Source organism: Neobacillus citreus, assembly GCF_018343545.2.
Lineage (GTDB): Bacteria > Bacillota > Bacilli > Bacillales > Cytobacillaceae > Neobacillus > Neobacillus citreus.
In genome coordinates this window covers 1-57,671 of record NZ_JAGYPE020000003.1, presented here as the reverse complement: position 1 = coordinate 57,671, position 57,671 = coordinate 1, and the positions used below count along the sequence as shown (strand labels likewise).

The following is a 57,671-nucleotide window of genomic DNA, read 5'->3' as shown; positions in this document are numbered from 1 at the left end:
TGGAGCCTCCACCCGCACCGATTGTCTCAACGTCAATCATCGGAACAAGGACCGGATAGCCATTTACTTCACAATCCCTTGGGTTAATAATTTTCGGCGTATTATTTGGGATAACGGAAATATCTGCAGAGGTCCCGCCAATATCAACACTGATGATATTTTCAATGCCTTCCAATTCACCAAACCATGCGGTCGCCAATACAGCGCCGGACGGTCCGGATTTTAACAATGTAACTGGCTTATCCACTGCCATCTCGCTTGTTGCCATACCGCCTGAAGATTGCATAATATGCAGCTCGCCTTTCACTCCGGCATCATCAAGGGCATTGACAAGATGATCGATATAGTTATTAACCCTTGGTGCCACATAGGCATTCATGGCTGCCGTGCTAAATCTTTCGTATTCCCGCATTTGCGGAGCAATTTCACTGGATGTAAAACATAAAACCTCTGGCCACATTTCCTTGACAATTTCCTTCGCTCTATTTTCATGGGCATCGTTTAGGAAGGAAAATAGGAAGGAAACAACGACAACATCTACATTAGCTTCTTTCAGTTGGCTTACAGCCTGCCGTACTTCTTCCTCATTTAAAGGAACCTTAACTTTTCCATCTGGTGCTGCTAGTTTTTCTGTGATGGGGAGACGATTTCTGCGCAATACAAGGGGGTTGGCCTGCCAAGGAAGATCTTGTTGAATGGAGAAATTCTGTGCTTTTTTATGACGGGCAATGTGTAAAATATCACGATAATTTTTTGTTGTCAGCATTCCAACTACAGCGCCATTTCGCTCAATTGTAATGTTAGTGGCAACCGTAGTGCCATGGAGTACATAATCTACCTCTGAAACCGGTACTCCTGCTTTTTCACACAGTTCTTTAATTCCCCTGATAACCCCTTTGGACTGATCATCGAGTGTACTAGGTACTTTGTGGACATGGATTTCATTGTTAAGTTGGTCAACCAATATTAGGTCGGTGAATGTACCGCCTACATCTACACCAATTCGAATCATATTTCACGGCTCCTTTTCAAATAAATAGTTATTGTCATTTACCTCCTCCCCAATGAGGGAGAAAATCGTTTCACCTATTGTCGTTGAAAAAAATTGTAAATTCTTCGATGGTGTCAAAGGCTTTGTGGTAAAAAAAGCTTCATCACTCCCTTCAAGGGCAAAGTGGTTTCTTATCAGGAAAGGATTCCCCGAAATGCTCAGTGTTAGTAGACTGAATATTCTGATATGATTCTACAGAATCCTTCCTTTTCTTCAACCCTATTCAGCTATTATTCTGCGACTTCCTCTAGTTCGTCCATTATTTCTACTTCTCTTCGATCCACAAGGTCTTTTGACACAACTGGAGGATGTATGCGCATCAAGCCGATATACGAGACAAATGATATCGTGACCCCTAAAAACCAGGAAATCTCATATAAAGCTTTTAGTGATGGGACAAAGGCACCGATTAAAGCAATGACTCCGCTAACCAACGTTGCAGCAAATGCGCGGTAATTATATCCCTTATAATACCTGTACTCACCGTTTAACGTATAAATATCAGCAACCGACAGTTTACGTTTGCGAATAATATAGTAATCGGCAATCATAACCCCAGCTATTGGACCAAGTGCACCGCCAATCAAATTAAGCATGGTAAAAATTGTTTCTGCGTTTTCTATTAATTTCCACGGAACGGTGAATAATGCAGCCAGCATGGTGAGGTAAAAGCCCCGTTTAAAGGTAATATATTTTGGAAATAGGTTAGCTAAATCATAAGCTGGTGAAACTAAGTTTGCAATAACATTTACCGTTATTGTAGCAACTGCTAGAATAATAGCCGCAATCGCAATGACGATTGGACGATCAAACTGCTGCAGAAGGACAATGATATCCCCAATCGGCTTACCGAAGACGATGGTGGAAGCAGCTGTTGCCGTTACCGTAACAAACGTAAATATCGTAAAAGTGACCGGAAGTCCATATAATTGGCCTTTAATCTGATCTTTCTGTGATCTTGCAAATCTAGTGAAATCTGGGATGTTGAGAATTAGGGTGGACCAAATTCCAATAATCCCTGCTACCGCGGCAATAAATGGAAATAGTGCAGACCCAAAGGTTTCATATTTTCCCGGTTGAGAGAAAATTACCTTTAACCCTCTGGAGGAGTCAATCGCCCACCAAAGAATTCCGATTAATACAATATAAACAATTGGACCGGCATAAGCCTGAAATTTCTTAAGTGACTCCATCCCGCGTTTTAAAATAAGGAAGTGAATTCCCCAAAAGATCAGGAAGGATAACAAGCCAGGAAGGTTAATCCCGATAAATGACCAATCTCCACCAAGTTTAGCCCAGCCCGGCCAAAGAAGTGTAAATGCTATATTAAATGCGGCACTCCCTGAATAGGCTTGAATTCCTAACCATACGATCGCCACGATTCCTCGCAGCAAGGCTGGAACGTTTGCACCCAATACCCCAAAAGAGGTTCTTGCAAGAACGGGAAAGGGAATTCCATATTTTGACCCGGCATGCCCATTTAGAGCAAGGGCGCCGTAAAGTATGAGGGAAGCGAGCAAAACAATTCCAATGACTTGCAATGGTGAAAATCCAAGAACAACTAATCCTCCAATTGCCGCATATGTTGGGATGTTATTGATCACTCCCATCCACATTGAGGCAAAGTTCTGCGTTTTCCAAGTCCGTTCTTCCTTTGGGACCGGCAGTAAATCATCGTTACTAAGCGAATTGTTAACCTCTTCCACCTGTTTAGGCTCTATAATGGCCATTTACCAAACCCCTTTAAATTGGTTTTTTTGAATGAATTTACTATTTTTCGCTATTCCATATCCAACAAGAATAAGTATTGCCTTTCTACTTACATGTTCATCTCCTCTTTACCCTGTCATCTATGTTTTTATACCTAACATATTTTTTTGAACATTCGTCAAATCGAGTTAGGTTAACTTACATAGATTTTTTCGGATCATTTGAATCTTTTCATTTGACACTATTATCCGACTTATACATAGATTAGGAGATTTATGGAATTAGTTTTTTCATTCTGCTAATTGTTTAGGAGTTATAAATGAATGGAAGAATTGTTGTTAGCGTTTACAAAATACGGTCGTATATCACATTTCCATCCATCTGATGCGTAAATTTCTATAACAACAAATGGTGCAAAACCTGTTTCCTGGAATCCTAAATTCCATTTCTTCTTCATAAAGCTTTCTCAAATTACACAACCTATCTTTTTTTGCCAAAAAACATGTTCGCTAATTGCCGGATATTTTCCTGCCTTTTTGCTTATTTCATTAAACTTGTTACTTCTTTCCTATTTACGGAAGATAAACAGAAGATAATTAAACTACTTTATTAAGATCAGAATCATCTTTATCAACATTATCATCATTTAAATCATCTAACATTTTAGCTTTTGTTTCTGTTCCTAAAATGAACGTAGATACCATTCCAATTAATAAAACGCCAGTTGTCATTAAGAATACGCCGATAAATCCGAAGATTGGATACATGTACCCAATATAAATCGGTGCTAGCAATCCTCCAATTCTTCCAAATGCGGAAGCAGAACCTGTACCTGTTGACCGAATGATAGTAGGATATTGTTCAGGTGTATACGTATACATTCCTGCCATTGAACCTACCATAAACAGTGATGTGAAGAAACCTGAGATAAGGATCGTTGATGAAGTATGGGCTTGGCTTAAACAAAAAGCTGAAATGGCCGCTAATCCTAAATAAGTACAAATGAGCTTTTTCCGGCCTAGCACATCATTTAAATAGGCAGCGGAAAAATATCCGGGAATTTGCGCAACGTAGATGAGAATCGAAAACAAGAATGATTTAGAAATTTCAAAACCCTGTTTATATAGTAACGTTGGCAGCCATGTAAAGAAACCGTAATAGGAAAAGATAACCGAGAACCATAGAATATAGATCATAATAGTTCTTTTCACATATTTTTTGTTCCAGAGGGTAAAGAAGCTTCCTTTGGTCACTTGGGGCGGAGCTATTTCGGCGGGCTCCGGAAGTTTCCCTGTATATTTCTCGACGCCTTGTTCTAATTTTCTCATTTCTTGCTCAGCTTGTTCCAATCTGCCGCTAGATTCCAGCCATCTAGGAGATTCAGGCAGCGCCCTTCTCCAGTAAAGAACTAAAAAGATTGGCAATGCTGTTATAATTAGGGCAATCCGCCAGCCATTTTCTGAGGCTGGAACAACAATATAACCAATAATGGCAGCCGCTACATAACCAAATGAGTGAAACCCAGTCAATGCCCCTATATATTTTCCACGATATTTACTTGCTATTAATTCGGCTAAATAGGGAGCAATGATAGCGCTTTCACCTCCGGTCCCAATACCTGCAATGACACGCATCCAAAAGAAATGTTCCCATGCTCCTGAAAATGCACTAACTAAGGTTGCTAGGGAATAAATGATCAGTGTCCACATAATAATCTTTTTTCTGCCTATTTTATCACCCAGCCAGCCGGAGAAAAACGCTCCAAACAGGTAACCAATCAAAACAGAACTTCCTAGTAACCCTGCTTGTTCTGAAGATAAACTCCATAAACCAATAATGGAAGGCAATACGAACGCAACCATTGCGATATCCATGGAATCAAATGTATTACCTATTCCCGTTTTTACCAATAAACCCTTGTTGTATTTGTTATCTGGAATTCTTTCAATTCTAGCTCCGATATTGGCCATAGTTGTCCTCCCCTTAGCTTATCTATCTATTACTGAAAAATTTACACCTACTAGATTTGTTCTCTTATTACGAAATTTTTAGGATTCCGAACACTAAGAACGGACGAAATTCAATCTTAAAGGGATTCATTCGAGCTGAATGCATTCTATTTAAAGGCATTCAGCCCGCTTTATTGTCTAAATCCATTTAGTAAAACCTTGATTTGTTGATTGAAGTGTTATTATTATTTAATTTCTTCAAAACCAGACCATTCCAGAATATTTAGAACGTTCGTTTCAACACAGTCTAGCCAATCTTGAATATTGACCCACTCATCCGCTCCATGGAGGTTGCCTCCTTTTGGTCCATAAATGATGGCCGGCATATTCATGTAAAGCAGCGGGAAGCGGATATCACTAAAGGTAGGCATTCCGTAAATTTCTGTTGTTCTTCCAACCACGTCATCAATATTTTTCTTAACCATTTGAACAAACGGATGGTCCGGGCTGATTTCTGCTGGGCTTGTATGCCATTCATAGCTGATTTCCGGCGGGTTTTGCGATAGCCATTCATCGTTTTCAGCAACCGCTTTAATGGCATTTTCGATTTGTGCCTTCACTTCTTCTACTGTTTCATTTGGAGGATAACCGATTGTTCCAGTCAATTCACATTCGGCTGGAACTTTATAAGCCCATTCCCCTGCATTGATCATCGCAGGTGTTAAGTTACTTGAACGAACTTGCATATCAGAGGCTGCAAAATATCGTTCGAATGGAGCGTAACTGACCGTTTTGACTCGTTCATTGTCTAATTCTACTAAAGCATCATATATTTTCATTGCTTTTCCGATTGCGTTTACACCAACCTGACCATTTAGGTTGTGAGCAGCCAAACCTGTTACTCTTACTTTAAAAATTAAACCGCCGGCACAAGCAATTTGCGGTCCTGCACCCGTTGTCAGCGGATGCGGGTAAATACAGGCATCTGCTGTGAAATTCTGCTCTTCAAGGTATTGAACCATGGCAACGGCGCCGCCGGCTCCCCCTACCTCTTCATCGACAACGGCAATCGTTGTAATATTTCCCTTTGGCTTTAGACCCATTCCTTTGATGACCTCTAATGCTGCGAGGACGGAGCCGTAACCGCCTTTATTATCAGCTGTTCCTCTTCCGTACATGAGACCGTTTTCAATAACGCCTTCAGTTGGAGGGTAACTCCAGTGCACTAAATCACCAATAGGCACTGTATCAATATGGGTAAAAAGTAAAAGCGAACGGGCATCTTCTGATCCGGCCCATTTACCGACAACATTCGGACGGCCCTTAAACCCAACGCGTCGCTCTACTTCAGACTCCGTATATTCAGGGTGCTGCCGAACTTTCACAGGATCTGCTTCAAATGTATCGACCTCAAGGCCCAGGTTTAACATGACCTTTTGAATATGTTCCTGTACAGGACCCTCGTAGCCCGTTTCACTTGGGATTTGGATTAATTTTTGAAGACCTTTAATTAATTCTTCACGATTTTCTTTCATATAACTACTTACTTTTTGACGAATTCCACTTGATAAAACTGTTTGCATTTCAAATTCCTCCATACTATTATTTTGTTTAAATGAACAAGTGCATTCATTTAATAGACACCTTTTATAGTTGCCTATTTAAATGACATTTTGTACAATTACTTAGAAAATTCACATCCTTCCGAATATTTGTTAAACTGATTTTATAATGATTTTCAAAATATTTCTAATACCTATTTATTGATAGGTTAATATGTAAAAAGTATTAAGGTTAGATTTCGAGGTGATGAGATTGGAATTGAGACACTTAAAATATTTTATTGCTGTAGCGGAGGAACTGCATTTTGGCAGGGCTGCTCAGCGTTTACAAATGGCACAGCCGCCGTTAAGCCAGCAGATTAAACAACTGGAAAGTGAATTGGATGCAGTACTTTTTGAACGGACAAAACAGCGGGTTGAATTGACCAATGCGGGAAAAGTTTTTCTCCAAAGAGCATATGAAATTGTCAATCATATCAACTTATCATGTGAGGAAGCCGGGAGAATTCATCGTGGCGAAGCGGGGCAGCTTATTTTAGCTTTTACAGGAGCTTTAGCTTTTGATCTCCTTCCATCATTGGTTCGGAGCTATCGCGCAAAACATCCAAATATAAACATTGTGTTACGTCAATTGACAACAAGTGAACAAGTGGATGCCCTTCATGGAAGGACCATTCATGCGGGCCTATTAATCCCTCCAATTGACAGTGATTCTCTTAATGTGGAAATACTTCGAGAAGAGTCGTATGTTGTTGCCCTTCCGATTACACATCCATTGGCTTCCCTTCAGGGAGCAATTGACCTATCTCTTCTTGCAAATGACCTTTTTGTTATGACTCCAAGGGAAGCGGGTACTAGTTATTACGACTCAATTATCAGTCTTTGCCAGAACGCAGGATTCAGCCCTCAAAAAGCACAGGAAGCATTAGAACTGCCAACCGTCACTTCACTCGTTGCGGCAGGAATGGGCATTGCCATACTACCATCTTCCATTCAATCCTTAAAAAATAACCAAATTGTTTACCTGCCGCTCCAAGAGAGTCTAACTACCTATAAATTTGCCGTCGCATGGCACAAACAAGAAAACTCACCCATCATATCATCCTTTATTTCATTTCTAAGAGAACATTTTAACCTAGAAGTTATTTCGAATTGATGCATGGGGGTTCATGAGGATGGTTCTCGTGTCTGGTGAAGCATGGGGAAGCATGGGGACGGTTCTCGTGCCTCACTTTCGTTAGAAAATGAGGCAAAAGAACTGATCGAGACCACTGAAAAAACACCTCTAGAAGGTTAGGACACTTCCGCCTCTTTTTTAGGCAATTTTGTCCGAAGGTTGCATAAGTTCGGACACTTCTGCCCCTTTTTTCAAGCGATTTTGTCCGAAGGATGCACAGGTTCAGACGATTCTCGTGCCTCACTTTCACTAGAAAATGAGGCAAAAGAACCGTCCCCATGCTTTATTATTTATTCTCCATTAACCGTTTCAACTTTGTTTCGGTTGCCGTGTTGTCAGCCGGAGTGTAGACACTGCATCGTAAATCATTATTTCCTTGTACTTGTAAAGAAGTTAGATTAAAGACCATTTTCCCGGCTTTGGCATGACGAAAATCAATCTGCATTTCTGGAGCTGAACTTACTTCGCCTTCATTCCATAATAGGCGAAATTCTGGGTAGGTCTGTTCCATATCCTCAATAAATTGTATGTACCATTTGTCAGCTACATATTGTCCGTAATAGGAACGAAAAATGGCGATAAACCCTTTCACGAAATGCTCCCAATTGACAGCTAAACTTTTAAATTCTTTTCTTGAAAATAGTAATTCAATCAGATTCCGATCCTCTTTTGGAATCTGTTCGAAATCTAAAAAAACCTTCGCAGCGGCCAGATTCCACCCTACAATAAATAACCGTCTATCCGTAATAATCGTTGGACAGTATTGAAGTTCCTGGAGAATTCTTTTCAGGGACGGGCTAATGATTGTTTCTTCTATATTAGAGATGACAGGATCCGCTCCTTCTTCCAAAGCCAATGCATATAAATACTTTTTTTCATCTTTATTTAGCTGTAAGGCATCTGAAATGGCATCTAATACGGAAGCCGATACTTTAATATCTCTCCCCTGCTCTAACCATGTATACCAGGTTGTACTTACACCCGCTATTTGAGCAACCTCTTCTCTTCTAAGACCCGGAGTCCTTCTCCGTGAACCTGATGGCAGTCCAACCATTTGCGGAAGCAGTTTTGATCTCTTTGCTTTTAAGAATTCCGATAACGCTTGCAGTCTATTTTCAGGATTCATATAATGTCCCTCCTATTATGGTATTCATTATACTATGATAAACAACAACTTGTAATAGGATAAATATACGGTAATATATAGTAAAAAATGGTTTGTAGGAGGAATGATGATGAACAGAGTAGTGATTACTGGAATGGGGATTATTTCCCCTCTTGGAAATGATCTTGATACATTTTGGCGTAATTTGATTGAGGGAAAATCTGGAATATCCTATATTGATACTATTGATGTTTCCAATTCTAAAACAAAAATTGCTGGCGTTGTACGGAACTTCAATCCAGAAGAGCTCTTGGGACAAAAGGAAGCAAGACGATTGGACCGTTTTGCCCAATTTGCTCTAGCTGCAGCTGATCAAGCTCTGGCGGCTTCTCAATTACAGCTGGATGAGATTGACCATGAACGTTTTGGTGTATATGTTGGATCTGGCATTGGAGGAATCCAGACCTTTGTTGATAATGTGAATGTATTAAACGAACGAGGTCCCGGAAGAGTCAGCCCCAATTTAGTCCCAATGATGATTTCGAATGCAGCAGCTGCTCAAATTAGTATTAAATATGGTGCGCATGGTCCCTCATTGTCACCAGTAACGGCGTGTTCCATTGGTAACACGGCGATTGGCGAAGCATTCAATACCATTCGCTATGGTGATGCAGATGTTATTGTTGCCGGTGGGACGGAAGCAGCGATCACCAATTTATCTTTGGCCAGTTTCGGCAATGCCAAGGCGTTATCAACTAGAAATGAGGAGCCTACACTCGCAAGCCGGCCGTTTGATGCGGATAGAGATGGTTTTGTCATGAGCGAAGGAGCAGGAATTTTAGTATTAGAGTCATTAGAACATGCTCTTGACAGAAATGCCCCGATTTTATGTGAAGTAATTGGATACGGCGCAAGTTCTGATGCCCATCATATGGTCGCTTCCCACCCTGAAGGAAAAGGTGCCTATTTAGCTATGAAAAATGCTTTAAAAAAAGCAAATATATCAATTGAGGAAGTGGACATGATCAGCGCCCATGCAACGAGTACACAGGTCGGCGACATTTCTGAAACAATGGCCATAAAGAGGTTGTTTGGAGATCATGCCTATCAAATACCAGTTACCGCTAATAAATCAATGCTTGGTCACATGCTTGGTGCTGCTGGCGGAGTAGAGGCCATTGCACTGGTGAAAAGCCTGCAGGATGGAATCGTCCCTCCAACTATTAATATAGAAAATCAAGACTCAAATTGTGATTTAGATTATGTAGCAGAGGGCGCAAGGAAGGTTCCATTATCGATTGGCATTTCCAATTCATTTGGATTTGGAGGTCATAATTCGGCCATTGTATTGAAAAGATATGAATAAAATTGATTAGTTGGAAAAAACTGAGTCAGACCCCCTGCGCGTTAAAGCTAGCTTGCTGGGGGTCTGATTCGAAATATTCTTTCAAGAATTCCAAGACTAAAACCTGAGTATCTTTAGTACTCATATTGATGCCAAATAACAAAGAGGTATCGCAGAAGACTACTTAACAGTCTTTGTGCAACCTGTATTTATTTGGGTATAAATTTTGTTTATTTAAATGATTGAAAGTAAACAATAACAATGAATAAAGTTTAGAAAATGCTAGTCTTCGTAGATGTCGGGAGCATGTTTGAAGGTTTTCACAAAATCTACCAAACATCTTTCACAAATATCAAATTTCCACCTTTCTTCATCATACATTGATCCATAGCCAAATGTTAAATTAACGGAATGGAATTCATCTTGTTCGAACCCGAAGTCAGTTATTTCTTTAGACTTCCCACATTTGTTCCAAGTGATTGATTTCAGAATTTTTTTGGTTACTTGTATTTCTTCAAATTCTTTCATATAAATCCCCCATACAATGATTCGATTTTTTCAAGCATCAATCTTTCATTCTACTAGAATATAAATCACATCTTTTCAATAAGTAATTGAATTACTAAAAGTTGAGGTTAATTTTCCTTATTTAATTAATTTCGCCAACAAATCAGTATGGTGATAAAAAAGAACAAGCTATACAATATAACGTTAACATTAGGAAGAGAAGTATGATTAAACTTGAAAAATATTCTTCTCAACGCTCCTTTAAGAATTTATAAATAATCAATCCCTTAACAGGGATTCGACCTGATTTAAGCTAGTAAACCGCCGATTACCATAGTATTTTATCCCTTTAACAAAGATGGCAACTTTCTTCAACAAATATAAAAAGGCGAACCATTTGGTACGTCCTTTTGAAGTTCTCGCACTATCCAATTATTATTGTCGCTCCGTCAAATTGGGTCAGGGTGAATCCGTTAAAATGCTCATTATAAGTCTTACCTGACCTTTTGTATCAAAAAACAAGTTAAAAAAAAAATATCTGATTGGCGGATATTCCTATAATTGATAATTAAAAACGATTTACTTACTCTTTGTTATTAAGATTGATACGTTCCGGAAGTTGGTTTTCAGGTATATCCCCTTCGTCCACTCGATCATTTTCTAAATTCTTCCTAACACTTATTTTATATGGTCCTTCTTGATAAGTGTCTACCCTCCATGATTTGTCACTCATACAATCGATCCTTTCATCTTAAAATGTTATACACGCATAACCAGATAGTCCTCTGACTTCATTTGTACAACAACCGCCTTCATTCTTTTGCCATATCGGCCAACTGCTTTTAGCCACCCATTCATAATCCCCCATTTCTTTAATCTTATTTTTGGGAGAAATATCTTTTATAATTAATAAAATAATTTGGTGTATTATGGTAATTACATAAAGAAGTGAGGGAGTTCCATTATGAATTAGAGTTTACCTTCTGAAACCACCGTCGTAGGACGTGCAGGGTCAATGTTTGAAACAAGTGTAGCTTTTCCCTTTCGCCTGGTACTATCAAATAAAACTCCTAATTCTTAGAGCATCCTAAAAACCCATCAATGATTTAATCAATAGAGTCCGGATATTAGAATAGATGGGTGCAGCAGCTTATTAATTCTTTTTGTCCACTGGTCGTTTGAAGATGCGGGAAGGGGGCTTCAATTTCATCACTTTCCGGTGAATATTATTATGAGTATCTAAATTTTTATATTTCTGTGCTAAAAACATTATTTCTTGGGTAAAAAACAATTCATAGAGGATGCGATATTAATTTTATAATTAGGATTCCTTATTATTAATCTACACTCAGCGTATAACTATTTGAGTCTCTTTGATAATCCATTCCATACAAAATCTACTTCATCTGAACCACTTACTGCATCCTGTGCAATCCCCCTTTTTTCGTTAACTCATAATTTTTTCCGCAAACAATTTCGTCCAAAAAATCCCAATATAACAATTTTGGTTTTTCCGTTTTTTGTTCATCGGCATATGATAAAGTACCGATTACTTAAAATGGACAGGAGGAGTTAGAATGGATGAGGAGAAAAAGGAGAAAAAAAGTAAATCCCTCTGGCGGCCGTTATTGGCAGTACCCTTTTTATTTTTTCTCCCCCCTCTTAGCATCGGATTGTATCTAACCCATCCCTTCCCTGCAAAAACTACGAAAAACCCGAGGGATTACGGTATGGATTTCGAGGAAATCGAATTTCACAGCCGAAAAGACAAAGTTAAGCTAGCTGGCTGGTGGATTCCTTCGGCTTCAAAGCAAAGCAAAAAAACAGTCATTACTGCACACGGTTATATGAATGAACGTTCCATGGAAGGGATTGAAGGACTCAAGCTTGCTAGAGTTCTTTCGGAACAAGGATATAATGTGTTGATGTTTGATTTTCGAAATGCCGGTAAATCAAAAGGAAGAACGACGGGGTTAGGATTCTTTGAAAATCACGATTTATATGCAGCCATTGATTATGCCATTCAGAAAAAAAATCAGAAACACATCGCTCTTCTAGGCTGGAGTATGGGTGCTTCCACTGCGCTTATTGCTGGATGCGAACATTCTGCAGTCTCTGCCATCATTGCCGATAGCCCCTTTAGTGATTTAGAACCGTTTTTAAAAGAAAATCTTTCTTATTGGTCCAAATTACCGAAGAAGCCCTTTACATCAATTATTTATCACTCCATGCGAAAACTCCTTAAAATTGACCCTAATGAGGTTTCCCCAATCAATCATGTAAAGAACGCTAAGGGAAAATCTTTCTTATTCATTCACAGTAAAACAGATAAAGCCATTCCTTATACCGAAAGTAAAAGTTTATTCCATTCGGTCTCATCCAGTAACTATAGAGAATTATGGCTGACGGAGGGTTGTCAACACATTCATTCGTATCCTATGAATAAAAAAGAGTATACGCGCCGTGTTGTCCAGTTTCTTGATAGGTACTTAAGATCTTAGTAAAATTCCCGTGTGTCAAAATATTTCTTTTAAATCAACGGAGAATTCCTGCAGGAATTTGGATGTTATAATTCCGAGATTATCCATCCCGGCCCTCTCCTTAGAACATTCATTTTCTTTATTTTACCATTATTTTTATAGGTATAGCGTCCCTAAATAAAACAAATGGAGAAAAACGGATCGCTTTTCTCCACTTGGTATTTGTATTCTAATGTATAGATTTTCAGGGTCAGAACTTTTCTATTGAGTCGAGTTCATCGAGTTTATCTCTTCTAAAATATGATTAGAATAGGCTTGGCAATAGTTCATAACGGCATCCACGACTACTTGAGAAGAATATTCCAAGTAATTCTCCATATAATTTCTATTATTCGGTTCCAGGAAGATCCCGATAAATCCAATCAATAAATCGTTTACTAGCTTGGTTTGGAAGTAAACACTTTCGGCATGTGGTACTTGCTCTTCAATGGTTGAGCCTTGATATACTAACTCCTTAAACCTAGGCATGTTTTCGGCAATGAAATTCGATTCCTTCACTTGATTAGGAACATTCACCAAAGTCGATTGGAAGCTTTCATGAGAGAGAAACTTCTCCTCTTCAATACACTCCATTAAGAAAGATACGGCAGTATTGGTATATGCATATTGAAGTGTAACATTTACCAATAGTGACTCCAGGTACTCTTCAGGAGAACCCACACTGTCTCTTGCTTGTAAAAAAATCTTCCTAATCCCTTCTTGCAACTCCACTTTATCCCAATTGGGCTCCCTAATAATCGCATTAAAAATGTCCGCTGTGTTTTTCGATAGCACCTCTATTGACAATGCAGCCATCTCCTCGAAGTAGTTTATTTTCGTTAATATGTATAAGCCTAAGATTAGGCTCATCTTTTACAAATATGTATTAGCTTAAGAACATTTCTGTCAATCTTACAAAAATGATGACAACATACTTAATTATAACGCAGACATCAAATGACATAAACTTGAATTTAAAAATAAGTGTGTGGAGTAATAACTTTTTTATGAAAGTTAACAAGAAGACAGTACCCATGCATCAGATTTTTGTGGCAGTAGAACCGTCCCCACGTTTCATGTAAATGAAAGACAAGGGATTGATAAAGTGAGGAGCCAATGGAATTAAACAGAATACAGCTTCTACCTTAGATAAAGTGGCTATTGAAGTGTTTGGAAACGCCACCAATTTTTAAAGCTTCAGCTTTAAACCTTCATGTGTTGCTTTAAAACCTAACCGTTCATAAAACCTTAACGCATCTGGTCTTTTTTTATCAGTTGTCAGTTGTACTAAATGACAACCACGTGCTTCTGCACGTTGAATTGCCCATTTTATAAGTTCAGTACCTACACCCTTACCTCTTACAGAAGCGGATGTTCTTACTCCTTCGATAGTAGCTCGCCAACCGCCTTGATGTGTGATATAAGGTGTAAAAGTAATTTGTTGTACCCCAATCACTTCATCACCGTCACAAGCCACTACTAACTCGTTATTAGGGTCAGATGTAATAGCCTCAAATGCTTTTATGTAACTATTAGGAAGTGGATGCTCATAACGCTCACGTTTACTTCCCAAAACATCATCAGCAAGCATTGCAACAATACTGTCTAAATCTTTTTCAGTCGCCATTCTAAACCTTATTTCTGTCTTCAATCAAATCCCCCTCTTATTCGTAAACCTTTTATTAACTTCTATGCTAACTGATTTGACTCCATAAGTTAATTGCTATTATTTTATCACATTTAATACGTTTTACTTATTGATAGATTTTCTTATTCAACTATTCAGCCCCTGTTAGTGCAATAAACCCTAAGAGGATATTTCATCCCAGTAATCAACGTCATTAAAAATCCGTATGAAAAACTGATTCTAACTGTTTTTCTTGAATTTTAGATGGCAGCCTTCGCATAATTGAATTACGAATGCTAATTAGAAGACGATTATCTAACTGTGCTGCTTTTCCTATTCGCCATGACAAATTAACAATCTTTTTTGTCTTTGAAATACGTAAATTTTCAAATTCAGTAAATGCTTCTTCCATATTTCTATTACTCTTTAAAACCTGGCTTAGTATGAGTGCATCTTCGATTGCTTGGCCCGCCCCTTGGCCAATGTTGGGGGTAGTCGCATGTGCAGCATCACCTATAAGCAGAATCTTATTGAAAGCAAAACGATTCATAGGCTTTATATCAATGATGTCATTCCATATTAGGTCGTTGTCATTTGTGCATTTGATTATTTCTGGTACAGGGGAATGATAAGTTTGAAAAAGATGATACAAATCATTCGTTGTAAAATCTAAGAGGTCTTTGCTTTGATAAGGCGCGTTGACACATGCAAACCAATATATTTGATTGTTATTTAGAGGAACAATACCAAACCGCCCTTTAGTACCCCATGTTTCGGTAAATTCTCCTGATAAATCCTTTTCTTTAGGTACGTTAACAACAGCACGCCAACACGTATAGCCTGAATAACGGGGCTTTATGTTCGGGAAACAAATTTTCCGTACGGTGGAATGGATACCGTCTGCTGCTATGAGCGCATCTCCTTCTAGGGTATTCCCATTTTCCAGATAAATTGTAACTCCAGTTTCACTTTGTTCAAAATGGATGATCTTTTTTCCAAGTTCAAGTGTACCAGGTTGAAGGTGTTGGACGAGGGCCTTTTGCAATTCCGCACGATGGACAGTAACATAAGCGACACCGTATTTCTGGTTAAGGCGTTCAATATCCATTTCACTTATCAGATTACCTTCTTGATCCAGGAATTTCGTACTTTTTATTAGATTGCATTTCGCTTCTAAGTCATTAGTGATCTCCAAACGGGCAAGTCCTTTCCAAGCGTTAGCTCCAAGACCCAGCCCTGCCCCAACCTCTTTTAATTCTTTGGTACGTTCAAGAACTTTAACCCGAAATCCTTCTTTTTGTAATGCAATTGCTGAAGTTAATCCAGTTATCCCGCCTCCTGCAATAATGAAGTCATATTTCATTTTAATATCCTCCATTTTACTTACCAATTTTCAATACTAGTTGTAGTGATCGCAGCTATAAAAATGAAAAAAACACCCATCTTAAATAGACTTGAACCAATTTGTTTAAAAAGAGCCTTTTTTACTATCATTTACCCAAAGGCAAATAAACAGTAAATGTCGTACCTTGATCAGGCTCACTCACGACGCGGATGAACCCGCCGTGGGCTCTGACAAAATGATGAGCGATCGATAATCCGAGCCCCGTTCCGCCTGTATGCCGCGAACGGGCCTTTTCCACACGATAAAATCGATCGAATAGGTGGTCCAGCTCTTCGGCTGGAATTCCGATGCCAGTATCTATCACTGAGACACTTGTATAGACTTCATTCCGATCCAAGACCTTGTCTTCAATTACAACTGAAATTTTTCCTCCTTCCGGCGTGTAGCGGATTGCATTTGACAACAAATTGATGAACACCTGCGTAATCCGTCTTGCGTCGGCCATCACCGTTACCGGCCTCTTGTTCGAATAGAAGCGCAATTCCAGTCCGTTCTCTTCAGCCTCCATTTTCACATCTTCAACGACTTGTTCAAGTCTTGCCGACAGATCTAGCGGTTTGCAGTCCAACGCCAACCGGCCCGCCTCAGCCAACGACAAGACATGAAGATCTTCCACAAGCAGGCCTAAGCGGATCACTTCGTCATGGAGTCTAAGCAGCATTTCCGGAGGGACGTATTGACCTGCCTGTTGAGCATTTTCTAATTTTAGTTGCATGATAGACAGCGGAGTTCGAAGCTCATGAGCGATATCGGCTACTAACCGCCTGCGGGCATCCTCAGCTTCCCGGAGGCGAAGTGTCATGTCGTTGAATGTCTGGATTACTTTACCGTATTCGTCTTTTGATTGTACAGGAACGTTCACGTCAAGATCCCCCTTTGCAACGCGTTCGATAGCGCCAACGAGCTTTCTAAGCGGGATTGTCAGCATCCCCGAAATCCATAAACTGAATAACAGCCCGGTTGCTACAAATAATACCCATTTTCCAAGCCAAAATTGCTGCATCTCACCTAAAACGTAAGTCTTCAAGATCTCGATTTGTTCCCAAGGCGGTGCGTTCAAATAGGATAATCCCATTTCTTCCTTACGAAATTGATCAAACAAAAAATCAATGTAAAAGTGATTGGTAAGGATATGAAAGGCGCCGAGGATAACAACGAGCACTCCCATGCAGACAAATATTTTTTGGCGTACCGTCAACGTCATGATTGTTCACCGAATCGGTAACCGAAACCGTATACCGTTTGAATATAACGAGGATTGGCCGGATCGTCTCCCAGCTTGCGGCGAAGATTCCGGATATGGGAATCCATAGTCCTTTCGTATCCCATATATTCGTCCGACAGTGCAGTTTTTAATAATTGCAAGCGGCTGAAAACCATTCCGGGTCTCGCAGCCAATGTGTATAAAATTTTGAATTCCGTTGGTGTCAGTTGGATCTCCTGGCCGTCCTTGAATACCTGACATTTGGCCTCGGAAATGATCAGGTTGTCTCTTTCTAAGAACATCATCCTGTCTTCAGGTCCGCGCAAACGGCGAAGCAAAGCACGAATGCGCGATGCAAGCTCGCGTAGGCTGAACGGCTTCGTCAAATAATCGTCTGCCCCAATTTCCAGTCCGACGATTTTATCCGATTCATCCGATCGGGCCGTGACCATAATAATACCGCAATTTGATGTATGCCTAATTTCGCGGCATACCTCGATGCCGCTTTTTTCAGGGAGCATCCAATCAAGCACGATGATTTCAGGCCGTTCAGACCGGGCAATCCTGAGCGCTTCCTTGCCAGTACAGGCGGTCAATACTCGAAAACCTTCACGTTGCAGATAGGTGTACATTTCCTCAAGCATGCCCGGTTCGTCCTCCACAAGCAACAATTTCGTTTCCATTCCAATCACCTCTTTCCACTTTTGTCTGCATCCAGTGCTGGAGTACACCACTTACCGAAAATTATACCGTGATTTAACATGTTCTGGAAGAAATCCACAGAAAAAGAGGAAGATCTGCATAAGTTCTCGACATTCATTGTTTAAACTGACTGTGAAACAAGAGTAATAGCAATATTCAGTTTGCAAGAACAACAAAGAGGAGGAATTAATAAATGAAAATGAAGCTAGTTACATTCGTAATACTTTGTACATTTCTACTTGTGCCGACACTGGCCTCTGCTGAAGTGGCCAACGGTAATATCGGATACGGATTTACCCCCGGGAGACTCTGGGCCACGATGGACGCGGTGGTAGGGCTGATCGGCACAATCCTCGCTGGGCTGTCACTGGCCCGGTCCAACGGTCGTTTCGGTACCGGCAGCGGGCGACGTGGGGCCATCGTCGCCATGGTGGTGGGGTTAATTGTCACAGCTTACGCTGGGGTTCACGTGACCATATTCCCTGGTGGTCCTGGCACCGGTGACGGGCGACTCGGGGCCATCATTGCCATAGTGATGGGGCTGACTAGCATGATCCTCGCTGGGTTGACTTTGGCCCGCTCCCGTCGCACCAACTGACCGGACCTATAATTGTATGTATATACTAATATATTAATCTATATGGAATGTCCAGTATCCTTGTTCTCTTTATTTTTATTCCAAGACAGTAACACCATAGACAGCAAAGAATTCTTGATTTAGCTGAATTCAAAACACCTGTACATCCGTAACATTTAAACCTTAAACATGCACCGATTACGTCAAACAGGTTTACAGAAAAATAACTAGGGATGGAATGTAAATGAAAATAAGAATAATAGCAATAATCTTGTGTGGTTTTATCATCTTTCCCCTATTCAGTTCAGCGAGAAGTGATGAAAGCATGCAAGAAGAGCGATCTGGAACTTCAGTCTACTCCGAAATAGATGCGTATATTGCCCGTGAAATGAAACGACAACGTCTTCCGGGGCTGGCTCTCGGGATTGTACAGGGTAATCGCATTCTCTACCTTAAGGGATATGGTCAAGCCGATTCATCGGGTCGCCCTGTAACACCTGAAACACCTTTCGGATTAGGTTCGATTGGCAAGTCGATTACCGCTATTGCCGTTCTGCAACTTGCCGAATCAGGAAAAATTGACTTAGATGCGCCTATACAGCGCTATCTCCCCGCCATGTTTATAGGAGCAGAGTTCATTACTGTACGTCAGTTGCTTAATCAAACAAGCGGGTTCACCCAAATCTCAACTTTTAGCAACACACTGTCAAGTGCCAACGATCAATATCAAGATGCCATAGAGAAAAACGCCTTGTCTTATGCGGAAAAGTTTTTAAAGCAAACCAAGCAAACCGAACATCCCTACACTTATTCGAACGCAAATTATGTACTTCTTGGCTATATTGTACAACGAGTATCCGGCCAATCCTATGGAGATTATGTAAAAGAAAATATTTTCGAGCCCCTGTCTATGCAAGACAGCTACGTTACGCTTGATGAAGCGGCCACACACGGACTGGCTACGCCCTACCGTCGGATATTTGGATACAACGTTCCCTACGATGGCCCCTTTGTTTATATTGCAGGGGATTCGCCGGCGGGCTATATGTATACCAGCGCGAAGGACATGAGCCATTACTTGATTGCCCAGATGAATGGAGGCCGATTTGAAGATGATTCCGTGCTCACTTCGGAAAGCATACGTCTAATGCAGACCGAACCTGTTCCAGGAACGTACGCCATGGGATGGTCGTCAGATGATATTAACGGTTTACGGGTTATCGGTTCGCCCGGTGGCTCATTAGGCTTCCAAGCCCAAACTTTTATGGTTTCGGAACAACAGCTAGGAGTTATTGTATTCGCTAACGTCCTAGACGCAATCGATGCCGAATGGCCCGATACACATGTTATTACGACTACCCACATTGCCTCCGGGGTCATAAATTTGCTGAATGAACAGCCGATTGGAGAATCAGGTCTAAGCATTTCACAGAAATACATGCTTATAAATGGATTACTATTCATACTAAGCGCATGGCTATTATATACGACCGCTCGAACTGCGAAGTGCTGCCTTGGGCCGTGGAGTCCTGACAATTCTAACCATACTAAAATATCTATCAAAGTATTATCAAGAATTGTTCTAAATTTTGCAGGTCTGTTTATGATCCTGGTGTTGAGTATGACTCAAGTGGTACCGGTATGGCATATGGCAACCATCTTTCAGCCGGACGTATTCCTATGGCTGAAAATAGTGACTGGACTTATGGCACTGAAGGGAAGTATGGAAATTATTCGGTTGGTTCGTTCGATTTGGCATAAAAAACATCTGAGTTGAAGAATAAAGTGGAATTGTTTCCTGTTCACCACCTTATTCCCTAGTCAAGTAATGGCGGGAAGGTGCGCGTGAGAGATTAAAAGATTGAAGTTTGAACTAAACTGGACATTGTAGATTTGGAGGTTGACATTTAACTGACTAGTTCAACGAATACCCTTGACGTGGCGAATAAGATTATTTGAGAAAATCCCGGGGTTTGATTTAGATCCCGGGATTTTTACCTTAGCTCAAATTTAAACAAACTCACCTGTGGTATCTAGTCAAAAGCTTTGAGTGAATAATATTTTCTGAATGGATACTATCTCTTAATCTAAGTTTTGGCTAATCTTTAAAACCTCGTTACTAACGGAATAATCTCTTGAAATAAGAGTAAAGAGATTCTCAGTCTCCATAATCAAAAGAAAATCCTGGTTCCAAGGGAGCCAGCCTTTTTCTGTACTGTGAACAGTCGTACCTTGTGCAAAAATACAGCACTGAATGAGTTGTAAAGGTTGGAGTGCGTTTTATGGATAACCAAATATTTTTTACAACGGAATATTCCCATGCTTCTTCGCCGGTCTTGTTTCCTTCTTTGTCCGGAGCATTTCCAGCGACTCTTTCAGCTTCTTGCGTGTTTCGCGAGGATCAATGACATCATCAACCATACCACGGGAGGCTGCTACATATGGATTCGAAAACTTCTCACGGTATTCAGCAATCTTTTGCGCCCTGGTTGCAACAGGGTCTTCACTTTGTTCAATTTCTTTTGCAAAGATAATATTGGCAGCACCCTCCGGTCCCATCACAGCAACCTCCGCATTCGGCCATGCGTAAACCATATCTGCCCCAATTGCTTTCGAGTTCAACGCAACATAAGCACCGCCAAAGGCTTTTCTTAGAATAACGGTAATCTTCGGAACGGTCGCTTCCGAATAAGCGTAAAGAATTTTTGCTCCATGACGGATAATCCCGCCATGCTCCTGATTGATCCCAGGGAAAAATCCCGTTACATCTTCAAACGTGATTAACGGAATATTAAAAGAATCACAGAAACGGATAAACCTGGACAATTTATCAGAAGAGTTGATATCTAAGCCGCCTGCCATTACTTTGGGCTGATTGGCAATAATTCCTACACTATGGCCATCAATCCGTCCGAAACCAACTACAATATTTTTCGCATAGTTTGCTTGGACTTGAAAAAAGTCTCCATCATCCACTACCTGCTCAATCACCTTGAGCACATCATAAACTTTGGTCCCTTCAATGGGAACAAGATCGATCAAATCATTGTTCCAGCCATCGTCTTTTTCCGCCTCGAGCACGGGCGGTTTTTCCATGTTATTTTGCGGCAAATAGCTCATTAATTTCCTAACCTCATCTAATACCTCTGGCTCAGACTCTGCGGTGAAATGAGCAACTCCGCTAATACTGGAGTGAACCTTTGCACCACCCAGATTCTCAGCCGAAATTTTTTCGCCGGTCACTGCTTCAATTACCTTAGGACCGGTAATGAACATCTTACTCGTCTTCTCCACCATAAAGATAAAATCTGTAATCGCTGGGGAATAGACGGCGCCGCCGGCACATGGGCCGAGAATGACGGATATTTGCGGAATCACTCCGGAATAAATGGAATTACGATAAAAAATATCTCCATAACCGTCAAGGGAGACAACCCCTTCTTGAATCCGGGCACCGCCAGAATCGTTCAAACCAATGACTGGTGCACCATTTTTGGCTGCTAGATCCATAATTCGTGCTATTTTAAGTGCATGCATTTCACCAAGTGCACCGCCAAAAACGGTGAAATCCTGGGAAAATACATAAACAGGACGGCCGTCAATTTTCCCATAGCCGGTGACAACCCCTTCCCCTGGGGCTTCGATTTTATCCATTCCGAAGTTCGTGGCACGATGTTGGATAAACGGATTTAATTCGACGAAGGTATCCTCATCAAGCAACAGGTCAATCCGTTCTCTGGCTGTCAGCTTGCCGCTGTTATGCTGGGCATCAATCCGGTCGTCCCCGCCGCCAAGTTCTACCTTACGCTTGCGATCCATTAGGTCATCTATTTTTTCATAAAGGGTGCTCATCGACGTTACTCACCTGACTTTCTGTTAATTGCCTAATGATATTTACAATTTGCTCCATTCATTTTGAACGTTTACCGGAATAATCCTTCATCATCCCTATTTTTCAAACTGGCTTCCTCAAATGTTTTTAACAATTGTTTTGCAGCCATTGTTGCTGACATTTCCCCAGTTCCCAAAGCATTCTCAATGACTGGAATAAGTCTGTTCACTTCCGGGTGATTAAAAAAACTTGACCTAAGGTAATCCTCAACCATGGTATAAGTCCAATTAATGGTCTGTTTCCGGCGCCGCTGCTTGAACACACCAGATTTAGATGTTTTGCTTTGGAATTCTTGAATCACTTCCCAGATTTCAGCCATCCCTTCACCTGTTAGGGCAGAACATGTAAAGGCCTTTGGAAACCATCCTTCTGTTACCGGCTGTAAATAATGCAAAATTCGGTTAAATTCAGCCTTTGCCGCCAATGCCCGCTGTTTGTTTGAACCGTCCGCTTTATTTACAAGAATGGCATCAGCCAGTTCAATGACCCCTTTTTTGATTCCTTGAAGCTCGTCGCCGCCGCCCGTCAGCATGACTAATAAAAAGAAATCTACCATCGAACGGACAGTCACTTCACTTTGCCCGACCCCAACCGTTTCAACAAGAATGACATCAAATCCGGCTGCTTCACAAATAAGCATAGTCTCCCTGCTCTTGCGATTTACGCCGCCAAGCGTTCCTCCTGAGGCAGAAGGGCGGATAAAGGCATGAGGATGTCGGGAAAGCAATTCCATTCTGGTTTTATCACCAAGAATGCTTCCCCCTGTAACGGTACTGCTCGGATCAACGGCCAAAACCGCAACGTGTTTACCTTTTTCACAAAGCATGGTTCCTAATGCTTCGATTAATGTACTCTTGCCTGCACCGGGAACGCCTGTTATGCCAACCCGTATTGAATTTCCGGTATATGGAAGCAGCTGCTTCAACACTTCTTGAGCCATTTCCATATGTGCTGCCTGATTGCTTTCAATTAGAGTAATCGTTTGTGCTAGGATCGTTCGGTTTCTCGAAAGAACACCTTGAACATAGTCATTCACTTTTAACCTGCGCCTCCGCGGTGGAAGTGAAGGTGTTAAATTGTTCGTATTGCCGGCCGCTTCAGAGTGAACCTTTGTAACACCTTCAAGTACATGGGAAGCGAATGCAGCACCCCCGCCTTTAGGAACCCATTCCGGTTTCTTCTCTTTTCGATCCATGATTAGTAGTCATCCTCAAGCCGGCGGTTGATCTCTTCGATCACTTTTTGGGCGGCAACCGGTATGACTGTCCCAGGGCCAAAAATCGCTGCAGCTCCGTTTTGCAAAAGGAATTCATAATCCTGTGCCGGAATAACCCCGCCGACAACGACGACGATATCTTCACGGCCCAGTTTTCGCAATTCTTCTATTAATTGTGGTAATAAGGTTTTATGGCCTGCAGCTAAGGAACTCATGCCGACAATATGGACATCATTTTCCACGGCCTGCCTGGCAGTTTCCTCCGGTGTTTGGAACAGCGGTCCAATATCGACATCAAAGCCCAAATCCGCAAATGCAGTAGCAATGACCTTTGCCCCGCGGTCATGTCCGTCCTGCCCCATTTTGGCAATCATAATCCTTGGACGTCTGCCTTCCTGTTTTTCGAACTCATCAGCCATTTTCCTTACTTTTTCCACCTGTTCATCTTCACCAAACTCGGCACTATATACGCCTGAAATAGAGCGAATAACCGCCTTATGTCGTCCGACTGCCTTTTCATAGGCATCTGATATTTCCCCAAGGCTCGCTCTTGCTCTAGCTGCCTCAATCGCTAACGCCAACAGATTTCCTTCACCAGTTTCTGCAGCCCTTGTAATAGCATCGAGTGTTGATTTCACTCTAGCTTCATCACGATTCTCCCGCAATTCTCTTAATCTCTGAATCTGAGCTTCACGAACGGTGGTATTGTCTACTTCCAGTATATCCAGCGGATCTTCCTTATCTAATCGGTAATGGTTGACTCCAATGATGGTTTCCTTTCCTGAATCAATGTGAGCTTGGCGCCGGGCTGCTGCCTCTTCAATACGCATTTTCGGCAGGCCTGTTTCGATCGCCTTCGCCATACCGCCAAGTGCTTCAATTTCCTGGATATGTGCCCACGCGCGATTTACTAAATCCTGGGTCAGCGATTCCACATAATAAGACCCGCCCCATGGATCTACTACCCTGCAAATCCCTGTTTCATCCTGCAAAAACAATTGGGTATTACGGGCAATCCTGGCTGAAAAATCGGTTGGAAGTGCGATTGCTTCGTCCAGTGCATTCGTATGAAGCGACTGGGTATGACCTAATGCGGCCGCCATCGCTTCGATGCAAGTTCTTGTTACATTATTAAACGGATCCTGCTCCGTAAGACTCCAGCCCGAGGTTTGACTATGTGTCCTTAACGCCATCGATTTTTCATTTTTCGGATTAAACTGCTTGATGAGCTTTGCCCAAATCATCCGGGCTGCACGCATTTTTGCTACTTCCATAAAGTAATTCATCCCGATTGCCCAGAAGAATGATAAACGCGGGGCAAATGAATCGATGTCGATACCGGCTTTTAATCCGGTCCTTACATATTCCAACCCATCCGCAAGTGTGTAGCCTAATTCAATATCCGCCGTGGCTCCCGCTTCCTGCATGTGATAACCGGAAATACTGATACTGTTGAACTTTGGCATATGCTGTGAAGTGTAAGCGAAAATATCTGCAATAATCCGCATTGATGCTTCAGGCGGATAAATATACGTATTCCGAACCATATATTCTTTTAAAATATCATTTTGAATCGTGCCGGTCAGCTGTGACTGATGAACACCCTGTTCCTCCGCGGCCACTATGTAGAAAGCCATAATTGGAAGAACGGCGCCATTCATGGTCATCGAAACCGACATTTTATCGAGCGGAATGCCGTCAAACAGAATCTTCATATCCAAGATCGAATCTACTGCGACCCCTGCTTTTCCGACATCCCCGACTACTCTTGGATGATCGGAATCATAACCGCGATGTGTAGCAAGGTCAAAGGCAATCGAAAGCCCCTTCTGACCTGCAGCCAGGTTACGGCGGTAGAACGCATTGCTTTCCTCCGCTGTAGAAAATCCTGCATATTGACGTACCGTCCATGGCTTTGTTACATACATGGTCGGATAAGGCCCTCGTAAAAATGGGGCGACCCCAGCAACATAGCCTAAGTGTTCCATGCCGGTCATGTCGTTCTGATCGTACAAAGGCTTTACATCAATTTGCTCCATTGTTTGCCATTTAAATTCGTCTAAAGCCGCCCTTTCCATAGGCTCCTTAATAGCAGATGGAGATTTTTCCATATAATCAATCGTAGTAAAATCCGGATTCGTCCTCATCGTCCAATTCCTTTCCGCTGTTGAAGGTCAAACAGCATGTTATAACAATTCGATCCCAGATGGACAAACTGATCCACACCGGCCTGCTTGAATAATTCTATTGTTTCTGAATCCGGAAGACCTGCCAGGAAGAGAGTGATTTCCGGATTTTCCTGCTTCAGTTCACAAGCCAATTGAGGGACTAACTCGAGATATATTGCGTCGCTCGAGCAAATGACAACGGTTGAAGCTCCCGTCTCAAGTGCAGCTTTTACAGCTAGATCGACCGTTTCAAAGCCCTTATTCGTAACCACCTCAAACCCGCCGACCTCAAAAAATCCTTTAGCAAAATCGGCACGCGGTTTGTGCTGTGAAATGGGGCCCAGATTAGCAAGGAATACCTTTGGATACGAACCGTTTTTTTCTTTATGAGTGTCTGCCTTTTTCCGTAAAGCTTCAAAACTTTCAGCTCCACGATGCAGATGTAACGCTTGTATTTCCGGAGGAATTTCGCTAGATTCTTTGACAGCTTGAACCCATTCCCCTACTGTTACACCCGCTTGAATCGCATTTATGGTAGTATCCACAATTCCATCTTGTGATGTTCCCAATCGTAGAAGCAGTGTTTCCTTTTCGGCTCCACCGCTAGCTCTTCGATGGGAACCAACCGCTGCACAACGGGATTTATATACAGAATCCCAGTCCAAGTTACTCTCTGATAGCTTTTGTTCCATTAAGTTCGGATACATATTGGTCCCTACAAATCTATCTTTGCGCCGTCCAATATTGTTGAATCTTCTATCAGCGATTTCTTTGATTTGCTCCTGAACATAACCTTTCTCAACAGCTTTGAACATCCCGCCCTTCTCTTCGACAAGCTGGAATTGTTTCCAAGCTTGTTTAGCAAGAGAATCAGTAAGAGATTCAATGTACCACGAGCCTCCGGCAGGATCCGCCACTTTCGCTAGATGTGCTTCCTTTTCCAAGATGATTTGTGTATTTCTTGCGATTCGGCGTGAGAATTCATCGGCAGGACGAACGGCTTCATCAAATGGTGAGACATGAAGACTGTCAACTCCAGCAATAATGGCTGCAAAAGCCTCCGCCGTTCCGCGCAGCATATTGACATAAGGATCATACACAGTTTTGTTCCAGGAAGAGGTCCTCGCATGAATATTCATTTTCTGCGATTCTTGATTGCCTCCAAAAGCATCGATGATAGTAGACCAAAGTAAACGAGCTGCCCGAAGCTTGGCGATTTCCATAAAGAAATTAGAACCTATTGAAAAAGAAAAGAGCATTCTTGGCGCAATCTCATCGATCGACAGCCCTCTTTGCTGCATTTCACGAATATATTCCACACCAAAAGCTAACGCAAATGCCAACTCTTGGACAGTATTGGCTCCGGCATTATGGAAAGATTCTCCCTGAACCTGAATCGTCTTCATTTCCGGGGATTCATGTTTTGCCCAGAAGGTTAGCTCTGCCATTAAGTCATATGCCTGTCTTAATGAAAAGGGAATCGTCCCTTCTTTTACCAGCGTTCCTAATGGATCCATGCCTACACAACCGTGCAGCCGGCTACTATCCATTCCCATCTTTCGAGCATGTGCGACAAGCATACAATAGACCGGAAATCCTACACTCCCCGCTTGAATAAACAGTGGAGTTTGTTCAAGATTGATCCCCTCCAAGGCTTGATTTACATCTTGAAGGGAACTGATGGATACTCCGCCTCTGCCTACATTTTCGGGTAAGGCTTGGTCGGGATCTTTTCCTAAAGCAGAGGCATGATCAAATACTAGATTTAGCATCGTCTGGCCACGGTTCAAGTCATGTTTGGCAGCCTCATTAAACTCTGATGGGGTGCTATAGACATGCTCTTGAGCAACCTCCCAAGGTTTTTCCTGATAACCTAATGCCCGCGTTCCACGTACATATGGAGCAGATCCAGGTCTGGAAGACAGATAGGAAAGATCCCTAATATCCTCTTGAAAATACATGGGCTGCAGCTCAATACCCTCATAGGTTTGCGAGATTAGTTTCTGTTCAAATGAGGCCCCTTTTAATGTCTTTTCCGCCGCTTGCCGCCACTCCCGATAGGAAGCAGCGGGAAACTCACTGAAAAGCTGGTTTTCTTCATTTAACTCTTGCTTTTGAATAACTTTAGACATCCATGATCCCCCCTCTAATTTCAAAGTCTCCAGGCTATTCCGTTTTTACCAGGAAGAGTGGCTGACCATGCTCCACTAATTGGCCATTCTTAACAAGGATTTCAACGATCTCCCCAGTAACTTCCGCTTCAATTTCATTAAATAGTTTCATAGCTTCGAGGATACAAACAATGGTCGATTTCTCGACTTTATCGCCAATTTTTACAAACGGAGCTGCATCTTCACCGGGAGCTTGATAGAATGTTCCCACCATTGGAGAAATAATTTTATATATACTTGGATCATTCGCATCGATTGATCTTGTGCTCTTTTCCTGGACAATTTCCGATTCGACCGCTACTGATTGAACAACAGGTCTTGGGATCTCCTGTTTCACCGGAACAGGGGCTTCCTTAACGGCTAGGGAAACAACTTGAGCAGTTGGCGGTTCAATCCTGACATAACTTTCTAGTGCGTTTTCCTGTTTCTTTAAAGAAATCTTTGAACCAGCATCCTCCAAATCCACTTCCATTTCCTGAAGGGATGATTCTTCAAAAAGCTTGATCATTTCTCTAATTTCATGCATTTTCCACATGTTCATTCTCCTCTTGTTCGAGTATTAGTCTTCAATTTTGATAGAATACAATTCTAAAAATTTCGTATTGAATTCACCCTTCACAAAAGCTTCGTGCTCTAATAATTCAAGGTGAAAAGGGATGGTCGTTTTAATTCCACTTATCACAAATTCGGATAAAGCCCGCTTCATCCGGTCAATTGCCTCATTCCTGTCCTTTCCCCAAGTAATGATTTTTGCCACCATCGAATCATAAAATGGTGAAATTTGATAACCGGGATAAACCGCACTATCTACTCTTACCCCATAACCTCCCGGCGGAAGATACATTTCCACCTTGCCCGGAGATGGCATAAAATTCTTTGCCGGGTTTTCTGCATTAATCCGGCATTCAATTGCCCATCCGTTTATCTTTATATCGCTTTGCTTGAATGAAAGAGGATAACCCGAAGCTACCGATATCTGCTCCTTAATCAAATCGAATCCGGTGATCATTTCCGTTACAGGATGCTCGACCTGTATGCGGGTATTCATCTCCATAAAGTAAAATTTTCCATGTTTATCCAATAGGAATTCAACGGTTCCTGCACCATGATAGTTAACGGACTTTGCCGCAGCTACAGCTGCATTCCCCATTCGTTCACGGAGCTCCTGGTCAAGTGCCGGTGATGGCGCTTCTTCTACCAGTTTTTGATGGCGCCGCTGGATCGAGCAATCCCGTTCCCCAAGGTAAACCACATTCCCTTTTTTATCCGCCATAATCTGGATTTCAACATGACGCGGTTCCTCTAAATACTTCTCTATGTAGACCCCCGGATTACCAAAAGCTGTTTCTGCCTCTTTTTGCGCCTGCCGGATAGCCTTTCTTAAATCGTTTTCATCGTTAGCCACTCGCATTCCCTTTCCGCCGCCTCCAGCTGTGGCCTTCACGATAACAGGATAGCCAATCGCATTTGCTACCTTGACTGCTTCATCCAGGTCCTCGACTAGACCTTCTGTGCCGGGAACCGTAGGTACACCTGCACGTTTCATCGTATCCCTGGCGACCGCTTTTGCCCCCATCTTATTGATGGCGTCAGCATCAGGACCAATAAATGTAATATTGCACTCACTGCAAAGCTCTGCAAAATCTGCATTTTCCGCTAAGAACCCATAACCAGGGTGAATGGCATCGGCATTCGAAAGGACCGCAGCGCTGATTAAATTTGTCTTATTTAAATAGCTGTCTTTTGACGCTGTCGGCCCAATACAATAGGCTTCATCCGCCATTTTTACATGCAGTGCCTCTTTGTCTGCTTCAGAATAAACGGCAACAGTTTGAATTCCCATTTCCTTGCAGGCTCGAATCACTCGAACCGCAATTTCTCCTCGATTGGCAATAAGTACTTTTTTAAACATCAATATGTCCTCCCTCTTATTCTGGCTTAACTATAAATAACGGCTCCCCGTAATCCACCACTTGACCTTCTTGTACAAGAACCTCAACGATAGTGCCATTTACATCCGAGGTTATCTCTTGGAATAGCTTTAATGCTTCCACCTTACAAATGCCGACAACACTGTTTGAGCGTATCTTGTCTCCATCCTTTACGGGTTCAGTTCCTGAAAAAGAAAACACTCCAAGACAAGAAGAAACAATCGTGTGCAAGGAAGAATTCTTTTCTTCGTCTTTTACGGCCGGTTCAGCGGGTATGAATGGAGAATCTGCATTTTCAACAGCTGATGCCGCTTCGTTTAAGGCTGTTTGTACCTCCCGAGGATATTCAGCCACTTTAGGAAGAGGCTTTTTCATTGAGATTCTTACTCCCCCATTCGTTAAGGTGAATTCCTGAGTGGAGGATCGATCGATCAATTTAATCAATTCTCTTAGTTCAAGCATTTTTAACATCGATTTACACTCCTTTAGCTTTTGGTTTCGTCCGCTTACACAACAGTTGAATAAAAACTTTCATTCTCTCAATCAATTTAATTTTCTTTCCGATAAATGCAGTTCTTTACGCTCAAACCGACTAGTTGGTCTCAAAACTTTATAAAAGACCACCCCATATTCCGGGATTTCCTTTTTGTAATGCATACCGACGGACTAGTTGGTCTGTCGAGTTTAAAAAAATAATCACGTGCCAAATGGAAAAATGTATCAGTGAACAAATAAAGGCTTTTAATTGTTATGTTAGGACCGACTAGTTGGTTTCTATTTTCAAATATTCTGAATAAAATGTCAATACCCTTCTTTTAAAAAAAAGACTGACTAGTTGGTCTGCCTAAATCGCAATAATGGCAAAATTTTAGACAAACCAACTATTTTCACTTAAAAAAGTTATCTCCTAATCGCAATTCTTCGGGATAGGAGTTTAGGAAGAACTTAGAAAACTTAGGATTCTCACTTGCTGCTTTTGTTAAGATGGAATGTAGGATAATATCCGAATATATATCTGCAATTTCGTCTATTGTGTATCGTCCGTTTTTTTGATACCACTTATAAATCCAGTTGATCATTCCAAATATCGCCATAGAAATGATAGGTACCGGCAGTTCTTTACGAAACTCCCCACACTCGATACCATCGTGAATAACTTGAAACATTAAATTTTTATACTGATCTCTTTTAATCTCAATGTTATTAAAGTATTCCGGAGGCAGATACGAACTTTCCTGATAGAAGATTGTCACTTCATTTTTGTACAGATCAATCATCGTAACAAAGGATTTAATGATATTATGAAGCCTCTCGGTTGGGGTATTCCACTGCTCGCAAGCGGCTTGTCCCTTTTCCAATACGTAGGAAATAAATTGATCGTGGATAATATAAAGCAGTTCATCCTTGGATTTAAAATTATGATAAAATCCTCCTTTTGAGGCACCGCACTCTTTTACAATCATATCAACTGTGACTCTGTGAAAGCCGTGTGCTTCAAACAATTGAAGCGATGTATCGATAATTCGTTCTCTTAAAGACTTTTTCGTCATTCATCATCACCCTATTTTATTTTACCATTCCTTCTAGTAATTCAGTAATAACTGATTTCAAAATTTCAAGTATCGACAAAAATATTAGCAAGATGTAAAAAACAGAAAATCTATATTGTAAAACTTCTCTACCCCAATAAATACTAAATAATAAAAAAAAGACCGAACATGCTGTAACATGTCCGGTGGTGCATGGGGACGGTTCTCGTGCTTCATTTTCACTAGAAATTTGTGACGTTTGCTTTTAAACACACCTTATCTTCATATACATATTATTTGGCCTACTTAAAACATTCATCGACGATAAGATTTCTAAAACCCCACCAATATGTCAACTAAGTTGACATTTTATTATATTTTAATTAAAATATAATTAGTGAACTTGATTAACAATTAGAGGAATAAGAAAAGCGATCATGTTTAATATAGTAGAAATAGTCACCTATGCTGCACATGGTTTCTACAAGATATAATACCTTAGAACAATAGATTAACAGCTTAAAGGTTTGATTAAACCAAAAATAATGGTATGAAGAAACATGAGTCGATTGTTTTGGAGTGGGGATTTGATTTAATCATGAAGTCCATTAAACCCATTTAAAATCATGTATCTTAAGAATGGAGAATATAGCATGTATGAAAAACTTTATTTTATTTATAATCCGTTAACTGGCTGTAAAGATTGGGTGTCTGAAAGAGAATTTAATGTTGGCTCACTAAAACTGAAAAGTATATTCGGTGTTCTTTATTTTAGCGATTTAAAAATCATGTTACATTTTAATGCCCCTTTCAAGACTGCGATTGTAAAAGAATATAGGTTAGCAAATGAACAATCGATTGCCCTACATCATGTATGCCGATTGATAAGTCAAACAGAATTGATGGAATTTCTAAACCTGGAAGCGAAAAACAAAGCTCAAAATGATAACAACGATGTTCCCTATCCATCTAGTGTAGAATTGAGAGATGGTTATTTTATTTGGAATGAGCATTCAGGTTGTTATGAACAGGAAGCAGTTTTAACGACCGTCTGATGATACCTAATAGGCGTAATAATCCACCTCAAGGGTGGATTATTTTTTGGGGTTAAATACAGGTGAATGGTTACGATTAAACCCATTTAATATCCAATCCAACAATTTTCTGGTGCACGGGTCTGGTGCACGAGGACGGTTCTCATGATCTAAATGTTGACTCAAGTTATAAATTAACCAACCTTCCACTCGTACAAGCAGACAAAAATTGAAGCAAAAGAACCGTCCCCATGCCTCATCCGGATACCCAAGCAGATTTATTGTACGAGCATAGGATACAATGAATCTGTTTTTGAAAGGAGCAGCTAAATATTGTCGTTTTTAAAGAAGTTTGTTGATGCTTTGCCTCTGCCTTCCGTGATACAACCTGTTGGTCATCGAGACGGAATTCCCTTCTATGAGGTAACGATGAAGCAGGTTAGACAAAAGTTACACAGAGACTTACCGCCTACTACAGTTTGGGGTTATAACGGAATGTATCCTGGTCCTACATTTGAAGTTCTCAGGAATCAGCCTATTTTTGTCAAGTGGGAAAACGAATTGCCATTTGAACATCTTCTGCCCGTGGATAGAACGGTTCATGGTGCAGAACCCAGCGAACCCTCTGTTAGAACGGTTGTACATTTACACGGAGGTCGTGTACGACCGGAAAACGACGGATATCCAGAAGCCTGGTTTACGCGAAATTTCAAGAATTTTGGCACTAAATTCTTGCATGAAGTTTACTACTATCCTAATTGTCAGCGTCCCACAACGCTCTGGTATCACGACCATGCAATTGGGATTACCAGATTAAATGTATATGCAGGGCTTGCCGGCTTTTATTTGATTCGGGATCAGAAAGAGGAGAAACTGAATCTCCCTCGGGGAAAATATGAAATTCCGTTAGTAATACAAGATCGGTCATTCTATCCTAATGGTGAATTATTCTATCCATCACAGCCAGGCCATCAACCGCCTCCAGCACAACAGCCGCCTCCACCGTTTTTCCCAGCCCCGGAGCCACCTCCACCATTTGATGAAAGAGCATTGCCCAATCCATCTGTCGTTCCTGAGTTTTTCGGTAATACCGCTTTAGTTAATGGAAAAGTATGGCCCTATCTTGAAGTCGAACCGCGAAAATACCGTTTCCGTATCCTGAATGGCTCTAATTCCCGGTTTTACCGATTACGGCTAAGCTCCGGCCAAGATTTTATTCAAATAGGAACAGATGGCGGATTTCTAGAGAAACCTGTTAAAGTTTCCAATGCCACAGGGCTATTACTTGCTCCAGGGGAACGTGCAGATGTTATTGTCGATTTTTCAAAACATCGAGGTCAAAAAATCATCCTAACAAACGACGCACCAGCACCATTTCCTAATGGCTCACCTGATACCCCTCCCCTTCCGCAAATTATGGAATTTCGAGTTCGTAAAAAACGCTCAAAATCAGATAAAAGTCAAATTCCTAAAAAACTAAGCTGCTTAGAAAGACTCGAACCAAATGGTGTGACGGTTAGACAGAACTTCTTAATGGAAATTGATGATCCAGAATTTCCTGCCCGCTTGAAACTTTTACTGAACGGTATGGAGTGGAATGAATTACCGATTACTGAAACCCCTTATAATGGTACCGTGGAAGTATGGGAGCTGTACAACCTGACGGGTGACACACATCCCATTCACTTGCACCTCGTCCAATTCCAAATCCTTAATCGTGAACCCATTACAGTAGATGAAAATGGAAATATCGCTATTGTAGGTCCTGCACGTGAGCCAGATCCTAATGAAAGAGGTTGGAAAGATATCGTTCGTGCCAATCCTGAAGAAGTCACTCGTATTATTGCCCGCTTTGGACCATTTACTGGAATCTATCCTTGGCATTGTCATATCCTTGAACACGAGGATCACGAAATGATGCGTCCGTATGAAGTACTCCAAAATCCAAATTTCGACCCGTGCATTCCGATTCCAGAAATGTGTCCGGATGATTCGTTTACTCAATGCTGTCAAGAGGAATACGAACAATGTGGATGTAAAGAAGACCATGATGAGTCCAGTTCCCATGATGAATCGAGTTCCTATGATGAGTCCAGTTCCTATGATGAATCCAGTTCCTATGATGAATCCAGTTCCTAGCACCACGTTAATAATATTAAGGAAATAGGAAAAAGAAAGACTAGCTTAAAAATCGGAGCTAGTCTTTTCATATTTCTTCATTACAGGAATGCTGCCCTTTAATTTGCCGACAAAACCTCTCTTTATAATTCACAATAAGTGACTAAAAATTTTATAGTTTTTTATTTGTATAAAAGAATCTAGGGTTTCAACTACAGTATGAAGGTAGACCTTGAACATCTGAGAATATGAAACTAAAAAACAAGACGGTACCCCTTGCCTCAGTTTTTGAGGCAAAAGAACCGTCCCCGTGCATCATTACCTAGACTCTAACAACTTTTTAAACTCAATAAAGTAATCCAACGTTTCTGGATTGTTCAGGGAACCCAAGTTAACAGCTTGCTCAATTGGTACTCCCATTAATATTTTTTTAATCGGCACCTCTATTTTCTTGCCGTTTAGTGTTTTTGGTAGTTCATTGACACTAATAATTTCATTTGGTACGTGCCTTGGAGAACAGTTTTGCCTAATAGATTGATTAATCCTCGTTTTCAATTCATCTGTAATACTGAAGCCTTCCTTTAAAACGATAAATAAAGGCATGTAGGATTGTTCGGCACTTATTGGAATATCTACAATCAAACTATCGATTACTTCTGGAATACTTTCAAGGGCACTATATATTTCACTTGTTCCCATTCGAATACCTCCACGGTTAATCGTTGCATCTGACCGGCCGTAAATGATCGCTGAACCTCTATCAGTAATCTCGATAAAATCCCCATGTCGCCAAATATCAGGGTAAACACTAAAGTAGCTCTCTTTATAACGTACTCCATTCTCATCATTCCAAAAATAAATCGGCATCGACGGCATCGGTTCGGTAACAACAAGTTCACCGATTTCATTGATTACTTCTTCTCCCGCATCATTAAATGCCTTTACCGCAGACCCCAAAACACGAGCTTGTATTTCCCCGGAATAAACTGGCAGGGTCGGACTTCCCCCTACAAACCCAGAACAAATATCGGTTCCACCACTAGTAGAAGTCAGCCATATATCTTCTTTTACCTGCTCATAAACCCAGTCAAATCCGCTTTCAGGCAGTGGTGAACCTGTGGAGCCAATGCTTCTTAAATGAGAAAGGTCAAATTGTTCTTTTGGTTTAATTCCTGCTTTCAAACTAGCCATTAAAAAGCTGGCACTGGTGCCAAAGGTTGTCATTTTTGTAGATTCGGCAAGACTCCACAATGTTTCATCATTTGGATAGTTTGGATTGCCATCATATAAAACAATAGCCGCACCTGTCAGTAACCCGCTAACGGTTACGTTCCACATCATCCAGCCTGTTGTGGTGTACCAAAAAAATCGATCGCCCTTCTTAAGATCCACTTGAAGACCAAGGAATTTTAGATGCTCAAGGAGGATTCCCCCTTGACTTTGCACAATCCCTTTAGGTTTTCCGGTGGTACCGGATGAATATAGGATCCAGAGTGGATGATTAAAAGGAACGGGCTCAAATGTTAAAATGGCATCATCATTTTCAGAAATAACTTGGTCCCAGAGGACTGTATTATTCAACTCGGATATTTCCGGCTGCGTTTCTAGATAGGGAACTAGAATTGTCTCTTTTAGTGATGGAAGTTCAGCTTGTATCTTTTTTACAAGCTCCATTCGGTCATATCTCTTTCCCCCATACTGATAGCCATCAACAGCAATCATGACAGTTGGTTCAATTTGCTTAAATCGGTCAATGACGCTTTGGATGCCAAATTCAGGTGCACAGCTCGACCAAACCGCTCCAATACTAGCACATGCCAGAAAGGAAGTTAACGTTTCAGGAATGTTGGGTGCATAGCCTACAACCCGATCTCCACTTTTGACCCCTAATGACTTTAAATATGCAGCCATTGCTGCTGTTTTCTTTCTTAGTTCAGCCCAGGTAACTTCCTGTACTGGTCGAATTTCGGATTTATGAATGACAGCCGCTTTTTCTGGATCTTCATTCCTGAATACATGCTCTGCATAGTTTAAAGTGGCTCCCTCAAACCATTTTACGTTCGGCATTTTATTTCCAGATAAAACAGCCGTGTAATCTGTTTCTGATTTTATATTAAAAAACTCCCAAATAGCTGTCCAAAAATGTTCAATTTCTGTTACAGACCAATCCCACAACTGATTGTAATCTTCAAATGTGAGCCCTCTATTTTCCTCCAGCCACATCATAAATTTCTTTATATTCGACTGGTTTATCGTTTGTTGTGAGGGCTCCCAAAGTAACTTCCCTTTCAGCATTTCAGCTTCCAAACCTATCCCTCCAATTAAAGATCAAGCTATGAATCAATAAAAAATTCACTATTTTACTAGGAATACAATCCTAACCCTTTAAAAAATCAGCTTTGCGCTTTTCAAGAAAGGCAGCGATCCCTTCTTTTCCCTCTTCACTGCTTGCTCTTGAAGCGAGCAGCAGGGATTCCTTGCTCATTTGTGATTCCAATGTTTCTTGGAGCGAATGATAGAATAATTTTTTCGTTTCACCGTATGCATTCATCGGTCCTTTTGCCAAGCTTTCTGCAACGCCCAGGACGACCTCCCATAATTGGTCATCCGGAACGACTTGATTGACAATTCCCCAGTCACATGCTTCTTCTGCAGTTAACTGTCGATTCGTATACATTAACTCAAGGGCACGACGCATCCCGACAAGACGAGGTAAAAAATAGCTGCCTGATCCATCTGGTGTTAATCCAATTCGGTTATACGCCATCACAAATTTTGATTTCTCCGATGCATAGACTAAATCACATGCGCATGCAAGACTCATTCCGGCACCTGCTGCTACTCCATTCACCGCCCCAATGAACGGTTTATTCATTCTTGCAAAAAAGGAAATCGCTTGATGTAAGTATGCCGTTACCGATTTCAGATGAGAACTTATCTCGTCCCCTTCCTTTGCGAAACTTTTTAAATCACCGCCAACTGAAAACTTATTACCCGCTCCAGTGATCACGACTACTCTAATGGCATCACGCTCGGAACAAACAATCGCTGCATCCATCAGTTCCTTGGCCATTTGCAAATCCAGTGCATTTCCTACTTCCGGACGGTTTAACGTGACAATTCCAACATGGTTTTCAACGGATAAACTAATCACTTTATTTTCCAAATCGATTCCTCCTTAAGTTTAATAGATTATTTTTTTTCAAAATCAGACTCTCTCAATAATCATGGCGATTCCTTGACCGCCGCCAATGCAAAGCGCAGCTAAGCCATATTTTAAATTCCTTTTCTTCAATTCAAGGGCTAATGAATATGTAATTCTCGCTCCACTTGCACCAAGCGGGTGCCCCAAAGCGATCGCTCCCCCGTTCACATTTACTTTTTCCTGGTTAATTCCCAATTCCTTGATGACGGCTAATGATTGTGCCGCAAAAGCCTCATTCAATTCAAATAAATCAATATCAGCCAAGGTTAAGCCTGCTTTTTCTAATGCCCTTTTGCTTGCCGGTACAGGTCCAATCCCCATGATTTTTGGATCAACTCCTGCTACTGCCCAGGAAACAATCTTCGCTAACGGTGTTAAACTATTTTCAATTACGTAGTCTTCTGAAGCTAATACGACCGCTGCAGCACCATCATTAATTCCACTGGCATTACCTGGTGTTACTGTACCGTCTTTCTTAAAAGCCGGTTTTAATTTTGCTAAACCTTCTAAACTGACACTCTCTCTAATGTGTTCATCCACTTTAATAATCGTTTCTTTCCCTTTTTTATCACGGATGATAATTGGGACTATTTCATCTGCGAAGCGTCCGTTATCTCTTGCTTTTCCTGCTTTTTGCTGTGAGTTTACCGCAAACTGGTCCTGTTCTTCTCGTGAAATGTTATACTTTTCTGATAGATTCTCTGCGGTCATCCCCATTCCGCAGCCAACATATTGATCAATTAACGTTTCCCATAGCATATCCACCACCACTGGTGCCTTGCCAGGGGAGCCGAACCGCGTTCCCTTTAAGATTTGCGGAGCTAAACTCATACTCTCGGTGCCTCCAGCCACAATGACCTTTGCTTCCCCTAATGCAATGGACTTTGCCCCTGTTACCATAGCCTGTAATCCTGAACCGCAGAGCCGATTCAAGGTAAGGGCGGATGATGAATCTATTAAGCCGCTTTTTAAGCCAATATGTCTGGCCAAATAGGCGGAATGGGCTCCAGTCTGGACGACATTTCCAAATACTATTTCATCAACATCGGAAGCAGGTATGCCACTTCTTTCAAGTGCCCCTTTAGTTGCTGCCACGCCTAATTCCAAATCACTAATATCCTTTAATGAGCCTCCATACGTTCCAAAAGCTGTTCTTGCTCCATCAACAATATAAGTTGTCATGGTATCTCCCCCTGTGTATTCATTTTTTCTTTTATTTCTTCTTTCTATATGTAGAATCCTGCAATTTCATTAAGAAAAAAGGGGACGAAAAAGTCATCTTATCTTGACCTATGTCCCCTGCGTTAATAAAAATTCATCTAAATAACCGTATTATTCTCAGTCTACTTTTTCATAGTGCCCTGCATGTGGAACGTGTAAATAATAAGGGCCAATTAGAGACTTCATTTCCTGATAATCTGTTGAATTTTTAAATCCCGTTACGTGGTCTTCTACTGTTTCCCATTTAATGAAAACCAAATATTTATTTTCTTGCTCCATGCATCGATGTAGTTCATATCCTAAGCAACCCTTGGCAGACGATACGATAACAGCTGCCTTTTTAAAAGCGTTCTCAAATTCCTGCTCCGTTCCCGGTTTCACATCAATCAACATGATTTCCTGTACCATAGAGTCGAATCCCCTTACAGTAACTTCTTATACTTTAGCCAAATCCAGTTCAAACTCTGTTCCCCAAGCACTCAATGCTTCCCAAACCTTTGGTTTGAGCGGAAGTACCTCATGCCATGGACGTGGCTCGAATATCCCAAGCTCTGGAACAAATACATCCATATCAATATACAACTCCACAACATTTTCTTCCGGATCATGATGGTAAGTCGCAATATTATGTCCTGCAGTATGGCGGGAAGGGCCCCAAAGAGTTGGACGACCATGCTTGGCCAATAAATCTGAGCTGGCATACTGATGACTTGCATCCTTTAATTGAAAAGCAATATGGTGTAAACGCGTCTCATCTGAAGCAACAACATTTAAAACATGATGATCTGTATTGCATGTTAAGAAATTAGCGAATCCTACTCCAATTTGGTCAGTAAATGAGAAGCCTAATGCATCCCGATAAAATTCAATGGTCTCCTGAAAGTTTTTCGCATAAAATGCCACATGCCCTAATTTAAGAGGAACAATGCCTGAAGAACCAAAGCCAACAGCCGATTGCTCCATCTCTGTAAATAATTCAATGACATTACCGGCTGGATCCTGTAATTCTAGTAATCTTGAAACACCCGGCTTGGCATCTATTTTCAAGCTAGAAGCAATTCCTTTTGCATGTAATTGTTCCTGTACCTCTTCTAAAGTGAGATTCCCGTCTAATTGATAGCCATATCTGCGAACCGCCTTTTCTTCTGCTGGCGTGATCACAATATTATGATGGTCGAAACCGTTACTTAAATAGGTAACTCCGTCCTTCTCCTCTGTAATCCGATATCCCATTGTATTGGTATAATAGTCGACCATGGTTTCACTGTTTTTTGCAAAAAAATCCAAGTACACTAAACGAAATATTTTTACGTTTGACATTGCATATTCCCCCATAAGGTTTATTTTTAAAAAGTTTATAATCCCAAAATTATTATTTTTTTAAAAAAATATTGTATAATGTACTTCTAGACTTTCCCAAGTCTACCAACTGTTTCTGGTTTGCCCCAAACAAATCAGAAACGAATCATAAAGGATTCCCGTCCTTTATGATCCTTCGGCAGCTGTCTTAGAAGCATATCGTTATCTAACAGCTGCCTTATTGATGAACTGCCCCATTTGTTTAATTAAATCTTCAACAAGCAAGGATAATTCAGCCAATTTTGCAGCGCCCCCAAACATATAATAATCAGGGCGAACCACAACAGCCTCTAAGCCAGTTGTATGAAAATACTGTTTGTATTTCCCCTCAATATCTACTACCTGATCAGCTGATTCAATTTGTGGATTGTAAGCTTCCGAAACTGTTATAAATTTCGCACCTAGGTTCTCAAGGAAGGTGATCTGTTCCTCCTGTAAAACGCTCCTAGGATCATCGACTGGACTCATAATCAGCCACCCGTCTCCAACGACATCGTCAAACAATCCAGTCTTGTCCTGATAGTTTACCTGACTCTGGAAAGATAGTTTCCCCGTGTAGTTCCCTGGTTCCCCAAGAATGCCATCAGTCAAAAATGGAAATTCTGGCATTGGCGGTACCTTGCCGGTAAAGAATGCCTCATCCCGAAGTGCAGCTGCCTCTGGATCGGTTACACAAATCACTTTTCCTAAAAACAAGGCTGCTTCGACCACATCACGATTATGTGGTTTCCGTTCTTTCGTATACATATCAAGGAAGTTGTCATCCACTTTTCCACTTAAGACCAAATCTAGCTTCCAAGCTAAATTCTTGGCATCACGAAGTCCTGCACACATCCCTTGACCCATGAATGGCGGTGTTAAGTGCGCCGCATCGCCAGCCAATACCAGCCTGCCTTTTCTCCATTCATCCACCCATAAGGCTTTAAATGTATAAATCGCTTGCCGTTCTAACACAGAATTCGCAGGAGTAATATCCCAAGGCTCCAATAACTTCCATGCCACTTCTTCCTTGTTCAGATCTTCTTTTGTCTCTCCTGGAAGGGACATGAATTCCCAGCGTCTTCTTCCGGGACCACCTGAAACAACGGTAGTGGGACGAGCCGGATCACATAGTTGTAAATTCATTGGTTTCCATTCCCTCTCGGTTTGAGGAATGATATCTACCACAAGCCAATCGGCTACAAATCCAAGATCGGTTATCGTATGTTCCATATTTCTTCGGACAAAACTATTCGCCCCATCACAGCCAACCACATATTTTGCGCTGACGGTGGTTTCTTCTCCCTGCAAATCCTTTACAACTAACTCTACATGGTCATCAAATTCGTTTAATGCAACAGCTTCTTTTCCCATATTCACGTCCACTGTTGCCTGTTGGCGGCAGGCTTTGTCTAATAATCCTTCGAGCTGCGGCTGATTAAAGAATAAATGACCCGGCCATCCCGAAACCCCAAATTCAGAAAAGTTCAATTCTAAAAGAGTTTTCCGCTCGGCATTACACCAGGTGTATAAATCGTTGGCAACCTCCGTGATTCTCTCAATTTCACTTGCAGGAATAACCGATTGTAAAATCCGGGCAATTTCATCATCAAAATGAACGGCTCTCGGCAACGGGTATTCGTGAGGAAATCTTTCATATATACCAACCTTCCATCCCTTATGTCCGAGCAAGGTGGCTAATAGCTTTGATACAGGACCATAACCGACAATAGCAACATCATGAATTTCTTGATTCATCTACCAAACCCCTTTTCAACTATTAATAATTGGATGAACCCTGCGTGTAAGCGGATACATTTAAAACAAGTCTGTTATAACTGAATGTTGATTTTACTGAGTTTGAAAAATAGACGGAAGAATTTCGTTTATTTTAGGAAATACTTATTTTTACTTAAAAATAAAGGAAGTTTTTCCGGTTATACCATCTAAATCTTTGGATTTTGGGCTATTTCGAGCAGTTAACCGAAATATATTCGCTTATCTCTGCTTTTTAAGCTTCCTTTTTATAAATAGCCGTAAATACTTCGCCTATGAATTTTCATACCTACGCGAAAATCAACAATCAATAATAACAGAGCCAACAACTAAGTACTTATGATGCTTTTCAAAATGTAATGCTAATTGGGTTAAAATAAAGGGAGGCTGGGATCTGGATGATGAAAGCGGCTTATGTAATTCCCAGCAATATGTGTTAAGTAAATTAGGAAATGGCAACTTTACTTGGTACTACCTTGTTCACTTGCTCTCCAAGGTCGATGGTTCCATCTGCACTTCTGATTTGGCAGCGAATAACATCACCATCTTCAAGATATTTACCATTGTTGATTTGGCTTTCTACAAGTAAATCTAATTTCTGTTGGTATGGGAGTGCTAGGCTTGAAATTTGGCCAAGTACATCCGGAGAGAGATTTAAGGCTACACCACCTGTTGTGCCAGTGATGATTAAATCTCCTTTTGATAGATTCATAATTTCTGATAGTTCAGTAAGTGTCTCTGCTGGTTTGAAAAGCAGTTGGTTTGTGTTGGCCGCTTGGCGAAGCTCATCATTGACAAAACATTTTAATTCAAGGTCATGAATGAGAGCGATTTCATTTTCGTCTAATAAGTATAGGTACGGCCCTGTAGGTCCAAATGTTCGGTAGCTTTTCCCTTTTAACCATTGACCTTCACAAAGCTGGACATCCCTTGCAGATACATCATTCATAATGACAAGACCGGCAACATATTGATGAAGGGTTTCATCTGTCACTTCTACGGCTTGAGAAATCTCAGTTCCGATCACTAATCCTAATTCAATTTCATAGTCTAACAGCTGCACATGTGATGGCCGGATAATTTCCGAATACGCCCCGCAAAGTGAGCTATCTGCCTTGCTAAAAATCAGGTTAAACGGCGGGCGCGTTGCTTCCAAGCCAGCTTCAGCACGGTGAGAAGAGTAATTGGCTCCTTGGCAGACAATTCTTGCCGGCTGTGTCACCGGGCTTAGGACAGTCACTTCATCTAGTGAAAAAGTCACCCCAATTCCACTTTCTTTCACTTTTCTAGCCTCTTCTGCACCTTCTTCTAAAAATTGCGCTAAAGTGCTATAAGTATTTTTTAGGGCAATTATTTGATTGTTTGAGACAACACCCCAAGACTCTTTACCTTGCTTTTCGAATCTTACAACTTGTAATCCCATTTTTTTGCTCCTCTCTAAGTCGAACTATTTTTTAGTAAAAAGTTAGCTTTAAAACCCGTATATTTTATCTAAAATTCTTTTCACACGTAAGATTAAATCCGTCATTTTTTGCCGGGCCAACTCTTCATCTCTTGCCATTACGGCATCGTAGATAGCACGGTGTCGATCCAGCACTTCTTTTGTTGGCGTATCATACGGTGATTCCGGATAATCCTTGGCAGCCTGTATCGTTTTTTCTCGGCTTTTCACTAGCGCTTTTCGAAGTGTTTTAACCGTGTTTATAATGAGATCGTTGTAGGAAGCCTGCAGGATTCTTTCATGGAAATCATAATCCGCACTTGCCCAGGCCTTTTCATCCCCAAGCGATTGCTCCAGACGCTCAAAAGCATCTGTTATTTTTAGCATGTCTTGATCAGTTGCTCGTTTAGCTGCCAATGCCGCCGCCATTGGTTCAAGGCCCAATCTCACTTCTGTCAAATGCACTAAAAAGTCGGTATTATTCTCGTCCTCTATGACCCAAGTTAATACATCAAGATTCCACCATTGCCACTCAGAACGAGGAAGGACAATCGTCCCAGCTTTTTGATTGGATCTCACAAGCCCAAGTGTGGTTAATCCTTTAAAGGCTTCGCGCACTACGGTTCGACTTACCTCATATCTTTCACTTATATCTTCAGCCTTTGGTAATATCTCACCTTGAGCGAATTCCCCTGTTACGATTTTCTTGCCAAGCTCATGGACTAACTGATCACTTCTATTTTTCATTTTGAAACCTCCTCCTCCCCTGGCATGGCTTTTTACCTTCTAAATAGAATACATAATATGAAATTGGTTTGGAGGTTATTTTGCAGAATAAACCATGTCGCCGCTATTAAACTTGAATTTTAACACCTGCCTTTTTAAAGGGTATGCCTGAAACCGAAAATATTAAATATTACTTATCTGAATATTATAATAAGTAATATTTATTATCTCGTCAATATATTTTCTGAATTTTTATTTTTAAATTTGAACAAATGAAGAACTCATTCTACCCGTGAGCACGAGAAAAGTAACGCACTGGTAAAAATAAGCAGCTTATTTTGCTCGTGCAGCCCAAGAAAAGTATCGCTCCAGCTTGATAGGATCTCAGCGTATAACTATTTGACTCTCTTCGCTAATCCGTTCCATACAAAAATCACTTCATCTGAAACACTTGCTGCATCCTGTGCAATCCACCCAGTTAGATCCCTTAGTCTTCTTTCATCCTTTTGCAAAGGAACAATTCCCTTTCCAACCTCTAACATAATCAGGACTATTTTGTTCTTTCTATTTTCCTCCTCCTTAAGGAGGGTCTTTAATATTGTTCTAAATCCCCTTCGAATCTCGTCATTGTTTTCACCATTCTGAAGCTCAGACGCAATCCATTTTTCCCAGCCCTCCATTACTAACGTTGAACCATTCTCCCATTTTGCCTCCCAATCTCCCACACTATCTCCCACATAAGCAGATACCCAGCTGCATGGTCCATTATTTGATTTTACTATTTTTCTTTTTCCTGAAAAGGCACCGCCAATAACGAGCTGCATACCCATTCCCCCTTCTGCTGCTCAAAAGTTAATCGAATACCCTGTCCATGTGAAATGGTTAGATCCCAAAAAGACCTGGAGGACACATATTTTGAAACAAGGTAGCGGATGACACCTCCATGGGTCATCACAAGTATTTTCGCAGGGCTAGTTTCCATCGCTTGCTGAAATAACTCATAAAAAAAGAAATCAATTCTAGATTTGAATGTTTCAGCTGACTCTCCATTCGGTATCGAATAGACCTCCCAATTCTCCAGCCAGTTCCGATAAGCTATCTGATTCTTTAGCTCGTCATACGTCTTTCCTTCCCAGTCTCCAAAATTAATTTCTCTTAATCTACAATCTATTGAAACCTGTGACGGAATGCTTAAATATGCTAAGGTCTCCTGACAACGTAGTAAATCACTCGTAAATACATGGTCAAAGTTTAATCTCGATAACACTTTCTGTAGATTATTTAACTGAGATAGTTCGCTTCTTATTAATCCGATATCAGAATGGCCTAAATACCTTTTCTCCTTATTCCAATTTGTTATCCCATGACGAACGAAATATACATCCATGTGATCACAAGTCCCCATAATTCGCCTCCTTCAATCGCTGTACCTAATAAATCTCCATTCGTCCCTTTAAAGGTATGTTTGATCCATGCTCCAAATAAGCCAATAAATACGATGTATGCTGGAAGTAAATATAGAAAGTCACGAAAGAAGAATAATAGTACACATACAGGGATTGCTGCATACAAACAATCAAGCCTATTTACGTTTTTCTTCCACTCCCATGCTAAGCCATGTTGTTTAGCGGTAGGTAGAAAAACCATTAAAACAGCGGCTCCTAAACGAGAAAACGCCATGATAAAAAGAAATGAATATAGGAAGAAACCAGATTCAATCAACGAATAAATCAATAATATTTTCCATGCTAGTAAAAAAAGCAGTGAAATGATACCAAAGCTTCCTACATGTGGGTCTTTCATAATCTCCCATTTTCTCTCTAGGGGAGCATTTGAACCTACTGCATCTGCTACATCCATCCACCCATCTAAGTGTAATCCTCCCGTAAGATATACCCATAAAGAAACGATGAGCAATGTCATGATAGGGATTGGAAGATAAGACTGAAACATACACAAAATGATCGTGATTATAGACCCCAGCACTGCACCGACAAGCGGATAACTCCTTAATGCCCATCTACTTGTCTGTTTGGTCCATGGACATTCAATGGAAAGAGGAATTCGTGATAGAAATTGAACCGCAAGTATAAATCCAAAGAACATTTGCTTCATCAAATTTCTCCCTTCCAATACATAGGAATCCCCGCCTGGACCTGAGCGGCAATGTCTGATTGCTGCACAATCGTTTGATGGAGACGCTGTAAGGTATACATATATCTTTGTACAGCTTCATCAGTGGAAGGAATCCCCTCATTCACATCATTCGAAACAATTATAAGGTGAAATTGCTTTTCACGTGCAAGACATAACCAGCGATTCACACTGTTTTCTATCATTTCCATTCTATGTTCAAGCTCGAACATGACATTACTTAACCATATGGTCAAACAGTCTATTAAAATAACATCACCATTTTTAAATTGCGACAGAATCGGTTCAAGGTGAAAGGACTCTTCAACCGTTTGCCACTCCTTCCCTCGATCTTGCTTATGAAATCGAATCCTTTCCTCCATTTCATCATCACTTTTTTTCGCTGTCGCTATGTAATAAAGAGAACCCCTTTGATTTTCCTCCTTCATTTTATGAAAAAACGAAAGAGCCGTTTGCTCTGCTAAATGACTTTTTCCCGACCTGGCACCACCTGAAATAAAGAGGATCATGACTCATTTCTCCACTTTTGAAGCACAGCTAATAACTGTTCATTTTCAAAGTTTGAACGTATGGCAATTCGTAAGAAATCACCATTTAGTCCTTTAAAGTTGTGAGTGTGCCGCGTAAGTATTCCGTGCTCTAATAAAAAGGAATAAAGCTCACCGGTTCGTTGCGGCTGTTCCTTATCTCGCAAAAGATAAAAGTTTACTTGTGATGGGGAAAAGTAAAATCCTAATGAAGTTAATCTCTTAAACACATTTCGAGATTCCTCATGCAACCATACTCTTGTTTTGTTAACAAAACTACGGTCTTCAAGTAATCTCGGAATTAACGCATCTACTAAAGAGTTAATACTCCAAGGAATTTGTTCGTTTTTCAATACATTTATGATAGTTGGATGAGCCATTATAAATCCGATTCTCAGCCCAGGGATGGTATACATTTTTGTTAAAGAACGTAATAATATTAAATTGGGGTAAGACGATAACCATGGTGTAAGTGTAGGAATGGAAGTCGGCAGAAAATCGACAAAGGCTTCATCCACTACTACATATGTACCAGTTTTTCCCCCTACTTCCAATAATAGCTTCAAATCTTCTTCCGCTATTACCGTCCCAGTTGGGTTATTAGGGCGGCAAAGAAACATAACATCTTTTTCGAAAAACTTTTGTCGTATCAATTCGACTGGTAATGTAAATCCACTTTCATGACCTACTAAAATATCTTCCACATCAATATGGTAATGATGACAGGCTCGTTCATATTCCAGGAAGGTAGGGTGAGCAATGAGTGCTTTCCCTTTTTCGAAAAATTTTGCTACTAAAAAAATCGCCTCTGCTCCCCCATTTGTTAATAGGACCTTGTCTTGGTCTATCCCTTCATGTGCTGCTACCGAAGCGCTGCTTTTTGAATAAGTTGGCTCTGGATAACGTGTGATCGTCTTATAATGTTCTTGTAATGCCTCCTGCAGCCAGGAAGGAGGTCCAAAAGGGTTTAAGTTTGCGCTAAAATCGAGTAATGCTTTATCTCCTTCAATATGGAAGAGTTTTTTTATTGTTTCAGGTTGTCCGCCATGATTTGGCCATTTCATCATTTTCACCTCATTTTCACGATCTGACTGACAGGAGTAAGCCTACAACTATCAGAAAAAATACAATCCATCCTCCATGCATAATTCGAATCGCTTGTTCGATATCGGAGCGCACCAAATTCCTTAAAGGATCTCCCATTTGTGCACGAACTGACTTTTTTCCCCGATAGTAATTGATTCCACCTAGCTGAATTCCGATTAACCCCGCTGCCATTGCCTCTGACCAGCCACTATTTGGACTGGGGTGTTTTCTTGCATCCCTCCACGTTATGCTCCATCCATTGCTCTTTTTAGATCCTTTTATAAAAAAAGCTGAAAGCCACATCGAAAGGGCTGTTAGCCTCGCGGGAATCCAGTTTACTAGATCGTCAAGCTTGGCTGATGCCCATCCAAATTGCATGAATCGCTCATCTTTATGTCCAACCATAGAATCTAACGTATTGATTGCACGGTACACCATCGCAAGTGGTGCTCCTCCAATGATTGCCCAAAATAATGGCGCTGTTATGCCATCGACCGTATTCTCGGCAACAGTCTCAACAGTTCCTCTAACAATTTCACTCTCCGGCAAGCTTTCCGTATCACGACCTACGATCATACTAAGCTTTAATCTTGCTTCTACTAAATTCCCATTCACTAAAGGAACTAGGACTTCTTTTGCAGCAGACGAAAGACCTTTTATCGCAATCGTAGTGGAAATAAGATAGATCTGTGCAAAAACACCAACAAATGGATGTATTTGATAGGCAACTAAGACGATAAAAAAGGTAAGGAAAAAAACGAGTAGAACAACAGTTGCGGTAAGGAAAATCCCTTTCCAGACTCTGCCTTCTCCTCTATTCCAGCTCTTTTCTAAAAATGTGATGAATTTTCCCATTAGGACAACAGGATGCGGCAGCCACCGAGGATCACCAATCAACAAATCTAATACAATCGCTGCAAATAAAATCGTGCAGAATATAATTGTTGGCTCATAGACCATTACCATCATTTCGATTCCTTTTGAAAGTCCGTTATGAGCTTATTAATTCGGTCTAACTGGATATTTTCTCTCACAACCTTGGCTAATACATCGAATCCTTCTTCTCTTTTTTTGGAAAAAGAGGCTCGGTTCTTGATCGGCTCTAAGCCTTTCTTTAACCTTATCTCATTTAGAAAAACCTCACGGAATCGATCATTATGGAAAATACCATGAAAGTACGTCCCGATGATTTGTTTGTCTTTCGTTATCGTTCCTTCCCTTCTGTCAGCTAACTGAACAAAATGGTTACATTCTTCTTCAAAGTACGATTCACCCATATGAATCTCATAACCTGCGACTGGAATGCTTTCCCCGCCAAAACTGGCCATTCCATCAGAATGAACAGTTGTCTTATGTGTGGTTATGGAGGTTTGCATCGGAAGGAGCCCTAGTCCTTCTACACTTTTATGTGATGATTCAACTTCGTATTGATCCTCGATGCGATTCCCTAACATTTGGTACCCGCCACAAATGCCAACGATCATTGTATCCTTTTGTGCTAAATCCAATATCCGATTGGCTAGTCCTGTGCTGTGTAAAACCATCATATCCTCAATGGTATTTTTACTCCCAGGTAAAATCAGTAAATCCGGTTCTCCTAAGTCTTCTACAGCTTTTACAAAGCGAACATGACAATCCTTTTCCTCAAAAAAAGGATCGATATCAGTAAAATTAGATATCATTGGATGCCGTATAACCGCAATATCAATTTCCTTTGCAGCATCGAGTTTAGAGGAATAGTTGTTTAACACAACTGAATCCTCTGCTTCAATTAGCAGGTTATCGATATAGGGAACAACACCTAAAATCGGAACGCCAGTATATTCTTCAAACCAGGATAATCCCGGCTGTAGTAATGCTACATCACCTCTGAATTTATTGATGATGACACCAATTACTCTATTTCGATCTTCCGGTTCTAGCAGCTGCAAGGTTCCTACTAAACTGGCAAATACTCCACCCTTTTCAATATCTCCAACTATAATCACGGGTGCGTTAGCGATTTGGGCAACCCGCATATTGACGAGCTCCCGATCATTTAAATTAATCTCAGCTGGACTACCTGCTCCCTCGATAACAATTCGGTCATAACAAACAGACAATTTCTCATATGAATCTCGAATTAATGCTAAGCCTTGTTGAAAAAAGTCCTGGCGGTACTCTCCTGCCTTCATATTTTTAAATGGCTTTCCATGAACGACAATTTGCGATTCGCAGTTACTGCTTGGTTTAATCAAAATCGGATTCATATCCGTTGTTGCAAGAATACCAGCTGCTTCTGCTTGCACACCTTGTGCACGACCGATTTCTTTCCCATCAAAGGTAATATAAGAATTTAAAGCCATATTCTGTGATTTATAAGGGGCTGTTTTAAAGCCATCCTGAACAAATATCCGGCATAAAGCAGTAACAAGCGCACTTTTGCCGGCATCAGAATGAGTACCTTGAATCATTAAAGGAACAGCTTTCCCCATAAGCATTCACTCCTTCATTTTGGGATTTGCCCCTTAAAATTCAATTCCTTTTACAGCTGGTATGCCCTCATCGTAGTAATGCTTTTCCACTTCAATAACAGAAACTAGATCAGCGATATCTCTAATTTCCTGCTTGGCATCTCTTCCTGTCAAAACGAGATGAACATGGGACGGTTTATTTTGGATTAGATCAATTACTTCATTTAGTGGTAAAACATCTTCAATAGCAAAGGTGTCAATGGCTAACGCATTGTTTATTTCATCTAAAATCACTAAATCATATTCTCCGCTCATTACTGTTTCCTTTGCCTTTGCCCAACCTGTCCTTAACGCTTCTCTGTGCTCCTCAGGGGTTTTTGTCCACGTGAATCCTCTTCCTAGCTGTTCCATCTCAACCCCAAGTTTACTTAAGGCAATTTGTTCCCCGTACGAACGCTCTGGTGATTTAATAAATTGATAGATTTTTACTTTTAACCCTCTACCAACTGCTCGTACTGTTAAACCTAAAGCTGCTGTCGTTTTTCCTTTACCGTGACCTGTGTACACAAGTATTAAGCCTTGTTTCTTTTTGTTAACTTGTTCCATGTGTGCCTCCTATTTTTATGATGTTTTCATTCGTCATTCTTTTGAAATTCCTGCCGAGTGAAAGGTTGCCATTTCTTTTAGCATTAAGGTAGAAGATTGGATAATCGAATGTGAAATGGCTGCTCCTGTTCCTTCCCCAAGTCTTAGTCCTAAATCGATAATGGGCTTCTTCCCTAATAGCGAAAGGGCGATTTGATGACCAGGTTCAATCGATTGATGCGTGACAATCATATAGTCATCAACACCAGGAGAGATTGATTTTGCAATTAAAGCTGCAACGGTGCAAATAAATCCATCTACAAGAATCGGTGCTCTTTTGCTCGCCGCTGCAAGCATTGCACCTGCTATTCCGGCTATCTCTAGTCCCCCCACTTTAGCAACGATATCGATCGGATCATTTGGATTTGGGTTCCTTCTTTCAAGTGCCTGTTTAATAATTTCGGCTTTATGTACTAATGTTTCATCTGAAATTCCAGTCCCTTTACCTACTAGTAAAGACATATCTCTATTGCTTAGAACAGCTAAGATGGCACTACTTGAAGACGTATTTCCAATCCCCATCTCGCCGAGTATGAGACACTGTGCCCCTTTTTTGATGATTTGTAAGCCTTGCTGATAGCCTACTTCAATCGCTTGTTCAGCTTCTTCTCGGCTCATCGCATCCTCACGATAAAAATTGCCAGTACCATATCGAATCTTTTTATTTATGAGACTCTCATGTTCAATATCGTTTGCTACTCCAATGTCAATTACCTCAAGTAAGGCACCTATTTGCCTGCTAAAGACATTGATCGCTGCACCACCGTTTAAAAAATTCCGAACCATTTGCTCTGTCACAGCTTTAGGATAGGCAGAAACACCTTCGTCGGTAATTCCATGATCCGCTGCAAAAACGAGGACTCCAGGCGGTGTTACACTTGGAAATGCTTCATTTTTCATTTCTGCTAGCTCTATCGCCAATTCCTCCAGCCTCCCAAGGCTTCCGATTGGCTTTGTCAACGTATTAATATACTCACTAACCTGTCTTCCCATTTCCTTGTTAACTTTTGGAATCAATTCGAAATGTTGCTTCATCCTCTTCTCCCCTTACTAGCTTTAAATTCCATACATTTTTCAATCCAATTCTCAACCAGCGCTGGATTGGAGCCAAAGTGAAAATGGGTGTAGCCAGCTACTAAATTGTGTTGTAGATATCCTTCCTTGCTTACCCCCCGCATCCCTTTCGTTTCATAGGCATGTGGAAGATCCTCTTCGTTAGGCAAAAAGGAGGAATAATGAAATTCATGTCCTCTTGCTTTTTGATGTTTAAGAATATAATTGTCATTCAGACCACTAATCTCCCTGTACCCCAAAGCTGCTAAAGATGTTTTCATTTGTACCTTGCCTGGGATTACCCCAATCATTTGATACTTCTTCTTTTCCGTCGTTTCAATGGACTCGGTCAAATACATGAACCCGCCACATTCAGCAAGTGTAGGTAATCCAGCTTCAATTGAATTCTTGATAGAATCCTTTGTTTTTACATTACCTTCCAGCACATGAGCGAATTCCTCCGGGAAGCCTCCTCCGATATAAAGGCCATCAACATCTTTTGGTATTTCTTCATTAGCCAAGGGAGAAAAATAAACAATCTCTACACCATTCGCTTCCAACAGTTCTAGATTCTCAGGATAATAGAAATTAAAGGCTGCATCCTTTGCAACGGCCATTTTCATGATCTTTTCTTTCTTCTGTTCAAACATGGAGGATTTTTCACTTACAGGTAGCGGCTCAGCTACAGCTAATTCAAGCAGCATGTCCATATCAATCGTCTCTAAAACCAAGTCTCCTAATTGATCGAAAAAAGGAGCTAGTTCTCCTCGTTCAATGGAAGGAATAAGGCCAAGATGTCTTTCCGGGATTTCAATGTCTAGCTCTCGTTTCAAATAGCCGATAACTGGAACATGGCATTCCTGTTCAATCGCTTTTTTGACAAGCTGAAAATGACCTTCGCTCCCGACTTTGTTGGCAATTACGGCTGCAATATTGGGCCCTTCTGCAAACATTTGAAACCCCTTCACGATCGCTGCTGCACTTCGGGCCATACTTTCACAATTGACAACGAGCAGTACCGGGCTTTTGGTTAATATACTGATCTCTGCCGTACTGCCTTCATTCGTTTCCGGACTTTTCCCATCAAAAAATCCCATCACTCCTTCTATAATCGAAATATCAGCATCACGACTTCCATGTGTGAAAATATCCAAAACTCTATCATGTGTAAGCATCCAACTGTCTAAATTACGAGAAACTCGATTGGTGACAGCTGTATGATAAGAAGGGTCAATATAGTCAGGGCCGCATTTAAAGCCTTGAACCGTTAGACCGCGCTTTATTAACGCTGCCATTAAACCAATTGTCAGTGTTGTTTTTCCAACACCGCTTCCCGTACCTGCAACTACAATTCTATTGATGGACATAGCTATTCCTCCACTTTCTGCTGATTCCTGCTTTACCTCTCTTCATAGGAATTATACGCTCCGCCATACTTTCCCCTTGAAGGATGATTTGTGGTACTCCATAAACGGGGTGTTCCATTACAATTGGTGTAGTACCGTAGATTTGTTGAATCAAATCTGCTCGAATGATATGCTTTGGAGCTCCAGCCGCTACTAATCTCCCATTATGTAACAATAGCAACCGATCACAATACAGTGCAGCTAGATTTAAATCATGCAGAACCGCGATTACGGTCATATCATCTTCTTGCTGCCATTCTCGAATCCGATCCATCAAAAGTACTTGATGACCAATATCGAGATAGGTGGTAGGTTCATCAAGCATCAACAGCTTTGGCTGCTGTGCCATCGTCTTTCCAAGTGCCACTCGCTGCCGCTCCCCCCCGCTTAAGCTTTCGAGCAGGCGATCACTTAACTCAGATAACCCCATTTTCTCGATAATGGATTCGATAAGTGGTCCAGTCTCTGTTTTTTCTTCTCCGAGCCAATTTTGAAAAGGAAACCTCCCCATTTCGATAACCTCTCTTACTGTAAATCCTATTGGAGGTAGAGATTCCTGCTGCAATACTGCCAACCATTTGGCTAGTTCCTTGCGGGTATAAAGTTCAATCCGTTTCCCATTTAATTCAATTCTTCCAGCCGTCGCACGGTCCACTCCCGACAATAGCTTTAGCAATGTAGACTTGCCGCTTCCGTTCGGTCCAATGATCCCCAAGCATTCTCCACGTTTAATAGAAAAGCTAATTTCATCAAGCACCGACTGACTGTCAAACCGTTTACTTAAGCTTTCCACTTCAATAAACATCCATCAACTTCCCCCTGTCATTTGCTTGTTTCGACGAAGCAAGTACGCAAAGAATGGAGCACCAAGAAATGCGGTCACAACCCCGAGCGGAATTTCCGTTGGGCTAAGTAATGTACGGGCAATCGTATCTGCCCAAAGGACATATATGGCACCGAAAATCACGGACAATGGCAGTAATAATCGGTAATCCGGCCCAACTATAAGCCGCACTAAGTGTGGAACGACAAGTCCGACAAAACCAATCGTTCCTACGATTGACACTGCGGCAGAGGTGATTAGAGTGGAAACGACCAACACAACGAGCCGTGTACGTTTAATATTGACACCCAAATGTGCTGCCTGCCGCTCTCCTAATGCAAATAAATTTAATGTACGTCCATATGACAGCAACACCACTATTCCAATTGCTAAATAAGGCATGAGCACAAAGGTAAAGGACCAACCTCTTAAGGCTAAACTCCCCATCAGCCAAAAGACGATTTCATTCACCACCTGATCGGACAATGAGACCATAAACGAAACAAGTGACCCAAGAAAAGCAGAAACGACAACCCCAGATAAAATGATTGTTTCTAGTTTAAACTTGCCATGTACATTTGCTAGGCGGAGTACAACAAGCAAACTAATCATCCCTGTCACAAATGCAACCAGTGGTATGGTCCAAATACCAAATAAAATAGTATGAAACCCGAATAAAATTAGGAAAGCCGCTCCTACCGCTGCCCCAGATGCTACCCCTAATGTATACGGATCTGCCAACGGGTTGCGTAATACTCCTTGAAAGCCAGCACCAGCAAGTGATAAGCAGGCTCCAACAAGAATGGCAAGAAAAACCCGTGGCAAACGAACTTTTAAGATGATTTGCTCAGCTGATTCAGGCCAGTTGGAATCTATGAGGCTATGTAAAAAAGGCAACTGGTGTAAGAGAATTCCCCAAACTTGCGAAAGCGGCAGATTAGCAGAACCAAGCGATAAACTAATGACCCCTGAGAAAAGAAGGAGAACGAAACCCGCTCCCCCCCATATTGCTAATCTTCTTTTCATTTCTGAAACGATTCCGGATAAATCGCTTCAGCAATTTGCTTCAGTGCATCGGTTATTCTTGGTCCAGGTCTGGACATAATATTTCCTTCGATCCCCGTCAGGTGACCTTCTTGAATGGCTGTAATCTTATCCCAGCCGCTTCTAGATTTAATTAATTCCTCTAGCGGTTTGCCAGACTTATCATCAACAACATTAGCGGAATACAGGATGACATCCGGGTTATCCTGTATGATCTTCTCTTCATTGATGGCATTCCAGCCTTTCATATCTGAGGCAATATTAACGCCTCCAGCCATCGTAATCAGTTCATCCATAAACTCACCCTTGCCAACCGTCCAGCCTGGAGAAAATTCAATATATACTTTTTTCTTATCTTCTTCCTTAATTGTTGCAGCAGCTTCTGTTACTGTGCGAATATCTTCCTTCATTTGTGCCACGAGTTCTTCTGCTTTTTCCTGAGTATCTGTAATGATACCTATTTGGATAATATTATTTAAAATATCCTCCAGCTTTTTCGGCTCAGTTTTATATACCTTAAGGTCTAGACCACGAAATTTCTCGGCAATATCATCCTTCATTGAAATGCCACCGATCACTAAATCCGGATTAGCCGCCATAATGGCTTCCTCATTTGGCTTTGTCACCCCGCCTACTTTTGGCTTTGCCGCTGCTTCTTTAGGGTAGTCATCATAATCTGACACACCGAAAATTTTATCGCCCAGTCCTAAAGCAAAAAGAATTTCTGTCTCCGATGGAGAGGTAGATACAATACGTTCCGGCGCCTTATCAAAAGTTAATTCAGCACCCGTTGCATCCTTCACTGTAAGAGGGTAAACGGTTGCTTTGTCTGTTACCTCCTTAGTTGCTGTTTCGAATTTTCGGTTTTTATCTGCACCTGAAGATTCTTTTGTTGTCCCACATGCGCTGATCGTCACCATCATTACTACAGTCAAAATTAATGCCAAAAACTTTTTCATTGCTCCATTCTCTTCCCTTCGTTTATAGTTCGAGATGAGCTTGATATCTTGAAGTCTTTCCCATAACAACGAAAAAAGCCCTGCTTCCATTCGGAAACAGGGCGCGCGAAAATCAGAAAAAAAAACAAATTTATACTGATTATGCCGATCCTTTTCCGCGAAGGATTTCGTTGGCAAGCTTAATAGGCAGGTTTCCTGGCTTACGGGTAACATGACTTCCTCTCCTTCCCATTCCTTAGCTGGAACAGTGGTACTGCGAGGTTATCCCCGAATAACAGTGGCGGGACCGCGCCGGATTCACACCGGCTTCCCTTTTAACCTTATCCAATGATAAGGCACCTACTAGCTATGTCAGATTCAATTGGTCAAGCAAATTACTCAACTAGTATTATAGCAAATACTTCATGATAAGCAAATATTTGGTTTAGGGATCAAGGTTCTTAATGTGTTCTTTCTTGAACTAAATTCCCGGTAGGACAGTAGGTGTAACTTCACAAATCTGATTAGATTTTACTATTCTAAATAAAGCAAGTGGAGAAAAACAGATTGCTTTTCTCCACTTGCTTTTATATTTTTATTATTTTTTTCTGAAAGATACACTCAGTATGTTGTGGGTTAATTCCACAATCCCTTGTTATCGAGCTTCCTGTCCGTTAATCGGCGAACCGGTGGAAGTATGGTCATTTACCCAATCAAGAGATACCTTCGAAACAGCTGACCAATTTGGAATTTTGTTGCGATGTTGCTCTACCCAACTCATACAATATTGTGGGTCTATGCTCTTTTCACTACATTGTTCTAAGAAAGACTGGATGTTTTGCTCCGTACAGTTTTCCCATGAACCACACGTTTCAGCCCAAATACGTTCCATTTCCTGTTTGATATCGTTTACCATATTTCATTCCTCCTTCATTAAATCCGACAAAATAAGTTTGTCCAAGGAGAAGAAATATATTTACAGAAGTGGAGCGAAACTGTTTGGTAAGTAAGTAATGACATATTAAGTTTACTATCTGCTTATTACTCGCTCGTGCAGCTTGATCATTGACTCAACCAAGACCTTGTGTTTTGAGGAGAAAATTACCTGGAAATCTAGATATTTGTATTTATTCACGACCAGGAGCTTTTTTTATTTTGCTGTTTTCGAAAATATTGTTGTTTTTGCTACTATGCGACCAGACCGCTGATTTTCTCAAGAGTTGTGGTCATAGTCTTTCATAACGACCGGGGCTCTATCATTCCTCTCCATTCAGGCGTTATGAGCTTTTTATAACAACCGAGGCTCTTGCTTTTCAAACCGTTCGGGTGTTATGAA

48 protein-coding genes and 1 riboswitch (1 of these 49 running past the window's edge) are annotated in these 57,671 nt (G+C 41.1%); of the genes, 7 read left to right on the top strand and 41 right to left on the bottom strand.

The window, feature by feature from the left end; all coding sequences use genetic code 11:
• The 4 genes from KHB02_RS02935 to KHB02_RS02920 all read right to left on the bottom strand — a co-directional run.
• Positions 1–1,012, bottom strand: partial view of a hydantoinase/oxoprolinase family protein gene (locus tag KHB02_RS02935; RefSeq protein WP_213145906.1) — the 5' portion only. 1,133 nt of this gene lie to the left of the window's left edge; 1,012 of the gene's 2,145 nt are visible here — the first part of the coding sequence; the start codon lies at positions 1,010–1,012; the stop codon falls past the left edge of the window.
• Between the two features lie 269 nt (positions 1,013–1,281).
• Positions 1,282–2,781 (bottom strand): NCS1 family nucleobase:cation symporter-1, encoded by a 1,500-nt coding sequence (locus tag KHB02_RS02930; protein ID WP_213145905.1) that lies wholly within the window; start codon positions 2,779–2,781, stop codon positions 1,282–1,284.
• A 576-nt stretch (positions 2,782–3,357) separates the two neighbouring features.
• Entirely contained in the window at positions 3,358–4,731 is a 1,374-nt protein-coding gene (locus tag KHB02_RS02925) for an MFS transporter (protein WP_213145904.1), read from the bottom strand.
• Between the two features lie 224 nt (positions 4,732–4,955).
• Entirely contained in the window at positions 4,956–6,293 is a 1,338-nt protein-coding gene (locus KHB02_RS02920) for an ArgE/DapE family deacylase (RefSeq protein WP_213145903.1), read from the bottom strand.
• 232 nt (positions 6,294–6,525) lie between these two features.
• Between KHB02_RS02920 and KHB02_RS02915 the strand changes: the two genes are divergently transcribed.
• Complete coding sequence (locus tag KHB02_RS02915; protein WP_213145902.1) at positions 6,526–7,428, top strand: LysR family transcriptional regulator; 903 nt, start codon at positions 6,526–6,528, stop codon at positions 7,426–7,428.
• 307 nt (positions 7,429–7,735) lie between these two features.
• On the opposite strand, the gene KHB02_RS02910 is transcribed toward KHB02_RS02915, so the two are convergent.
• A complete protein-coding gene (locus tag KHB02_RS02910; RefSeq protein ID WP_213145901.1) occupies positions 7,736–8,575 on the bottom strand; it encodes a helix-turn-helix transcriptional regulator in 840 nt (279 codons plus the stop codon).
• Between the two features lie 109 nt (positions 8,576–8,684).
• Here KHB02_RS02910 and fabF point away from each other — a divergent pair, with 109 nt between their 5' ends.
• The gene (gene fabF, locus KHB02_RS02905; protein WP_213146067.1) at positions 8,685–9,920 is read left to right on the top strand and encodes a beta-ketoacyl-ACP synthase II; all 1,236 of its coding nucleotides are present in this window, start codon (positions 8,685–8,687) and stop codon (positions 9,918–9,920) included.
• Between the two features lie 261 nt (positions 9,921–10,181).
• On the opposite strand, the gene KHB02_RS02900 is transcribed toward fabF, so the two are convergent.
• Positions 10,182–10,427, bottom strand: a complete 246-nt coding sequence (locus KHB02_RS02900; protein ID WP_213145900.1) for a hypothetical protein — start codon at positions 10,425–10,427, stop codon at positions 10,182–10,184.
• Between the two features lie 1,556 nt (positions 10,428–11,983).
• Between KHB02_RS02900 and KHB02_RS02895 the strand changes: the two genes are divergently transcribed.
• The gene (locus KHB02_RS02895; protein ID WP_213145898.1) at positions 11,984–12,907 is read left to right on the top strand and encodes an alpha/beta hydrolase; all 924 of its coding nucleotides are present in this window, start codon (positions 11,984–11,986) and stop codon (positions 12,905–12,907) included.
• Positions 12,908–13,147: 240 nt separating this feature from the next.
• Here the strand turns inward: KHB02_RS02895 and KHB02_RS02890 are convergent, their stop codons facing one another.
• The 5 genes from KHB02_RS02890 to KHB02_RS02870 all read right to left on the bottom strand — a co-directional run bounded on the left by KHB02_RS02890 (position 13,148) and on the right by KHB02_RS02870 (position 17,844).
• Entirely contained in the window at positions 13,148–13,732 is a 585-nt protein-coding gene (locus KHB02_RS02890; protein ID WP_213145897.1) for a hypothetical protein, read from the bottom strand.
• Between the two features lie 382 nt (positions 13,733–14,114).
• A complete protein-coding gene (locus tag KHB02_RS02885) occupies positions 14,115–14,576 on the bottom strand; it encodes a GNAT family N-acetyltransferase (protein WP_213145896.1) in 462 nt (153 codons plus the stop codon).
• 190 nt (positions 14,577–14,766) lie between these two features.
• Positions 14,767–15,915: an FAD-dependent monooxygenase gene (locus KHB02_RS02880; RefSeq protein WP_213145895.1), complete on the bottom strand. Its 1,149-nt coding sequence runs from the start codon at positions 15,913–15,915 to the stop codon at positions 14,767–14,769.
• Positions 15,916–16,042: 127 nt separating this feature from the next.
• Positions 16,043–17,161, bottom strand: coding sequence for a sensor histidine kinase (locus tag KHB02_RS02875; protein ID WP_213145894.1), 1,119 nt, complete (start codon positions 17,159–17,161; stop codon positions 16,043–16,045).
• Complete coding sequence (locus KHB02_RS02870; RefSeq protein ID WP_213145893.1) at positions 17,158–17,844, bottom strand: response regulator transcription factor; 687 nt, start codon at positions 17,842–17,844, stop codon at positions 17,158–17,160. Before KHB02_RS02870 ends, KHB02_RS02875 begins: the two co-directional genes overlap by 4 nt.
• A 212-nt stretch (positions 17,845–18,056) precedes the next feature.
• On the opposite strand from KHB02_RS02870, the gene KHB02_RS02865 reads away from it, so the two are divergent.
• Complete coding sequence (locus KHB02_RS02865) at positions 18,057–18,461, top strand: DUF6223 family protein (RefSeq protein WP_213145892.1); 405 nt, start codon at positions 18,057–18,059, stop codon at positions 18,459–18,461.
• Between the two features lie 223 nt (positions 18,462–18,684).
• A complete protein-coding gene (locus tag KHB02_RS02860; RefSeq protein WP_213145891.1) occupies positions 18,685–20,217 on the top strand; it encodes a serine hydrolase domain-containing protein in 1,533 nt (510 codons plus the stop codon).
• Between the two features lie 524 nt (positions 20,218–20,741).
• Here the strand turns inward: KHB02_RS02860 and KHB02_RS02855 are convergent.
• The 8 genes from KHB02_RS02855 to KHB02_RS02820 form a co-directional block, all read right to left on the bottom strand.
• Positions 20,742–22,292: an acyl-CoA carboxylase subunit beta gene (locus KHB02_RS02855; protein ID WP_213145890.1), complete on the bottom strand. Its 1,551-nt coding sequence runs from the start codon at positions 22,290–22,292 to the stop codon at positions 20,742–20,744.
• Positions 22,293–22,363: 71 nt separating this feature from the next.
• Positions 22,364–23,530 carry a methylmalonyl Co-A mutase-associated GTPase MeaB gene (gene meaB / locus KHB02_RS02850; RefSeq protein WP_420848060.1) on the bottom strand — a complete coding sequence of 389 codons (1,167 nt, stop codon included), beginning with the start codon at positions 23,528–23,530 and terminating at the stop codon, positions 22,364–22,366.
• Positions 23,530–25,659 (bottom strand): methylmalonyl-CoA mutase, encoded by a 2,130-nt coding sequence (gene scpA, locus KHB02_RS02845; RefSeq protein ID WP_241113695.1) that lies wholly within the window; start codon positions 25,657–25,659, stop codon positions 23,530–23,532. Before scpA ends, meaB begins: the two co-directional genes overlap by 1 nt.
• 32 nt (positions 25,660–25,691) lie before the next feature.
• On the bottom strand, positions 25,692–27,848 hold the full coding sequence (locus tag KHB02_RS02840) for a methylmalonyl-CoA mutase family protein (protein ID WP_213145887.1): 2,157 nt from the start codon (positions 27,846–27,848) through the stop codon (positions 25,692–25,694).
• 34 nt (positions 27,849–27,882) lie between these two features.
• Positions 27,883–28,422 carry an acetyl-CoA carboxylase biotin carboxyl carrier protein gene (accB, locus tag KHB02_RS02835; RefSeq protein ID WP_213145886.1) on the bottom strand — a complete coding sequence of 180 codons (540 nt, stop codon included), beginning with the start codon at positions 28,420–28,422 and terminating at the stop codon, positions 27,883–27,885.
• Positions 28,423–28,446: 24 nt separating this feature from the next.
• Positions 28,447–29,799, bottom strand: a complete 1,353-nt coding sequence (gene accC / locus KHB02_RS02830) for an acetyl-CoA carboxylase biotin carboxylase subunit (RefSeq protein ID WP_213145885.1) — start codon at positions 29,797–29,799, stop codon at positions 28,447–28,449.
• Between the two features lie 16 nt (positions 29,800–29,815).
• The gene (locus KHB02_RS02825; RefSeq protein ID WP_213145884.1) at positions 29,816–30,289 is read right to left on the bottom strand and encodes an acetyl-CoA carboxylase biotin carboxyl carrier protein; all 474 of its coding nucleotides are present in this window, start codon (positions 30,287–30,289) and stop codon (positions 29,816–29,818) included.
• Positions 30,290–30,705: 416 nt separating this feature from the next.
• Positions 30,706–31,368 carry a TetR/AcrR family transcriptional regulator gene (locus KHB02_RS02820; RefSeq protein WP_213145883.1) on the bottom strand — a complete coding sequence of 221 codons (663 nt, stop codon included), beginning with the start codon at positions 31,366–31,368 and terminating at the stop codon, positions 30,706–30,708.
• A 632-nt stretch (positions 31,369–32,000) separates the two neighbouring features.
• Between KHB02_RS02820 and KHB02_RS02815 the strand changes: the two genes are divergently transcribed.
• Positions 32,001–32,402 carry a hypothetical protein gene (locus KHB02_RS02815; protein WP_213145882.1) on the top strand — a complete coding sequence of 134 codons (402 nt, stop codon included), beginning with the start codon at positions 32,001–32,003 and terminating at the stop codon, positions 32,400–32,402.
• Positions 32,403–32,714: 312 nt separating this feature from the next.
• Positions 32,715–34,520 (top strand): multicopper oxidase family protein, encoded by a 1,806-nt coding sequence (locus KHB02_RS02810; RefSeq protein WP_213145881.1) that lies wholly within the window; start codon positions 32,715–32,717, stop codon positions 34,518–34,520.
• A gap of 297 nt (positions 34,521–34,817) precedes the next feature.
• On the opposite strand, the gene KHB02_RS02805 is transcribed toward KHB02_RS02810, so the two are convergent.
• The 22 genes from KHB02_RS02805 to KHB02_RS02700 form a co-directional block, all read right to left on the bottom strand.
• Entirely contained in the window at positions 34,818–36,794 is a 1,977-nt protein-coding gene (locus tag KHB02_RS02805; protein WP_213146066.1) for an acetoacetate--CoA ligase, read from the bottom strand.
• Between the two features lie 82 nt (positions 36,795–36,876).
• On the bottom strand, positions 36,877–37,665 hold the full coding sequence (locus KHB02_RS02800) for an enoyl-CoA hydratase/isomerase family protein (protein ID WP_213145880.1): 789 nt from the start codon (positions 37,663–37,665) through the stop codon (positions 36,877–36,879).
• A 42-nt stretch (positions 37,666–37,707) separates the two neighbouring features.
• The gene (locus KHB02_RS02795; RefSeq protein ID WP_476739047.1) at positions 37,708–38,934 is read right to left on the bottom strand and encodes an acetyl-CoA C-acetyltransferase; all 1,227 of its coding nucleotides are present in this window, start codon (positions 38,932–38,934) and stop codon (positions 37,708–37,710) included.
• 108 nt (positions 38,935–39,042) lie between these two features.
• Complete coding sequence (locus tag KHB02_RS02790; RefSeq protein ID WP_213145878.1) at positions 39,043–39,333, bottom strand: antibiotic biosynthesis monooxygenase family protein; 291 nt, start codon at positions 39,331–39,333, stop codon at positions 39,043–39,045.
• 27 nt (positions 39,334–39,360) lie between these two features.
• Entirely contained in the window at positions 39,361–40,245 is an 885-nt protein-coding gene (locus tag KHB02_RS02785) for a VOC family protein (RefSeq protein ID WP_213145877.1), read from the bottom strand.
• Positions 40,246–40,446: 201 nt separating this feature from the next.
• The gene (gene mhpA / locus KHB02_RS02780) at positions 40,447–42,021 is read right to left on the bottom strand and encodes a bifunctional 3-(3-hydroxy-phenyl)propionate/3-hydroxycinnamic acid hydroxylase MhpA (protein ID WP_213145876.1); all 1,575 of its coding nucleotides are present in this window, start codon (positions 42,019–42,021) and stop codon (positions 40,447–40,449) included.
• A gap of 463 nt (positions 42,022–42,484) precedes the next feature.
• Positions 42,485–43,462, bottom strand: a complete 978-nt coding sequence (locus KHB02_RS02775; RefSeq protein WP_213145875.1) for a fumarylacetoacetate hydrolase family protein — start codon at positions 43,460–43,462, stop codon at positions 42,485–42,487.
• Between the two features lie 48 nt (positions 43,463–43,510).
• Entirely contained in the window at positions 43,511–44,227 is a 717-nt protein-coding gene (locus KHB02_RS02770) for a FadR/GntR family transcriptional regulator (RefSeq protein ID WP_213145874.1), read from the bottom strand.
• A gap of 374 nt (positions 44,228–44,601) precedes the next feature.
• A complete protein-coding gene (locus KHB02_RS02765; RefSeq protein WP_213145873.1) occupies positions 44,602–45,030 on the bottom strand; it encodes a bifunctional adenosylcobinamide kinase/adenosylcobinamide-phosphate guanylyltransferase in 429 nt (142 codons plus the stop codon).
• Complete coding sequence (locus tag KHB02_RS02760; protein ID WP_213145872.1) at positions 44,985–45,593, bottom strand: histidine phosphatase family protein; 609 nt, start codon at positions 45,591–45,593, stop codon at positions 44,985–44,987. Before KHB02_RS02760 ends, KHB02_RS02765 begins: the two co-directional genes overlap by 46 nt.
• Positions 45,563–46,321, bottom strand: coding sequence for an adenosylcobinamide-GDP ribazoletransferase (cobS, locus tag KHB02_RS02755; protein WP_213145871.1), 759 nt, complete (start codon positions 46,319–46,321; stop codon positions 45,563–45,565). The genes KHB02_RS02760 and cobS overlap by 31 nt, the downstream gene beginning before the upstream one ends.
• A complete protein-coding gene (locus KHB02_RS02750) occupies positions 46,321–46,869 on the bottom strand; it encodes a bifunctional adenosylcobinamide kinase/adenosylcobinamide-phosphate guanylyltransferase (RefSeq protein ID WP_213145870.1) in 549 nt (182 codons plus the stop codon). Before KHB02_RS02750 ends, cobS begins: the two co-directional genes overlap by 1 nt.
• A complete protein-coding gene (gene cobD, locus KHB02_RS02745; protein WP_241113685.1) occupies positions 46,866–47,954 on the bottom strand; it encodes a threonine-phosphate decarboxylase CobD in 1,089 nt (362 codons plus the stop codon). Before cobD ends, KHB02_RS02750 begins: the two co-directional genes overlap by 4 nt.
• A gap of 13 nt (positions 47,955–47,967) precedes the next feature.
• Complete coding sequence (gene cbiB, locus KHB02_RS02740; protein ID WP_241113684.1) at positions 47,968–48,942, bottom strand: adenosylcobinamide-phosphate synthase CbiB; 975 nt, start codon at positions 48,940–48,942, stop codon at positions 47,968–47,970.
• Complete coding sequence (locus KHB02_RS02735) at positions 48,939–50,447, bottom strand: cobyric acid synthase (RefSeq protein WP_213145869.1); 1,509 nt, start codon at positions 50,445–50,447, stop codon at positions 48,939–48,941. Before KHB02_RS02735 ends, cbiB begins: the two co-directional genes overlap by 4 nt.
• Before the next feature lie 33 nt (positions 50,448–50,480).
• Complete coding sequence (cobO, locus tag KHB02_RS02730; protein WP_213145868.1) at positions 50,481–51,032, bottom strand: cob(I)yrinic acid a,c-diamide adenosyltransferase; 552 nt, start codon at positions 51,030–51,032, stop codon at positions 50,481–50,483.
• A 33-nt stretch (positions 51,033–51,065) separates the two neighbouring features.
• The gene (gene cobT, locus KHB02_RS02725) at positions 51,066–52,106 is read right to left on the bottom strand and encodes a nicotinate-nucleotide--dimethylbenzimidazole phosphoribosyltransferase (RefSeq protein WP_213145867.1); all 1,041 of its coding nucleotides are present in this window, start codon (positions 52,104–52,106) and stop codon (positions 51,066–51,068) included.
• On the bottom strand, positions 52,103–53,491 hold the full coding sequence (locus KHB02_RS02720) for a cobyrinic acid a,c-diamide synthase CobB (RefSeq protein ID WP_213145866.1): 1,389 nt from the start codon (positions 53,489–53,491) through the stop codon (positions 52,103–52,105). Before KHB02_RS02720 ends, cobT begins: the two co-directional genes overlap by 4 nt.
• The gene (locus KHB02_RS02715) at positions 53,478–54,335 is read right to left on the bottom strand and encodes a heme ABC transporter ATP-binding protein (RefSeq protein ID WP_213145865.1); all 858 of its coding nucleotides are present in this window, start codon (positions 54,333–54,335) and stop codon (positions 53,478–53,480) included. Before KHB02_RS02715 ends, KHB02_RS02720 begins: the two co-directional genes overlap by 14 nt.
• 3 nt (positions 54,336–54,338) lie before the next feature.
• Entirely contained in the window at positions 54,339–55,379 is a 1,041-nt protein-coding gene (locus KHB02_RS02710) for a FecCD family ABC transporter permease (protein ID WP_213145864.1), read from the bottom strand.
• A complete protein-coding gene (locus KHB02_RS02705; RefSeq protein ID WP_213145863.1) occupies positions 55,376–56,356 on the bottom strand; it encodes an ABC transporter substrate-binding protein in 981 nt (326 codons plus the stop codon). The genes KHB02_RS02710 and KHB02_RS02705 overlap by 4 nt, the downstream gene beginning before the upstream one ends.
• Positions 56,357–56,524: 168 nt before the next feature.
• Positions 56,525–56,714, bottom strand: a riboswitch (cobalamin riboswitch).
• Positions 56,715–56,990: 276 nt separating this feature from the next.
• Positions 56,991–57,251, bottom strand: coding sequence for a hypothetical protein (locus KHB02_RS02700; protein ID WP_213145862.1), 261 nt, complete (start codon positions 57,249–57,251; stop codon positions 56,991–56,993).
• Positions 57,252–57,671 lie beyond the last annotated feature (420 nt).

Excerpts from the sequence above, each read along its gene's own strand:
- KHB02_RS02825 (WP_213145884.1), bottom strand. The coding sequence starts at position 30,289 with ATGTTAAAAATGCTTGAACTAAGAGAATTGATTAAATTGATCGATCGA.
- KHB02_RS02860 (WP_213145891.1), top strand. The coding sequence starts at position 18,685 with ATGAAAATAAGAATAATAGCAATAATCTTGTGTGGTTTTATCATCTTT.
- KHB02_RS02785 (WP_213145877.1), bottom strand. The coding sequence starts at position 40,245 with ATGTCAAACGTAAAAATATTTCGTTTAGTGTACTTGGATTTTTTTGCA.
- KHB02_RS02700 (WP_213145862.1), bottom strand. The coding sequence starts at position 57,251 with ATGGTAAACGATATCAAACAGGAAATGGAACGTATTTGGGCTGAAACG.
- KHB02_RS02720 (WP_213145866.1), bottom strand. The coding sequence starts at position 53,491 with ATGTCCATCAATAGAATTGTAGTTGCAGGTACGGGAAGCGGTGTTGGA.
- KHB02_RS02865 (WP_213145892.1), top strand. The coding sequence starts at position 18,057 with ATGAAAATGAAGCTAGTTACATTCGTAATACTTTGTACATTTCTACTT.
- cobS (WP_213145871.1), bottom strand. The coding sequence starts at position 46,321 with ATGAAGCAAATGTTCTTTGGATTTATACTTGCGGTTCAATTTCTATCA.
- accC (WP_213145885.1), bottom strand. The coding sequence starts at position 29,799 with ATGTTTAAAAAAGTACTTATTGCCAATCGAGGAGAAATTGCGGTTCGA.
- KHB02_RS02760 (WP_213145872.1), bottom strand. The coding sequence starts at position 45,593 with ATGGATGTATATTTCGTTCGTCATGGGATAACAAATTGGAATAAGGAG.
- KHB02_RS02875 (WP_213145894.1), bottom strand. The coding sequence starts at position 17,161 with ATGACGTTGACGGTACGCCAAAAAATATTTGTCTGCATGGGAGTGCTC.
- KHB02_RS02920 (WP_213145903.1), bottom strand. The coding sequence starts at position 6,293 with ATGCAAACAGTTTTATCAAGTGGAATTCGTCAAAAAGTAAGTAGTTAT.
- KHB02_RS02900 (WP_213145900.1), bottom strand. The coding sequence starts at position 10,427 with ATGAAAGAATTTGAAGAAATACAAGTAACCAAAAAAATTCTGAAATCA.
- KHB02_RS02815 (WP_213145882.1), top strand. The coding sequence starts at position 32,001 with ATGTATGAAAAACTTTATTTTATTTATAATCCGTTAACTGGCTGTAAA.
- mhpA (WP_213145876.1), bottom strand. The coding sequence starts at position 42,021 with ATGAATCAAGAAATTCATGATGTTGCTATTGTCGGTTATGGTCCTGTA.
- KHB02_RS02870 (WP_213145893.1), bottom strand. The coding sequence starts at position 17,844 with ATGGAAACGAAATTGTTGCTTGTGGAGGACGAACCGGGCATGCTTGAG.
- scpA (WP_241113695.1), bottom strand. The coding sequence starts at position 25,659 with ATGGAAAAATCTCCATCTGCTATTAAGGAGCCTATGGAAAGGGCGGCT.
- KHB02_RS02775 (WP_213145875.1), bottom strand. The coding sequence starts at position 43,462 with ATGGGATTACAAGTTGTAAGATTCGAAAAGCAAGGTAAAGAGTCTTGG.
- cobD (WP_241113685.1), bottom strand. The coding sequence starts at position 47,954 with ATGATGAAATGGCCAAATCATGGCGGACAACCTGAAACAATAAAAAAA.
- KHB02_RS02880 (WP_213145895.1), bottom strand. The coding sequence starts at position 15,915 with ATGAAATATGACTTCATTATTGCAGGAGGCGGGATAACTGGATTAACT.
- cobO (WP_213145868.1), bottom strand. The coding sequence starts at position 51,032 with ATGGAACAAGTTAACAAAAAGAAACAAGGCTTAATACTTGTGTACACA.
- KHB02_RS02840 (WP_213145887.1), bottom strand. The coding sequence starts at position 27,848 with ATGTCTAAAGTTATTCAAAAGCAAGAGTTAAATGAAGAAAACCAGCTT.
- cbiB (WP_241113684.1), bottom strand. The coding sequence starts at position 48,942 with ATGATGGTAATGGTCTATGAGCCAACAATTATATTCTGCACGATTTTA.
- KHB02_RS02710 (WP_213145864.1), bottom strand. The coding sequence starts at position 55,379 with ATGAAAAGAAGATTAGCAATATGGGGGGGAGCGGGTTTCGTTCTCCTT.
- KHB02_RS02765 (WP_213145873.1), bottom strand. The coding sequence starts at position 45,030 with ATGCAGCTCGTTATTGGCGGTGCCTTTTCAGGAAAAAGAAAAATAGTA.
- fabF (WP_213146067.1), top strand. The coding sequence starts at position 8,685 with ATGAACAGAGTAGTGATTACTGGAATGGGGATTATTTCCCCTCTTGGA.
- KHB02_RS02925 (WP_213145904.1), bottom strand. The coding sequence starts at position 4,731 with ATGGCCAATATCGGAGCTAGAATTGAAAGAATTCCAGATAACAAATAC.
- KHB02_RS02770 (WP_213145874.1), bottom strand. The coding sequence starts at position 44,227 with ATGAAAAATAGAAGTGATCAGTTAGTCCATGAGCTTGGCAAGAAAATC.
- KHB02_RS02705 (WP_213145863.1), bottom strand. The coding sequence starts at position 56,356 with ATGAAAAAGTTTTTGGCATTAATTTTGACTGTAGTAATGATGGTGACG.
- KHB02_RS02895 (WP_213145898.1), top strand. The coding sequence starts at position 11,984 with ATGGATGAGGAGAAAAAGGAGAAAAAAAGTAAATCCCTCTGGCGGCCG.
- KHB02_RS02930 (WP_213145905.1), bottom strand. The coding sequence starts at position 2,781 with ATGGCCATTATAGAGCCTAAACAGGTGGAAGAGGTTAACAATTCGCTT.
- accB (WP_213145886.1), bottom strand. The coding sequence starts at position 28,422 with ATGTGGAAAATGCATGAAATTAGAGAAATGATCAAGCTTTTTGAAGAA.
- KHB02_RS02805 (WP_213146066.1), bottom strand. The coding sequence starts at position 36,794 with ATGCTGAAAGGGAAGTTACTTTGGGAGCCCTCACAACAAACGATAAAC.
- KHB02_RS02855 (WP_213145890.1), bottom strand. The coding sequence starts at position 22,292 with ATGAGCACCCTTTATGAAAAAATAGATGACCTAATGGATCGCAAGCGT.
- KHB02_RS02735 (WP_213145869.1), bottom strand. The coding sequence starts at position 50,447 with ATGGGGAAAGCTGTTCCTTTAATGATTCAAGGTACTCATTCTGATGCC.
- KHB02_RS02820 (WP_213145883.1), bottom strand. The coding sequence starts at position 31,368 with ATGACGAAAAAGTCTTTAAGAGAACGAATTATCGATACATCGCTTCAA.
- KHB02_RS02715 (WP_213145865.1), bottom strand. The coding sequence starts at position 54,335 with ATGTTTATTGAAGTGGAAAGCTTAAGTAAACGGTTTGACAGTCAGTCG.
- KHB02_RS02790 (WP_213145878.1), bottom strand. The coding sequence starts at position 39,333 with ATGGTACAGGAAATCATGTTGATTGATGTGAAACCGGGAACGGAGCAG.
- cobT (WP_213145867.1), bottom strand. The coding sequence starts at position 52,106 with ATGAAGCAACATTTCGAATTGATTCCAAAAGTTAACAAGGAAATGGGA.
- KHB02_RS02910 (WP_213145901.1), bottom strand. The coding sequence starts at position 8,575 with ATGAATCCTGAAAATAGACTGCAAGCGTTATCGGAATTCTTAAAAGCA.
- KHB02_RS02750 (WP_213145870.1), bottom strand. The coding sequence starts at position 46,869 with ATGATCCTCTTTATTTCAGGTGGTGCCAGGTCGGGAAAAAGTCATTTA.